This window comes from Pseudomonas sp. 2725 (assembly GCF_050434585.1).
Taxonomy (GTDB): domain Bacteria; phylum Pseudomonadota; class Gammaproteobacteria; order Pseudomonadales; family Pseudomonadaceae; genus Aquipseudomonas; species Aquipseudomonas jessenii.
In genome coordinates this window covers 574,066-630,126 of record NZ_JBNDIV010000001.1, presented here as the reverse complement: position 1 = coordinate 630,126, position 56,061 = coordinate 574,066, and the positions used below count along the sequence as shown (strand labels likewise).

53 protein-coding genes, 4 tRNA genes and 2 pseudogenes (1 of these 59 only partly in view) are annotated in these 56,061 nt (G+C 59.7%); 17 read left to right on the top strand and 42 right to left on the bottom strand.

The features are described from left to right. Positions 1 to 263, top strand: partial view of a DUF3613 domain-containing protein gene (locus ABIE16_RS02975; protein ID WP_057713690.1) — the 3' portion only. Its footprint begins 7 nt before the window's first position; 263 of the gene's 270 nt are visible here — the last part of the coding sequence; its start codon lies off the left edge, out of view; its stop codon occupies positions 261 to 263. 220 nt (positions 264 to 483) lie between these two features. On the opposite strand, the gene ABIE16_RS02970 is transcribed toward ABIE16_RS02975, so the two are convergent. The 11 genes from ABIE16_RS02970 to ABIE16_RS02920 all read right to left on the bottom strand — a co-directional run bounded on the left by ABIE16_RS02970 (position 484) and on the right by ABIE16_RS02920 (position 10,423). Beyond that, entirely contained in the window at positions 484 to 1,446 is a 963-nt protein-coding gene (locus tag ABIE16_RS02970; RefSeq protein ID WP_057713689.1) for a type II secretion system F family protein, read from the bottom strand. Positions 1,447 to 1,475: 29 nt separating this feature from the next. Then, positions 1,476 to 2,462 carry a type II secretion system F family protein gene (locus ABIE16_RS02965; protein WP_057713688.1) on the bottom strand — a complete coding sequence of 329 codons (987 nt, stop codon included), beginning with the start codon at positions 2,460 to 2,462 and terminating at the stop codon, positions 1,476 to 1,478. Continuing rightward, a complete protein-coding gene (locus ABIE16_RS02960; protein ID WP_057713687.1) occupies positions 2,459 to 3,901 on the bottom strand; it encodes a CpaF family protein in 1,443 nt (480 codons plus the stop codon). Before ABIE16_RS02960 ends, ABIE16_RS02965 begins: the two co-directional genes overlap by 4 nt. 3 nt (positions 3,902 to 3,904) lie before the next feature. Next, on the bottom strand, positions 3,905 to 5,125 hold the full coding sequence (locus tag ABIE16_RS02955; RefSeq protein ID WP_057713686.1) for an AAA family ATPase: 1,221 nt from the start codon (positions 5,123 to 5,125) through the stop codon (positions 3,905 to 3,907). Next, a complete protein-coding gene (locus ABIE16_RS02950) occupies positions 5,119 to 5,613 on the bottom strand; it encodes a TadE/TadG family type IV pilus assembly protein (protein ID WP_057713685.1) in 495 nt (164 codons plus the stop codon). Before ABIE16_RS02950 ends, ABIE16_RS02955 begins: the two co-directional genes overlap by 7 nt. Then, positions 5,613 to 6,092, bottom strand: a complete 480-nt coding sequence (locus ABIE16_RS02945) for a TadE/TadG family type IV pilus assembly protein (protein ID WP_057713684.1) — start codon at positions 6,090 to 6,092, stop codon at positions 5,613 to 5,615. Before ABIE16_RS02945 ends, ABIE16_RS02950 begins: the two co-directional genes overlap by 1 nt. A 9-nt stretch (positions 6,093 to 6,101) precedes the next feature. Then, complete coding sequence (locus tag ABIE16_RS02940) at positions 6,102 to 7,430, bottom strand: TadE/TadG family type IV pilus assembly protein (RefSeq protein WP_057713683.1); 1,329 nt, start codon at positions 7,428 to 7,430, stop codon at positions 6,102 to 6,104. Between the two features lie 75 nt (positions 7,431 to 7,505). Continuing rightward, positions 7,506 to 8,321, bottom strand: a complete 816-nt coding sequence (gene cpaB, locus ABIE16_RS02935) for a Flp pilus assembly protein CpaB (protein WP_057713682.1) — start codon at positions 8,319 to 8,321, stop codon at positions 7,506 to 7,508. Between the two features lie 15 nt (positions 8,322 to 8,336). Next, the gene (locus ABIE16_RS02930) at positions 8,337 to 9,665 is read right to left on the bottom strand and encodes a hypothetical protein (RefSeq protein ID WP_057713681.1); all 1,329 of its coding nucleotides are present in this window, start codon (positions 9,663 to 9,665) and stop codon (positions 8,337 to 8,339) included. Between the two features lie 27 nt (positions 9,666 to 9,692). Continuing rightward, positions 9,693 to 10,199 carry an A24 family peptidase gene (locus ABIE16_RS02925; RefSeq protein WP_340313728.1) on the bottom strand — a complete coding sequence of 169 codons (507 nt, stop codon included), beginning with the start codon at positions 10,197 to 10,199 and terminating at the stop codon, positions 9,693 to 9,695. Between the two features lie 29 nt (positions 10,200 to 10,228). Further along, positions 10,229 to 10,423: a Flp family type IVb pilin gene (locus tag ABIE16_RS02920; RefSeq protein WP_340313730.1), complete on the bottom strand. Its 195-nt coding sequence runs from the start codon at positions 10,421 to 10,423 to the stop codon at positions 10,229 to 10,231. Positions 10,424 to 10,832: 409 nt separating this feature from the next. On the opposite strand from ABIE16_RS02920, the gene ABIE16_RS02915 reads away from it, so the two are divergent. Continuing rightward, positions 10,833 to 11,702, top strand: a complete 870-nt coding sequence (locus ABIE16_RS02915) for an AraC family transcriptional regulator (RefSeq protein ID WP_340313732.1) — start codon at positions 10,833 to 10,835, stop codon at positions 11,700 to 11,702. 58 nt (positions 11,703 to 11,760) lie between these two features. Here ABIE16_RS02915 and ABIE16_RS02910 read toward each other — a convergent pair. The 4 genes from ABIE16_RS02910 to ABIE16_RS02895 form a co-directional block, all read right to left on the bottom strand. After that, a tRNA-Gly gene (locus ABIE16_RS02910) sits at positions 11,761 to 11,836 on the bottom strand. A 3-nt stretch (positions 11,837 to 11,839) separates the two neighbouring features. After that, positions 11,840 to 11,915: transfer RNA gene (locus tag ABIE16_RS02905), tRNA-Glu, on the bottom strand. Positions 11,916 to 12,019: 104 nt separating this feature from the next. After that, a tRNA-Gly gene (locus ABIE16_RS02900) sits at positions 12,020 to 12,095 on the bottom strand. Between the two features lie 2 nt (positions 12,096 to 12,097). Continuing rightward, a tRNA-Glu gene (locus ABIE16_RS02895) sits at positions 12,098 to 12,173 on the bottom strand. 385 nt (positions 12,174 to 12,558) lie between these two features. Here ABIE16_RS02895 and ABIE16_RS02890 point away from each other — a divergent pair. Next, on the top strand, positions 12,559 to 13,317 hold the full coding sequence (locus ABIE16_RS02890; RefSeq protein WP_102669921.1) for a hypothetical protein: 759 nt from the start codon (positions 12,559 to 12,561) through the stop codon (positions 13,315 to 13,317). 162 nt (positions 13,318 to 13,479) lie between these two features. Here ABIE16_RS02890 and ABIE16_RS02885 read toward each other — a convergent pair whose 3' ends face one another. From ABIE16_RS02885 to ABIE16_RS02870, 4 genes and pseudogenes are all read right to left on the bottom strand, one after another. Continuing rightward, positions 13,480 to 14,343 carry a methyl-accepting chemotaxis protein gene (locus ABIE16_RS02885; RefSeq protein ID WP_404940405.1) on the bottom strand — a complete coding sequence of 288 codons (864 nt, stop codon included), beginning with the start codon at positions 14,341 to 14,343 and terminating at the stop codon, positions 13,480 to 13,482. Then, a pseudogene (locus ABIE16_RS02880) lies at positions 14,341 to 14,565 on the bottom strand (HAMP domain-containing protein); the annotation flags it as partial. The gene ABIE16_RS02885 and the pseudogene ABIE16_RS02880, both read right to left, overlap by 3 nt. A 987-nt stretch (positions 14,566 to 15,552) precedes the next feature. Further along, on the bottom strand, positions 15,553 to 16,938 hold the full coding sequence (locus ABIE16_RS02875; protein WP_429520539.1) for a PLP-dependent aminotransferase family protein: 1,386 nt from the start codon (positions 16,936 to 16,938) through the stop codon (positions 15,553 to 15,555). A gap of 201 nt (positions 16,939 to 17,139) precedes the next feature. After that, on the bottom strand, positions 17,140 to 17,901 hold the full coding sequence (locus ABIE16_RS02870) for an SDR family oxidoreductase (RefSeq protein WP_223502742.1): 762 nt from the start codon (positions 17,899 to 17,901) through the stop codon (positions 17,140 to 17,142). 238 nt (positions 17,902 to 18,139) lie between these two features. On the opposite strand from ABIE16_RS02870, the gene ABIE16_RS02865 reads away from it, so the two are divergent. Next, positions 18,140 to 19,144 (top strand): NADP-dependent oxidoreductase, encoded by a 1,005-nt coding sequence (locus tag ABIE16_RS02865; protein WP_429520538.1) that lies wholly within the window; start codon positions 18,140 to 18,142, stop codon positions 19,142 to 19,144. A gap of 131 nt (positions 19,145 to 19,275) precedes the next feature. Here the strand turns inward: ABIE16_RS02865 and pyrF are convergent, their stop codons facing one another. From pyrF to ABIE16_RS02810, 11 genes are all read right to left on the bottom strand, one after another. After that, on the bottom strand, positions 19,276 to 19,974 hold the full coding sequence (gene pyrF, locus ABIE16_RS02860; protein WP_173677935.1) for an orotidine-5'-phosphate decarboxylase: 699 nt from the start codon (positions 19,972 to 19,974) through the stop codon (positions 19,276 to 19,278). A 213-nt stretch (positions 19,975 to 20,187) separates the two neighbouring features. Next, the gene (locus tag ABIE16_RS02855) at positions 20,188 to 21,243 is read right to left on the bottom strand and encodes an AI-2E family transporter (protein WP_090457260.1); all 1,056 of its coding nucleotides are present in this window, start codon (positions 21,241 to 21,243) and stop codon (positions 20,188 to 20,190) included. Between the two features lie 69 nt (positions 21,244 to 21,312). Further along, positions 21,313 to 22,119 carry a DUF4892 domain-containing protein gene (locus ABIE16_RS02850; protein WP_090457262.1) on the bottom strand — a complete coding sequence of 269 codons (807 nt, stop codon included), beginning with the start codon at positions 22,117 to 22,119 and terminating at the stop codon, positions 21,313 to 21,315. An 8-nt stretch (positions 22,120 to 22,127) separates the two neighbouring features. Next, positions 22,128 to 22,787, bottom strand: coding sequence for a glutathione S-transferase family protein (locus ABIE16_RS02845; protein ID WP_090457264.1), 660 nt, complete (start codon positions 22,785 to 22,787; stop codon positions 22,128 to 22,130). A 50-nt stretch (positions 22,788 to 22,837) separates the two neighbouring features. Beyond that, positions 22,838 to 23,692, bottom strand: a complete 855-nt coding sequence (locus tag ABIE16_RS02840; RefSeq protein ID WP_429520537.1) for an alpha/beta hydrolase — start codon at positions 23,690 to 23,692, stop codon at positions 22,838 to 22,840. Beyond that, complete coding sequence (locus tag ABIE16_RS02835) at positions 23,689 to 24,495, bottom strand: alpha/beta fold hydrolase (RefSeq protein WP_429520536.1); 807 nt, start codon at positions 24,493 to 24,495, stop codon at positions 23,689 to 23,691. Before ABIE16_RS02835 ends, ABIE16_RS02840 begins: the two co-directional genes overlap by 4 nt. Positions 24,496 to 24,608: 113 nt before the next feature. Beyond that, positions 24,609 to 25,052 carry a hotdog fold thioesterase gene (locus tag ABIE16_RS02830; protein ID WP_090457267.1) on the bottom strand — a complete coding sequence of 148 codons (444 nt, stop codon included), beginning with the start codon at positions 25,050 to 25,052 and terminating at the stop codon, positions 24,609 to 24,611. Between the two features lie 32 nt (positions 25,053 to 25,084). Next, positions 25,085 to 26,752, bottom strand: a complete 1,668-nt coding sequence (locus ABIE16_RS02825; protein ID WP_218494368.1) for an AMP-binding protein — start codon at positions 26,750 to 26,752, stop codon at positions 25,085 to 25,087. Positions 26,753 to 26,951: 199 nt separating this feature from the next. Beyond that, positions 26,952 to 27,407, bottom strand: coding sequence for a phosphohistidine phosphatase SixA (gene sixA / locus ABIE16_RS02820; RefSeq protein WP_349735087.1), 456 nt, complete (start codon positions 27,405 to 27,407; stop codon positions 26,952 to 26,954). After that, positions 27,404 to 27,751: a DUF4389 domain-containing protein gene (locus ABIE16_RS02815; protein ID WP_057713666.1), complete on the bottom strand. Its 348-nt coding sequence runs from the start codon at positions 27,749 to 27,751 to the stop codon at positions 27,404 to 27,406. Before ABIE16_RS02815 ends, sixA begins: the two co-directional genes overlap by 4 nt. A 31-nt stretch (positions 27,752 to 27,782) precedes the next feature. After that, positions 27,783 to 28,808, bottom strand: a complete 1,026-nt coding sequence (locus ABIE16_RS02810) for an NAD(P)H-dependent glycerol-3-phosphate dehydrogenase (protein WP_057713665.1) — start codon at positions 28,806 to 28,808, stop codon at positions 27,783 to 27,785. 195 nt (positions 28,809 to 29,003) lie between these two features. Between ABIE16_RS02810 and ABIE16_RS02805 the strand changes: the two genes are divergently transcribed. The 6 genes from ABIE16_RS02805 (at position 29,004) to ABIE16_RS02780 (ending at position 36,543) form a co-directional block, all read left to right on the top strand. Continuing rightward, on the top strand, positions 29,004 to 31,127 hold the full coding sequence (locus ABIE16_RS02805) for a TonB-dependent receptor plug domain-containing protein (RefSeq protein WP_429520535.1): 2,124 nt from the start codon (positions 29,004 to 29,006) through the stop codon (positions 31,125 to 31,127). A gap of 1 nt (position 31,128) precedes the next feature. Further along, entirely contained in the window at positions 31,129 to 32,061 is a 933-nt protein-coding gene (locus tag ABIE16_RS02800) for an ABC transporter substrate-binding protein (protein ID WP_429520534.1), read from the top strand. Next, on the top strand, positions 32,058 to 33,959 hold the full coding sequence (locus ABIE16_RS02795; RefSeq protein WP_429520533.1) for an ATP-binding protein: 1,902 nt from the start codon (positions 32,058 to 32,060) through the stop codon (positions 33,957 to 33,959). The genes ABIE16_RS02800 and ABIE16_RS02795 overlap by 4 nt, the downstream gene beginning before the upstream one ends. A gap of 247 nt (positions 33,960 to 34,206) precedes the next feature. Further along, positions 34,207 to 34,722, top strand: a complete 516-nt coding sequence (fabA, locus tag ABIE16_RS02790) for a 3-hydroxyacyl-[acyl-carrier-protein] dehydratase FabA (protein WP_003227150.1) — start codon at positions 34,207 to 34,209, stop codon at positions 34,720 to 34,722. 11 nt (positions 34,723 to 34,733) lie between these two features. Further along, entirely contained in the window at positions 34,734 to 35,954 is a 1,221-nt protein-coding gene (gene fabB / locus ABIE16_RS02785; RefSeq protein WP_218494362.1) for a beta-ketoacyl-ACP synthase I, read from the top strand. Between the two features lie 400 nt (positions 35,955 to 36,354). Then, positions 36,355 to 36,543, top strand: a complete 189-nt coding sequence (locus ABIE16_RS02780) for a hypothetical protein (RefSeq protein ID WP_057713661.1) — start codon at positions 36,355 to 36,357, stop codon at positions 36,541 to 36,543. 67 nt (positions 36,544 to 36,610) lie between these two features. Here ABIE16_RS02780 and ABIE16_RS02775 read toward each other — a convergent pair whose 3' ends face one another. From ABIE16_RS02775 to ABIE16_RS02740, 8 genes are all read right to left on the bottom strand, one after another. Further along, positions 36,611 to 37,558 (bottom strand): hypothetical protein, encoded by a 948-nt coding sequence (locus tag ABIE16_RS02775; protein WP_429520532.1) that lies wholly within the window; start codon positions 37,556 to 37,558, stop codon positions 36,611 to 36,613. 158 nt (positions 37,559 to 37,716) lie between these two features. Continuing rightward, entirely contained in the window at positions 37,717 to 38,259 is a 543-nt protein-coding gene (locus ABIE16_RS02770) for a DUF2058 domain-containing protein (RefSeq protein WP_429520531.1), read from the bottom strand. A 28-nt stretch (positions 38,260 to 38,287) separates the two neighbouring features. Beyond that, positions 38,288 to 39,121, bottom strand: a complete 834-nt coding sequence (gene mazG, locus ABIE16_RS02765; protein WP_102669940.1) for a nucleoside triphosphate pyrophosphohydrolase — start codon at positions 39,119 to 39,121, stop codon at positions 38,288 to 38,290. Between the two features lie 137 nt (positions 39,122 to 39,258). After that, complete coding sequence (relA, locus tag ABIE16_RS02760; protein ID WP_090457279.1) at positions 39,259 to 41,502, bottom strand: GTP diphosphokinase; 2,244 nt, start codon at positions 41,500 to 41,502, stop codon at positions 39,259 to 39,261. Between the two features lie 122 nt (positions 41,503 to 41,624). Beyond that, a complete protein-coding gene (rlmD, locus tag ABIE16_RS02755) occupies positions 41,625 to 42,977 on the bottom strand; it encodes a 23S rRNA (uracil(1939)-C(5))-methyltransferase RlmD (protein ID WP_057713656.1) in 1,353 nt (450 codons plus the stop codon). Then, positions 42,977 to 43,879 (bottom strand): cysteine synthase CysM, encoded by a 903-nt coding sequence (gene cysM, locus ABIE16_RS02750; protein WP_056728010.1) that lies wholly within the window; start codon positions 43,877 to 43,879, stop codon positions 42,977 to 42,979. The genes rlmD and cysM overlap by 1 nt, the downstream gene beginning before the upstream one ends. A gap of 168 nt (positions 43,880 to 44,047) precedes the next feature. Next, complete coding sequence (locus ABIE16_RS02745; RefSeq protein WP_429520530.1) at positions 44,048 to 45,469, bottom strand: histidine kinase sensor domain-containing protein; 1,422 nt, start codon at positions 45,467 to 45,469, stop codon at positions 44,048 to 44,050. Then, the gene (locus tag ABIE16_RS02740; protein WP_429520529.1) at positions 45,459 to 46,178 is read right to left on the bottom strand and encodes a response regulator transcription factor; all 720 of its coding nucleotides are present in this window, start codon (positions 46,176 to 46,178) and stop codon (positions 45,459 to 45,461) included. The genes ABIE16_RS02745 and ABIE16_RS02740 overlap by 11 nt, the downstream gene beginning before the upstream one ends. 215 nt (positions 46,179 to 46,393) lie before the next feature. Here ABIE16_RS02740 and ABIE16_RS02735 point away from each other — a divergent pair, with 215 nt between their 5' ends. The 4 genes from ABIE16_RS02735 (at position 46,394) to ABIE16_RS02720 (ending at position 51,151) form a co-directional block, all read left to right on the top strand. Further along, complete coding sequence (locus ABIE16_RS02735) at positions 46,394 to 49,147, top strand: response regulator (protein ID WP_407514759.1); 2,754 nt, start codon at positions 46,394 to 46,396, stop codon at positions 49,145 to 49,147. Positions 49,148 to 49,242: 95 nt separating this feature from the next. Beyond that, on the top strand, positions 49,243 to 50,235 hold the full coding sequence (locus tag ABIE16_RS02730; protein WP_429520528.1) for a 2-hydroxyacid dehydrogenase: 993 nt from the start codon (positions 49,243 to 49,245) through the stop codon (positions 50,233 to 50,235). 77 nt (positions 50,236 to 50,312) lie between these two features. Beyond that, positions 50,313 to 50,747: a hypothetical protein gene (locus ABIE16_RS02725; RefSeq protein WP_056728017.1), complete on the top strand. Its 435-nt coding sequence runs from the start codon at positions 50,313 to 50,315 to the stop codon at positions 50,745 to 50,747. Further along, entirely contained in the window at positions 50,747 to 51,151 is a 405-nt protein-coding gene (locus ABIE16_RS02720; protein WP_429520527.1) for an META domain-containing protein, read from the top strand. Before ABIE16_RS02725 ends, ABIE16_RS02720 begins: the two co-directional genes overlap by 1 nt. Before the next feature lie 192 nt (positions 51,152 to 51,343). Here the strand turns inward: ABIE16_RS02720 and ABIE16_RS02715 are convergent, their stop codons facing one another. Beyond that, complete coding sequence (locus ABIE16_RS02715) at positions 51,344 to 51,811, bottom strand: TlpA disulfide reductase family protein (protein WP_057713649.1); 468 nt, start codon at positions 51,809 to 51,811, stop codon at positions 51,344 to 51,346. Between the two features lie 114 nt (positions 51,812 to 51,925). Between ABIE16_RS02715 and arsC the strand changes: the two genes are divergently transcribed. The 3 genes from arsC to ABIE16_RS02700 are packed head-to-tail and all read left to right on the top strand — an operon-like array spanning position 51,926 to position 53,299. Continuing rightward, positions 51,926 to 52,279, top strand: a complete 354-nt coding sequence (arsC, locus tag ABIE16_RS02710; RefSeq protein ID WP_429520526.1) for an arsenate reductase (glutaredoxin) — start codon at positions 51,926 to 51,928, stop codon at positions 52,277 to 52,279. Continuing rightward, complete coding sequence (gene wrbA, locus ABIE16_RS02705) at positions 52,276 to 52,872, top strand: NAD(P)H:quinone oxidoreductase (RefSeq protein WP_057713647.1); 597 nt, start codon at positions 52,276 to 52,278, stop codon at positions 52,870 to 52,872. Before arsC ends, wrbA begins: the two co-directional genes overlap by 4 nt. A gap of 1 nt (position 52,873) precedes the next feature. Beyond that, positions 52,874 to 53,299, top strand: a complete 426-nt coding sequence (locus ABIE16_RS02700) for a DUF2069 domain-containing protein (protein ID WP_090457293.1) — start codon at positions 52,874 to 52,876, stop codon at positions 53,297 to 53,299. A 100-nt stretch (positions 53,300 to 53,399) separates the two neighbouring features. On the opposite strand, the gene ABIE16_RS02695 is transcribed toward ABIE16_RS02700, so the two are convergent. The 3 genes and pseudogenes from ABIE16_RS02695 to ttcA (ABIE16_RS02685) form a co-directional block, all read right to left on the bottom strand. Next, positions 53,400 to 54,074, bottom strand: coding sequence for a DNA-3-methyladenine glycosylase I (locus ABIE16_RS02695; protein ID WP_057713645.1), 675 nt, complete (start codon positions 54,072 to 54,074; stop codon positions 53,400 to 53,402). Positions 54,075 to 54,270: 196 nt separating this feature from the next. Next, positions 54,271 to 54,972 (bottom strand): annotated as a pseudogene (gene ttcA / locus ABIE16_RS02690) (tRNA 2-thiocytidine(32) synthetase TtcA); the annotation flags it as partial. A gap of 166 nt (positions 54,973 to 55,138) precedes the next feature. Next, on the bottom strand, positions 55,139 to 56,032 hold the full coding sequence (gene ttcA / locus ABIE16_RS02685) for a tRNA 2-thiocytidine(32) synthetase TtcA (protein WP_429520525.1): 894 nt from the start codon (positions 56,030 to 56,032) through the stop codon (positions 55,139 to 55,141). Positions 56,033 to 56,061 lie beyond the last annotated feature (29 nt).

The window sequence follows — 56,061 nt, the reverse complement described above, 5'->3', positions numbered from 1 at the left end:
CCAAACGGCTGTTGATCGTGTGCACGGCTTGTCTGTCAACCACTGCCTGGGCCATTGAGCCGGGCCCCTCCTCGCCGTATCAACAAGGCACCGAGCAGTGGTTGCAGCTGCAGATTCGCGGAGTGGTTGCCTCCCCTAAACTGCAAACCGCTTCGGCCACCGAACGTGACCTGGCCATGCAGCGCTGGCTCAATAGCTTCAACTACCCGATTCCGGAATTTTATGACCAGGATGCAGCGGGAGAAATGACCATCGGCAACTGAGTCATGTCGATGGGTGATCAGCCTCTGGTGTCGTCCAGAGTAGCCTGGCTGCAAAGCCGGGCTTGATGTCGTGTGCAGGAAAGCAGTGGTATCTACACATTATCCAATCCTTACCGAATTACCCCCGAAGCTGCCGCAGGCTGCGACAGCTCTGGGGAGATGTGTAGATCAAGCTCGGATGGCGAGGCCATCGCGCTCGACAGCCTCCGGCCGTTTTACCTCACCCGAATGCTTTGAATACCCCGATCAAGGCGGGGCCGATAGCGACCAGAAAGAAGCTCGGCCATAGACAGAAAATCAGTGGAAATATCAGCTTGGTACCGATTTTCGCCCCCATCTCTTCGGCGGCCTGCGTACGCCGGTCACGGAACTCTTCGGCATAGATGCGCAAGGTGTCGGCCACGCTGGTACCAAAACGGATACTCTGCGCCAACAGGTTGACCAGACCTTGTACGTCATCCAGCCCAGTGCGCACAGCCAGTTGCTTGAGCGCCGCGGTACTCGAAATTCCTGCGCGGATTTGTGCATTGACCAGGGCCAGTTCTTCAGCCAATTCGACCTGACTGACCGACATCTCCTCAGCCACCCGTTCGATGGTCATGGGCAAGGCCAGGCCCGACTCCACGCACACCACCATCAGATCCAGTGCATCCGGAAACGCGGCGCGCAGCCGGCCTTGTCGCTTCTGTTTGCGCTTGGCGACATACAGCGCTGGCATCAACCATCCGATACCCGCCACCAAGACCACCAACAGCAGCCCCATGATCAGGGAAACCTTGGGAATCATCGGCAACAGCAGCAACGCAATACCGATCAATAACAGCGGTAACATCAAGCGCACTGCCCAGTACATCTGCACCGCCGACGAGGAGCGGTACCCCGCATGCATTAACAGGGTCTGGGTGGCGGATGTTTGAGCTGACTCGGCCGAGGCAAAGCGCTGGCCGACCCGCTCCAGCAACAGTTGCAGGTTACCCGGAGCTTCCTGCCCGGTCGCGTTGCCTAAATAACCACGCTTGATCAGCGAAAGACGACGCTGCACGGGATCCTGAAGCCCTATCATCAGCAGGATCACGGCACCAACCGCAAGTACCGTACTCAAACCGATCGCGCCAAGGAACAACAGGCGCGCCATCTCCTCGTTCCCCGTGACCCGACTGAACAACCCGAGTAAAAAATCCATGACCTGTACCTCCCGGCAGCGAATACCGCTTAAACCTGAATCCGGATAATTTTGCGAATCCAGAAAATCCCGACCAACATGGCACCAAAAGCCCAAAGTATCAGCCTATGGCCCATCGGATCATTGAGCAGCAACGGCATGTACATAGGGGTAGTGAACAAAATCACAGCCGCCAGTACGAAGGGAATGGCCACCAGTATCCAGGCCGACATCCGCCCTTCGGCCGACAGGGTTTTGACCTTGCGCTGAAAACGGAAGCGCCCGCGGATCAGCAGACTCAGACGCTCCAGCACCTCGGTCAGATTACCGCCGGTCTCACGATGGATAAGGATCGAGGTCACCAGCATCATCACCGTCATGCTCGGCATGCGCTCCAGTAAGCCGAGCATGGCCCGGCGTACATCGTTGCCATAGTTGATATCGGAGAAGGTCAGGCCAAACTCATGAGCCACCGGCCCCTTGTGCTCCTCGGCCACCAGGCGCAGGGTTTCGTTGAATGGGTGCCCAGCGCGCAAAGCGCGGCACATGGCATCCAGCGCGTCCGGCAGGCCTTCCTCGAACGCAGCGAAACGCTTGCCACGGTCGTGAGAGATTTTCAGTATGGGTAACCAGAAAACCGCGAAACCCGCCAGCAGCGCCATCCACCAGACTGACCAAACCATCCAGATCAAGATACCCGCCCAGACACCCAGCGCCAGCCCGAGCAGCAATACCCGATAGGCCCGGTATTCGTGCCCGGACTGCTCGATCATTTGCGTCAATGCCTCCATAAAAGGCAGCTGCTCAAGCCTGGCCTCCAATGGCGACAAACGCGTCAGGTATTTCTGTCGCAACACGGTATGCATGCTGGACTGATTGTTGGCTTTCTCCAGTACATGCAAGCGGCCGCGGATGCGCTTGCGCATCTTGCCGGCCTCGCCGAATACCGGCACCGCCACGCCCTGGGACAGGAGGAAGACGGCAATAAACACCATGCCGAGGAACATCAGAATGAATTCACCAGGAACCTGGTTCATGATTGCCGTGCCTCCATCCACTCAGGCCTGAACATCGCAAGCGGCAACTCGATCCCGCGCTTGGCCAGCACATCGCGGAAGGCGGGGATCATGCCGCTAGGCCGAAAATCACCGAGTACTTCGCCGTTTTCGCCTACGCCGTGGCGCACGAAGGAGAAGATTTCGGTCATGGTGATGATCTCGCCCTCCATGCCGTTGATCTCCTGCACGCTGACCAGGCGGCGCTTGCCGTCCTCCTGGCGTTCCAGCTGGATGACCACTCCGATGGCCGAAGCGATCTGTTGGCGCATGGCCTTGATCGGGAAGGTCGCCCCGGTCATCGACACCATGTTCTCGATTCGCCCCAATGCATCGCGTGCGGTGTTGGCGTGGATCGTGGTCAACGAGCCGTCGTGACCGGTGTTCATCGCAGTCAGCATGTCCAGCGCCTCGGCGCCGCGCACTTCGCCGATCACAATACGGTCCGGCCGCATCCGCAGGCTGTTGCGCACCAACTCCCGCTGGTTCACCTCACCACGTCCCTCGATATTCGAAGGCCGGGTTTCCAGGCGCACCACATGGGGTTGCTGCAGTTGCAGTTCGGCCGAGTCTTCGATGGTGACGATGCGCTCGTTGTGCGGAATGAAACTGGACAGGACATTGAGCATGGTGGTCTTGCCGCTGCCGGTACCGCCGGAAATCAGCACGTTCAAGCGCCCACGGACAATCGCCTTGAGCAGCAGGGCAATGGCCGGGGTCAATGCCCCCACCTGGATCAGGCTATCGGTATTGAGCAGGTCCACGGCAAAGCGCCGGATCGACATGCTAGGGCCGTCGATGGCCAGCGGCGGGATAATCGCGTTGACCCGCGAACCGTCCTTGAGCCGCGCATCCACCAACGGCGAAGACTCGTCGATACGCCGACCCAGGCTGGAAACGATGCGGTCAATGATGTTCAGCAAATGCCGATCATCGCGGAAACGAACATCGGTGCGTTGCAGCTTGCCGAAGCGCTCGACATACACTGAGTCATGTCGGTTGACCAAAATGTCGGACACACTGTGATCGGCCAGCAGGGGTTCCAGAGGCCCCAGACCGAGCACCTCGTCGATAATCTGCTTGATGATCAACTGGCGGCTGGAAGTACTCACCGGTGCCGAATGCTCATCGAGCAGGCGCTGGCAAATATCGCGAATCTGCCGCGCGGCCTCAGCCTGTTCCAGGGAGTCCAGCAAGGACAGGTCCATGACCTTGAGCAACTGCTGGTAAATCTTTTCTCGCCACTCGGCTTCCACCGGGGTGACCTGACTTTTGGTTTCGTAAAGAACGTCCGGCGTTGCACGTTCCCACGCCATTATTTCCTCTGCCGGATCCGGCAGGTCGTCCCCCGGCTGGTTAGCCGACGATGAGGCGGGTTTACCGGACTGTTTGCGCAAGCGGTTACGAAAGTCGCTGATCATGGGTCACCCCCCGAAAAAACGGTTGAAGGCGCGTTTGAACACACCTTTTTTTCCAGCCATCTGGTTGCCGACCAAGTCGTCGGCCACGTTGCGCAGGGCAGTGGTGATCGCCGCCTTCGGCGCATGCAGCTCCAACGGCACGCCAGTGTTCTGACTCTGGCTGACCAGGTTGAAGTCGTTGGGTAATTTCGACAGGTTCGTGCTACGCAGCGCCTCGCCGATATCCTTGAGGCTGACCGCTGCCGTCTTGTCATAGCGGTTGACCACTATCTGCAACTGATCTCCACGCACACCCAGGTCTTCGCGAAGAATCCGCACCAGAGAGCTGGCATCGCGCAAATGGCTGACGCTCTGCTGCACCACCACGTACACCCGATCCACCTGTTCCAGCACGGAGCCGGTGAGGTGGTCGATTTGTCGCGGCAGATCGATCACTACCCAGTCATAGCTGGCGCGGGCCAATTGCAACAAGGTATCAAGTTGCTCGGGCTGGGCATCCTGCGGCAGGCACAGCTCGCCGGCCCGCCCACCCAGCACATGCAAGGTCGGGCTGAAGTGGCTGCAAAAACCGCGTAACGCGACGCTGTCCATGCCGTCGATCTGGTGCAACACCTCCAGATGACTGTGCGACTGCGCCACATCCAGGTAATGCGTCACGCTGCCAAATTGCAGGTCCATGTCCAGCAACAGGGTACAGCCACCCTTCATGCTGAGCTGCTGGGCCAAGTTGCAGGCCAGCATGGTGCCGCCGGATCCACCCTTGGCGCTGATCACGGAGATCAATTTCCCTACTGTCCCGCTGCCGGTCCGAACCTCCATGACCAGCCGATTCAAGGCGGCGACCAGCTCCGTCTCGGCGACGGGCTCGGGCAGCACGTCACGGGCGCCGGCCTGCATCGCCAGGCGCATGCCTTCCTGTTCGCTCAGCAGCCCGCACACCAACATCGGCGGACGCTCATGGGCCGGGCGCAGCAACAGTGCCGCCAACTCCTCGCGCCACAGGTGGCTGACGCGCAACAGCAACAGATCGGGCATCCGGTCCAGGCCGTAGAGCGGGTCGACATGCCCATTGCTCACCAGCCGAGTACTCACCTCCAGGCTGGGCATGCGTTGGCAGACGCCTTGCAGGTCGCGCAACGACGTGGCATCACGGCTGCTGATCAGCAACCTGAGCCCGGCTTTGCCGGTAGAACTGGCGAGTGGGGTGTCCTTGGTATTCAGCATGGCGTGATCTCCCCGGAATCGGAATGACGCCCGAGGCTTTCGCGTGGCAACGTTGCCCTGAATGTAGGCAAGGTAATGGGCACGCCGAACCCGGGAATGAACAGATTGAAAACGAAGTTTTGCAGGCTCAACCGGACATAGCGGATTGCACGAAAACCATTGACGCTGACCAGATCAGCGGGGTTGGCCACCTGTGCACCGTTTACATCCAGGTAGGTCAACGTCAGGTGAGTGGTGGCCAGATCGCCGATCAGCTGGCTATTACCTGCATTGCCCGCGGCATTGAAGATCGCCCGCCGCAATACCACCGGATCGCTGATATCGCACACCGCCGCCAGGCGCGTACCACGCCGTACGGCTTCATCCAGCGCATTGACCGTGAAGTACAGGCGGCCCATTTCCACTACGCCGAACAACAGTGTGAACACCAACAGACCAACGATGGCGAACTCCACCGTATAGGTGCCGCGCATGTATTTTCTATTCATTACAGGGCCCTCATCACGGTAGTGGCGACCAGCGGAATGCCCAGTGCAATCTGATTACCAAAAAAACCGGGAAGCGATCCGGTGCAATTGCCAGCGCCAATCACCGGGCAGAACGTATAAGTGATGGTGACCCGAACATGGTCGGTGCCCACTGCGGCGACGACCACATTGCCAGTCGTCAACCCTGACATCACAGCGGTCCCGGTGTTGGCAGGCACGCCATACACCGCAACGTTTTTCGTCTGGGTCAGTAGCGTACTGCTCATGGCGACCGCACCCAGCGTCGAGTCCCAAGCCTGGCTGGCGACGAAACGGTCGGCATCGCGGCTGGCCTGCAGCAACAAGTTGTACTGATAGAACATGCGGCCGAACTCACCGAAGCCCAGTAACAGCAACAGCAACACCGGCAGGACGAGGGTGAATTCCACCATGGCCAGGCCTTGCTGGCGCTGCCGATGTTTAAATCCATGAAGTCTCATGACGCCCCCCTACGAGTCAGTGCTCGGAGTGCTGCTGCCGTTGAGATAGGTTTTGTAGAGCTGAATGATCTGCGGGCCAGAATCGGTGGACGGCGAGGGGCCGGCCACGTTGTCGCCTTCGCACTCCTTCACGAACTGGCCGAAGATCTCCGCTTCCCCGCCGCCGCCATCCATGGGCTGCACCACGAAATAACAGCCAAAACCGAGGACGGGGATCGAGGTTGAACCACTATTTTTCCCAGCGCAGTTGCCCACCACGATTTTCAGCATCCGGCGCTCGAACACCCCATTGCTCTGACAACCACTGCTGCCCCCTGCCACACACGCGGCAACGCTCGCACGCCAGTCGTTGTAGTCCAGTATCGGGTTGCCGCCCGCTGTGAGATTGCCATTGCTTGAGGTAATGGTTTGCCCTTGGTACTTCGGGCCTGTGCCGTCGTCAGTGATGGCGGGATTACTGGACGTCGTCACCAGGTCCGGCGGATAGGCCGAGGCACTGACCGGGCCGTTGTAGATGCCGAAGCGCGTATTCAGGCCTTGAGACGCAGGGCCGACCTTGTTGCCAGGCTCGGTCGTGACGTTGTCTCCCACATTGCGACAGACCTTGCCGCCTCCCGCCATCTCCTCCCTGACCGCATTGCCGCCCGAGCCAAAATCGAGCAACTGAAAGTTGCCTGGACCAATTGGAGACTGATTGCCGGAAGCCGTCTTCAATACCTTCAAATCACCAAACTGGAAGCCCCAGAACATGCCCGCGTCCGGGTCGTATTGAGCAGGGTTGCCACAGACCATCAAAGGCGCGAGATCGCAGGGGCTGGTAGGGCTGGGTCCCGCGGTAGCGATAGCCGCCACCGCCTTGTTCCCCACGACGCCTAATGACTGGGCGAAGTTCCAGAAAAACTCCGTCAGGCCATAGCTCGCTACCGATACCCGAACGTACTTGGCATCCGTCGGCCCGGGAAAAGAGAACGGGCCATAGACACTGCTTGCCATTTCCACCACTGCAAATGCGCCTGCGTTGCCGCCGACCGCCGTGGCCAATTCTTTGTTGCCCGTGGCATTGGCATTCTGTATCAGCGTATTGAGCGCGGCGGTTTGCGTCACGCTGGCACCGGTGATACCCCCTCCCACCTGACTCAGGGTTTTGGCGCCACTCAGGGCGGCGGCGTCCACCGCATTCTGCAGGCGCGTTTTGTTCAGCATCATATGCCCGCCGTCCAGAGCCAACGCCGCCATCATGGCCATCACCGCCAACGCGATCACCATCAATACACTCACCGATCCTTCCTGGCGCCTTGGCGTCGAAGTGAACGGCCGCTGAATACGAAGATTCATCATCAAGCCCTCGATTGCCGATACTGATCCGGATCGGCTCCGCCAATAACGTGGTATCCAGGCAGCTGCTGCGCAAAGTCAGCGAATGTTGACTACTTTGGCTTCAGTCCCGCGGATAACGGTGATACCCGCCCCCTCGCCGCTGCTGTGCTGTACCACACGTTTTGGCGCCGCGACGGTGGCCACGGCCATGGCCGGCGCTACAGGTGCAGCAGGTGCAACGGCCGCGATTTTCTTCTCGAGGTTCAGTGGGTTACGCAGCGCCAGTTGCAACTTGCCTTCCGTCTGCGCCGTGACCAGGGCTTCAGCCTCTGCGGCCGTCATCTCCAGCGTCACTGCACGCACCACCACCGGTTGGGTTTTGTCGGTACCTGCGGTCTGGTCCACCGCCAACACCCGTAAATTCTCGAGGATGGTCTTGGACACAGCATTATTGCTGGCATTCTCCGTGCGTTTGGTCGCCAATACATCGACCCGGTTACCCGGCAACAGGAATCCGCCGACACCAACCACATCGTCCACCCGTACCGATATGGCACGTTTGTCAGGCGCTATCAAAGAGGCCAGGGTGCTGCCCCCCAGGTGCTCGCTCAGACGTGCACCGCGCACGATGTCGCCCCGCAGAATGTCGAACGTTGCGATCTTGCCCACGGCTTTTTCGCTGGCATCGAAGGCATCGTCCGGGATCGTATCCATGGGCATGCGTACGGTCGTGACCTGCTGGGCCTCGACCATCTGCCCGAATGGAATCTCTACCGTGGCGACCACCACACTTCGAAAGTGGTCATCCGGGCTGGCATTGAGCCGTGCGCTCAGCCAAGAGTCGGCCATCCATGCAGCCCCAAGGCCCATGACCAGAGAAGCGCCTATCAGGGTAAGCGTACGAGAGCTCATGTCAGTATCTCCGTATCAAAGAAAGTCGAGCTGGACGAAGTAGTTGTGCCAGGCCCATTCCAACTCTTTCGGTGACAGTGGTCCGGAACCGCCGATATAACGCTGGCGATCGAGTGCCATGTTCAGGAGATCGCGGGGATGGCAAGGCACCAGGGGCATGCCTTCACTTGCATAAAGCCTTTGCAGCACATAACGCACCAGCAGCGGGTCATAGGAAATGCCCAGACGCTCGCTTTCCTGACGCCAGATCTTTTCGTACTGCTCGGGCTTCAGGTAACCGAATTGCAGCTTGTAGCCAATCCGGCGAAGGAAGGCCTCATCGGCCAGTTCCAGGGGGTTGAGGTTGGTGGAAAACACCAGAATCAGATCGAAAGGCAGCTCGCAATGCCGACCGCCGCCCAGGTTGAGGAAATCGCGTTTCTCTTCCATCGGGACGATCCAGCGATTGAACAGCTCGGCGGGTGCCATGCGCTGGCGTCCCATGTCGTCGATGATGAACAGGCCATTGCTGGCCTTGAGCTGCAAGGCGGCCTGGTATTGACGGGTGAAGGGGTCATAGCGAACGTCCAGCTGTTCCATGCTCAACTCACCGCCCGTGATGACGATCGGGCGTTTGCAGCACAGCAATCGACGGTCGATACCTTCGTTGAGCATCAGGGTGTTCTGCTGAGCGTTGTCATCAAGGCGCTGATGCACCTGCGGGTCATAGATCTCGATCACCGACTCGTTGATGACGATGGCATGAGGGACCCAGATGGCCTCGGCGAACAGTCGGATCAGCCGACTGCTGACATAGGTCTTGCCGGTACCCGCGGGACCATAAATCATGATCGCGCGCCCGGAGTTCATCGCCACACCCAACTGATCGAGCATCTCCTCCGTGAGCACTACGCCAGCCAGGGCATTGCGCATATCGTTGGCATTGATGCGACCATGGTGAATGGTCTGTAGCTTGATCAGGGACCGGTAGGTACTCACCGGGAAGGGTGCCGCTCCTATATAACCGCTGCGAGACAGGGCATCACGGGCGGCACTGCGACCACGTTCGGTCAGGCCATAACGCAACATCTGCCCGCCGGTTTGGCTCACCTGGCCCAGCACTTCGACACGGCCGTCCTTGCGCAGAAACGCCAGGACCTCTTCAAGTACCGCGCCGGTCAGCGCCAGACGTTCCACCAGCCGCGACATGTCCAGCACACCGGCATCAAACAAATGCTTGCACACCAACTCTCCGAGAAAACTGTCCGTCAGGCCAGTTTCGCGGATAGTGCAGGGCTGAGGAGCCAGGCGTTGTACCGCTCCCCGATCGCTGGGGTAGGCATCACTTTCGACGATGACGTGCATGGCTAGCCTCCTGGGCTACGGGCCGATCTACAGCCAATAGCCACTGGCCAGGGTTCCGAGCAAAATTGCAACGGAGTATGGGAAAGGCTTTCCGGCCACTTCATCTACCGCCGGAGCCAAGTAGGTTCGCGCCCTTAATATCAACCCGTAGCGCGCTAAGGTTTGCAGCAGCTGGCCACGAAAAAGGATGATCAAAAAACCGCACAAACCACCGGCCGTCAGACTGAAAAGCGCCGTCCACAACGCGTCATACGGTGTAAAAAAACATCCGACCATAGCCATCAACTTGACGTCCCCGGCGGCCATACCGCCCAGGGCATACAAAGGTAGAAACACTGCAAAGCCGATCAGCATGGCCAGCGCAGCATTACCAAGCCCCTCAACTCCACTTGCGTAAGCCTGACTGGTCAAACCCAAAACAAGTCCTATAAGAACCAGCAGGTTGGGGATGCGGTGGCGACGAAGGTCGCTCACCACCGCAATACCTAGCAGCCCTAACAGAACAATTGATGTAAACATCTGCTCAATAGGCATCGCTGCATCTCTCACTGGGAATAGACTTACTAGCACGCCCCACCTGGGACCATACAAGTAGCTAGCCTACCGAGCTGGGTGGTAATGGCGGTGCCCAAGGTGGTAAACGCAGTGACAACCGCCAGGGTTATTAGCCCGCCAGCCACCGCGTACTCCACGATGGTCAGACCATCTTCGTCTTTGATGAACTTCACTACCGAAGCCTTGATTGTTTGCATGATCATTTTGCCCACCTCACTCGAATGTTGTTTTTTCTGAGGCAGTACTTTCTGCGCTGCCTGATGCAACCCTAGTCAGGGACAAGGCATTGGCGTTAGGAAGATTTTGCACATCGTTAGGACTTTTTTGCGGGGCGGCCAAATACGGGGCATTGGCCTTTGCAGAAGTAACTGGAGGGGTGAACAAGGCATTGAAACGCAAAGGCAATTGTCATTGATTCACAAGCGACAGGCGGCTAAACCCAGGTTTATCGACAACACACGAGCAAACACTCGCCCGGGGCTGCCCTCCAGGTAACCCATAGAGCGAAAAGAACTAAAAATCGTCTTTCCTATCAGGATTAAATCTGCAAAGTGATGGCACCTTGGCAATACTCCTTAGCGAGAGAGTCACCAAGAACCCTAGAGTAGAGACATGACGTCCAATTTGACCAAAAGGCCATCGCTCCTGTGGTTCGATCTGACTCATGATCGGTCCACGAAAGAACTCGTCGCGCAGTTCGAGGGTTCCTGCGACTGCAATCTGGCGAAAAACTCCGTGCTGCCCATCAGGGAACAGGCAGACATGATCTGCGTCCATTTTGATCGCCCTGACACGCCAGGCTTGAGGCTGTTGCTGGAGATCAAACGCACCACCCCCAGCATCCCGATCACCATGTTCACCGTGCAGCACTCGGAGGAACTGGCTGTCTGGGCCATGCGCTCCAGCGTCTGGGAATACATGGTGCTCCCGCTCTCGACCACCGAGAAGAAGCGTTACCTGACGGCGGTGGTGCAGCTCTGCGAGCTGCGCCGAAATGCCCACGGCCAGGTCAAATCATCGCAAATCGACCACGCCCCGACCCTGCCGGACAGCATCCGGCGGACCTCAGGACATCAAAAACACCAGGCGCTGAGCAATGTCATGCTGTACATCGAACAGCACTTTCGAGACAGCATCGATCAGAGGGAATTGGCTCAGCGTTGCGGCATGACGACATTTCGCTTCAGCCGCCTGTTCAAGGAAGCCAATGGACTGGGCTTCACGGATTACATCCTGGACAAGCGCATGAACTTCGCCAAAGAACTGCTCGACAACAGCCAGATGCCGATTACCAGCATCGGCTATGAGGCCGGCTTCAAGGATCCTTCCTACTTCGCCCGTGCCTTCAAGCAGTTCGCCAACTGCACACCCAGCGAATACCGCCTGGCACGCCAACTCAGAGCGGCTGCTGCTGTGCAACTGGAGCAGGATGAAGAAACCTCTGAAGCGCTCGAAAGCCTGGTACAAAGCCTCAGCAGTTGACCTGTTTTTTTACGCGCAAACAAAAACGCCGCTCAATGAGCGGCGTTTTCGTTAAATATGGAGCGGGAAACGAGACTCGAACTCGCGACCCCGACCTTGGCAAGGTCGTGCTCTACCAACTGAGCTATTCCCGCAAATGGCGTCCCCTAGGGGACTCGAACCCCTGTTACCGCCGTGAAAGGGCGGTGTCCTAGGCCACTAGACGAAGGGGACACGCTACCCGGAACACATGGTGTGTGTTTCGGTGTCCAGAGCCGCATCCGAAGACTTGGTTCTGGTTTCACTCAGCCCTGCCCGAAAGCAACGCTGTTTAAAATTGGAGCGGGAAACGAGACTCGAACTCGCGACCCCGACCTTGGCAAGGTCGTGCTCTACCAACTGAGCTATTCCCGCATTGGCGTCCCCTAGGGGACTCGAACCCCTGTTACCGCCGTGAAAGGGCGGTGTCCTAGGCCACTAGACGAAGGGGACACACGTACAACATTCACTCCCTGCTTCGTTTCGCTGTGTGCTTTACGCTGCAAGTGGCGCGCATTCTATGGATGGATTGAGAGGTCGTCAACCCCCTGATATAAATTTATTTAAATCAATGACTTCGCCCTGCTTTTGGGAGCCATTGCGGTTTTTCCGCTGCCCGGCGTTTGACGCCTATATTCTGGCACCCGCCAAGACGTTATAGTCCACCCGATGATGGCAATCTGAGTATCGAGTGCCATCATTCATAGAAGCGGGGCTCCGGCCGATATAAGAACAAGCATGTCCGATCCAACCCGTCGTGCAGGCCTGGGGGCTCAGATGCCAAGCCACTCAACCCGCATGCGTAACCTATAAAGAGGTCTTACCGGTGACGCCACTCATGATCACCCTGCTAGTCGTAGCCGGGATCGCGCTGTTGATCGCCATTGGCTACATGAACCATGTGGTGGAAAACAACAAGCTGGAAAAGGCCCGTACCAAGATTGAGCTCAACGATCGCCTGCGACGCTGCGGCGAAATCACCGAGACGTTCCCCGGCCAGCTGATGACCCCGGCCCTCAAGCTGCTGTTGGCCCGCCTGGAACTGAACGTATGCCAGCGCCTGCTTAACCTGGAAAAATCCAGCGCCAACCTCAAGGCACGGATCGCCGAACTGGAGGCCCTTGTCGGCCAGGGTGAATCCATCCCGGTCAACAATCCGCCGGCACCGATCCAGACTGAAGCCAAGGCCAAGGATGTACGCTTCCTGCTCGAAGCCCTGCACGGCCAGGTTACCCGCGCGGCCCAGGACGGCTTCCTGCCACCCAACGAAGCCAAGCGCTGGATTCGTGAAGTGCGCCACATCCTGGTGCTGCTGCACATCGAGTTCTTCAACAACCTCGGCCAGCACTCTCTGCAACAGAACCAGCCCGGGCAGGCCCGCCTGGCATTCGAACGTGGCGTGCAATACCTGCGCAAACAACAGGAACCACAGGTCTATGCCGAGCAACTGGAGTACCTGGAAAAACTCCTGGCCAGGGCCAACGACCAGGTCATGGATCGCATCGCGCCGGTCGAAGGCGAGGTCAACCAGTTGACCGAAGGCCTCAAGGACGTCGAGGTTGACGCAGACTGGAAGAAGAAAGCGATCTACGACTGATCATCGAAAAACACTGTAGGAGCGAGCTTGCTCGCGATGGACTCCAGAGCGCCGCGTTCAGCCAGTAAACGCGCGTTATCTTTTGCGACCATCGCGAGCATGCTCGCTCCTACAGGAAGCTTTAATCGAGAGGTGGCTTTTTTAGCCTGGCCGAAGATCATTTCAAAGCCTGAAATGCCCCACCATCCCCTTCAGTTCAACCCCCAGTTGCGCCAGCTGAATACTCGACGCTGCATTGCCCTGCATCGCCAGCGATGACTGATCGGCACTGGCGCGAATACTGGTGACACTGCGGTTGATCTCCTCGGCCACCGAGCTCTGTTCCTCGGCCGCCGCGGCAATCTGTTGGTTCATCTGCTGGATCAACGACACCGCTGCCGCAATGCTTCCTAGCGCACTCTCGGTCTGCAAGGCATCGCTGACCGCCAGCTTCACCAACTCGCCACTGCTCTGGATCTGCTGCACCGACGACTGCGCCGCCGAGCGCAAGGCGCTGACCAGGCGTTCGATTTCCTCGGTCGATTGCTGGGTTCGCTTGGCCAGCGCACGCACTTCATCGGCCACCACTGCAAAGCCCCTGCCCTGCTCGCCGGCCCGGGCTGCCTCGATCGCCGCGTTCAACGCCAGCAGATTGGTTTGCTCCGCCACGCTTTTGATCACACTCAAAACCGTGCCGATGTTCTGTATTTCCGCACTCAGGCTTTCGATGCTCGAACTGGCCGAGGTGGCCGAGTCCGCCAACTGCTCGATCCGCGCCATGCTCTGGCGCACCACCTGCTGACCACTTTCAACCTTGCCGTCAGCGGTTTGCGCGGCCAGCGCAGCTTCCTCTGCATTACGCGCGACGTCATGCACCGTGGCCGTCATCTGATTCATTGCGGTGGCGACCTGTTCGGTTTCCTCCTTCTGCGTGCTGACTTCGAGATTGGTCTGTTCAGTCACCGCCGACAACGATTGGGCGGAAGTCGCCAACTGCTCGATCCCCGACTGCAAGCCGCTGACTATATGGCTGAGCCCCGCGCCCATTTGTTGCATTGCCTGCATCAACTGGCCGATTTCGTCACGGCGGGTCACGTCAATGGTCGCACTCAAATCCCCTGAGGCAATCTGCTGTGCCACCTGAATCACACGGCGCAGCGGTGCCACGATCAACCGGGTGATGATCCACGCGGCAACCAGTCCAACCAGCAAGGCCAGGGCAGAAGAGCCAATGATCAGCAGCGAGTTCTTTTTCAGTTCAGCCTGCATCGCCAGGTCTTGCGCGACATAAGCCTGATCCACCCGCTCGACCACTTGGGCTGCGCGCTGGTGTAATTGTTGATAGACGGTTTTTTCCTGTTCCAGCAGGCCGGTGTACTCGGCGAGCTTGTCACTGAAACTGACGATATGACCCATCACCTCATTGAGGACGGTCTGGTAACCCTCGTCCTTGACCGTAGTCTTGAGCTGTTCGGCCTGGGCCAATGCCTGGCTGGCCTGTTCGATCTTGCCCTGCCCGGCGCTGTCGTCGCCTTTGCGGCTTTGATCCAGACGCACGCGCGCTTCATTCATGGCTTGCAGCATCAGGCGTGAAACCTGGCTGACCTGGCTGGCCTGCTCGATGAATTGCGCACCGTCCTTGCCTTCGGAGTCTTTCAGCGTATAGGTGCCGTCATCGGTGAGCCCGGATTGCAATACATCAAGGTTATTGGCCACGCTGGACACCGACCAACTGGCCATTTCCAGCGCCAGGTCCTTGGCCTGGCTGAGCGAGACAAATTCGTCGAAGGCCTTGCGATAGGCTCCCAGGGACTGTTCGACATCATTCATCACCGGCACGTTGGCCGCAGACGCGGCCTTGAGCTGGCCGGCCAGGGCGATCAAGCCATCGACGCCCTCGTGCAGGGCATCGACGGTTTTCGGATTGCCGTGCAAGGCGTACTCCTGCTCCAGTAGCCGCACCTTGAGCAAACCGCTGTTGAGCGATGACATTTGCTTGAGCCCATCGAAGCGCTGGCTGATGGTTTGCAGGGACCAAACGCCAATGCCCGCCACCAGCGCAGTCAACAACAGCACCAGGACAAACCCGACACCCAGTTTTTTCGCCATACCGAGGTTGGCAAAACGTCCTTGCACGGCCGAATTCATTGCACTTAGTCCCCTGCCAAAGTCTGTAGACGCAGATTCGCAACGGGCCAGTGGCAACACAAGGCTCTGGCTCCGGAATAATGGCAAAAAGCTACGCCAACGTCGTTTTCAGAACGTTTGAGGTCGATCCCGGGCAATGGCCTGAAAGAACGCCCGGGCACGCGGATCGCAGGCATATGTCACGTTGATACGCTGCCAGTCACTGGACTCACCCGAGGGGTTGAAGGCGGTCTTCGATGACAGCAGTACACCCAGGCGCCGTGCCTGGGTTCGCAGCTGATCGTAGTCGGACATTCGTGATCGCGCCCAGATGAACAGGCCTCCCGCCGGCTTGCCGAAAACTTCCCATTCGGCATCTTCGAGCAATTGCAGCACCACCAGCCGGTCGCTGCTCAAGCGTTGGCGCTGACGCTGTACCAGTTTGCGGTAGGCACCGTTAGCCAACAGGCACGCCAGCACCGATTCGCAAAATCGCGAGGCGCCCATGCCACTGATCATCTTGACCTCGGCCAGACGTGTAATGACTTCGGCATCGGCCACCACGAAACCGACCCGCAAGGAACTGCTGAGGGTCTTGGAAAAGCTGCCCACGTAGATCACATCGTCGTCCAGCGCAGCCAGTCGCATACCGGAACCGCTGTGCAAATCCGCATAAACGTCGTCTTCGATCACCTGCACGCCGAAGGTCCTGGCCAGTTGCAGCACGCGGCGCGCCACCACCGGTGCAAGGCTGCTGCCGGTCGGGTTGTGATAGAAGCTATTGATGAACAGCCCTTGGGGCCGGTGTTTGACCAGCACCGACTCGAGCACGTCCACGTCCGGCCCGCGCGGTGTTCGCGGTATCTCGACCATGTGGATGCCGTGCAGCCTGAGCAGATCGAACAGCACCGGATAACCGGGACTCTCCACGACCACACAGTCACCGGCCTTGAACAGCGTCCGCACAATCAGGTCGAGCCCCTGACTGGCACCCGCCGTGGTCATGATCCGGTTGTCCTTTGCCCGAATATCCAGCTGCCTGAGGTGCTTGAGGATCTGTTGTCGCAAGGCTGGCAAACCCAGCGGCGTGCTGTAGTTGAACAGGCTGGCCGTGTCGGTACGACTGACTTGCCGAATCGCGTAAGTCAGATCGTCTGTCTCGCGCCAGCTTTCAGGCAGTCCGCCACAGCCAAGCCTCAACTCACTCGAAAAAGTCCCGTGATCGGGCTCCGCCCCCTCGAACCACACCGGCTCGTGCTTTGTGCCTGTGGCCAATGCCGGATCGGCAACCGCATAACCGGCTCCATGACCTGACACCAGCATTCCCTGTGTCACCAGGCGTTCACAAGCCTGAGCGACGCTTAACTGACTGAGCAAATTGATCCGCGCGATCTGTCGCACCGAAGGCAGGCGCGTACCGGGCGATACCCCGCTGGAATGAAGCCAGCAGGTCAGTGCGTCAACAATTTGCTGTACGACGGGCACCAGCGCCTGTCGGTCGATTCTCAATTCCATGAGCAAGCAAACCCCTGTTGATTTTGCGATTAGCAGTTAATCACAGGCGTGCTCGAAGACTTGTGCGACAACGCCGCCAAAACCATTCGATCTAATCATTTGATACACATTGCCTGGCCCTTCAGCGGAACCAAAAAACCTGTGGGAGCGAGCTTGCTTGCTCCCACAGGTTCGCAGTGTGTCTGGTATTGGTATGTCGAGTTAAAACGCGGTAACGCCACCGTCCACGGCCAATGAGTGCCCCGTGGTGAATGCCGCGCCATCGCTGCACAGGTACAGCACCGCGCTGGCGATCTCTTCGACCTTGCCGATGCGACCGACCGGATGCATGGCGTTGGCGAACTCGCCTTTTTTCGGGTCGGCTTCATAAGCGCGGCGGAACATATCCGTGTCGATCACCGCCGGACACACGGCGTTGACCCGGATTTTCTTCTTGGCATATTCGATGGCCGCCGACTTGGTCAGACCGATCACCGCATGTTTAGAGGCTGCGTAGATGCTCATTTTCGGCGCCGCCCCAAGGCCGGCCACCGATGCCGTATTGACGATCGCACCGCCCCCTTGCGCCAGCAGCAACGGCAACTGGTATTTCATGCACAGCCAGACACCTTTGACGTTGACGCCCATGATCGCGTCGAACTCGTCGAGCGTACCTTCGGCCAACTTGCCCTTCTCGATTTCGATACCAGCATTGTTGAAGGCATAGTCGAGGCGACCGTAAGTATTGATCACCTCCCCCATCAGATTTTTTACATCGTTTTCCAGGGTAACGTTGCAGCGCACGAAGGTCGCTTCGCCACCGGCGGTACGAATCAGCGCCACCGTGCCCTCGCCGCCCGCCACGTCCATATCGGCCACTACTACCTTCAGGCCCTCGGCGGCAAATGCCTGGGCGGTCGCGCGGCCAATACCGGCCGCCCCGCCTGTCACCACGACCACCTGGCCAGAAAACGTCATGCTCATTTTGTTATGTCCTCGAAAAGAAGAATGCGGGGAATCGCGTAGGACCAGTCTAGCCATGGAGGTCTTGAACACGGCAGCACTATCAAGGCTCCGGTTGGGCGCCCATGAGTTGCAGTGATGGAACTGCCGTACCAACTATCACTGCACTGGATCAACCTGCATTCGCCGCATCAGCCGAACTTGCAGCATCGTCGCTGACCGGCTATCAACAAAGCTTCATTCAACTTGAGTGCCTGCCATGACCTCCCAGACCAATCGCCAATTCCTGCTCGCCAAACGTCCGGTTGGCGCGGCGACCCGCGAGACATTCACCTACCAGGAAGTACCGGTCGGCGAGCCTGCGGCGGGTCAGATACTGGTCGAAAACCAATACCTGTCCCTGGATCCGGCCATGCGTGGATGGATGAACGAGGGCAAGTCCTACATCCCGCCGGTCGGGCTCGGCGAAGTCATGCGCGCCTTGGGTGTGGGCAAAGTCATTGCGTCGAACAACCCGGGGTTCGCGGTCGGGGATTACGTCAACGGCGCCCTGGGTGTGCAGGACTTCTTCCTCGGCGAACCGCGAGGCTTCTACAAGGTCGATCCGAAACTGGCACCACTGCCACGTTACTTGTCCGCGCTGGGCATGACCGGAATGACGGCGTACTTCGCCCTGCTCGACGTCGGCGCTCCAAAGGCCGGTGACACCGTGGTGCTGTCGGGCGCGGCGGGCGCCGTGGGCAGCATTGCCGGGCAGATCGCCAAGATCAAAGGGTGCCGGGTGGTTGGCATCGCCGGTGGCGCCGACAAGTGCAAGTTCCTGATCGATGAACTGGGTTTCGATGGCGCTATCGACTACAAGAGCGAAGACGTCCTCGCCGGCCTCAAGCGCGAGTGCCCGAAGGGCGTCGACGTGTATTTCGATAACGTGGGTGGCGACATTCTCGACGCGGTATTGAGCCGCCTGAACATGAAGGCGCGGGTGGTGATTTGCGGTGCCATCAGCCAGTACAACAACCAGGAAGCGGTCAAGGGACCGGCCAATTACCTGTCACTGCTGGTCAACCGCGCGCGCATGGAAGGTTTTGTGGTGATGGACTACGCCGCCCAATACGCCAGCGCCGCCCAGGAAATGGCTGGCTGGATGGCCAAGGGGCAGCTCAAGAGCAAGGAAGATATTGTCGAAGGACTGGAGACTTTCCCGGAGACGCTGATGAAATTGTTCAGCGGCGAGAACTTCGGGAAGTTGGTGTTGAAGGTCTAACCCGATATTTAGACTCACCCAAAAACCACTGTGGGAGCGAGCTTGCTCGCGATAGCGGAGTGTCAGGCAACATTGATGTCACTGATCCTCCCCCATCGCGAGCAAGCTCGCTCCCACAGGTTTAGCGGTGTTTAGGCCAGTTCAGCCACAACCGACGCCAGTGCCTTGGCTGGATCCGCCGCCTGGCTGATCGGACGGCCGATCACCAGATAGTCGGAACCGGCATCCAGCGCCTGACGTGGCGTCAGAATGCGGCGCTGATCGTCCTGGGCGCTGCCCGCCGGACGAATCCCCGGAGTCACCAGTTGCAGCGACGGGTGCGCCGTTTTCAGTGCCTGGGCTTCGAGGGCCGAGCACACCAGGCCGTCCATCCCGGCTTTTTCCGCCAGGGCGGCCAGGCGCAGCACCTGCTCCTGGGGCTCGATGTCCAGGCCGATGCCCGCCAGGTCTTCACGCTCCATGCTGGTCAACACGGTCACGCCGATCAGCAGTGGTTTAGGACCGGTGCGCTGATCCAGCACTTCACGGCACGCAGCCATCATGCGCAGGCCGCCGGAGCAATGCACGTTAACCATCCACACGCCCATTTCCGCCGCCGCCTTGACGGCCATCGCGGTGGTGTTCGGGATGTCGTGGAACTTGAGGTCCAGGAACACTTCGAAACCCTTGTCGCGCAGGGTGCCGACGATTTCCGAGGCGCAGCTGGTGAACAGTTCCTTGCCGACTTTGACCCGGCACAGCTTCGGGTCCAACTGATCGGCCAGCTTCAGTGCGGCGTCACGGGTAGGGAAATCCAGGGCGACGATGATGGGAGTCTGGCAGGCGGACATGAGTGGGCTCTCAGGCAAGTCGAAATCGGCGCGCATTGTAGCGGAACCAGCGCCGCTGCGGGACCCGATGATCGGTAAATCGTCGCGACGGCTCAGGCAAGACTAGCCCTTGAGGCCATTGTGTCGAGTTCGATACACACACGACACGCCCGCAACACCCAGGCCCGCTACCCTCGGCAACCGCAACGGGTCCCTACAACAGCGCTTCCCGCCTCAGGGCCGGCGATCTTCACCCCGTGCCTGGGTGGTGCTCCAGTCGATCAACAGGCTGTAGGCCACCGCCAGCAATGTCGGGCCGATGAACAGGCCGATAAAGCCAAAGGCAATCAACCCGCCAAACACCCCAAGCAGCACAATGACCAGCGGCAGGTTGCCGCCACGGCTGATCAAGTACGGTTTGAGCACGTTGTCGACACCGCTGATGATGAATGTGCCCCAGATCCCGAGGAATATGGCCATCCCGTACTCGCCTTTCCAGACCAGCCACGCGGTTGCCGGAATCCACACCAGCGGCGGGCCCATCGGGATCAGGCTGAGCATGAACGTCACGATGCCAAGCACCAGCGCACCCGGTACGCCGGCAATCAGGAACCCGATCAGCGCCAGGATCGCCTGGGCCGCCGCAGTGCCGATCACACCGTTCACCACCCGTTGTACCGTGCCCGCCACCAGCTCAATGTAGTAGCCGGCCCGTTGACCGATCAGCCGCTCCAGCAGTGTGTGTACAAATGCCGCCAGGCGCGGCCCGTCACGATAGAAAAAGAATACGAAGACGACGCTCAGGGTCAGTTCGAGAATACCGCCGCCGATCTGCGCGCTGCGCGCCAGCAACCAGTTACCCACCTGCCCCAGATAAGGCTTGAGCGACACCATCATCGCCGCGCCCTGCTCATCGATACTGTTCCAGATCCCTACCAGCCGCCCGCCCACCAGGGGAATCGAACCCAGCCACAGCGGCGCTTCGGGAAGCCCCTCAACCTGTGCATCCTTGATGAATGCCGTGGCATCGCGCACATGATCGGCAAGGTTGAAACCCAGCCACACCAAGGGTGCCGCTACCAACACCATCCAGCCCAGCGTCAGCAATGCCGCCGCCAGCGACTCGCGGCCATTGAGCCAACGGGTCAGCAAGCGCATCAGCGGCCAACTGGCAAACGCCAGGACCGCGCCCCAGAACATCGCCGACCAGAACGGCGCCATCACCCAGAAGCTCGCGCCGAACAACGCCACGAGCAGGATCTGCACCAACAGGCGATCGTTATTGATCATCAAAAGTCTCGAAAAAGTCAGTCAGCAAAAGAGTAGGCGAACGCGACGTACACGCTCGCCCGGTACAGCCTAGCGCAATAGCTCGATGTGCAGGCCAGAGCCTTCGGCACTACCGGTTTCCAGCCGCGCGGCACGCACGCCCTGGCCAATCAGGGCCTGACGCCAGGCTTCGGCGTTCGCTCCGGAAATGCTGACCCGCAAGGTGGTATCCAGATTCAGTCCGCGAGAAATCAAGCGGAGCCAGGTCTCGTCAGGTGCGCTGTTCAACGTGGCGAAATCGAGCTCGCCGGTGCTCTTGAGTTCACGCAGCAAGGTCGCGGAGGTCGGTAACAACTCGCCCAGCGGTGTCGAAGCCTCGAACTGTTCGACATGCAGGTAGGCTTTGCGATTACCTCGGGTGATGCTGTACAGCGCAACGAGCGTGTTGTCCCTTGGAGCAGCAAGTCGCAGCAACAAATAGGCTTGCTGATCGTCGGCGCCGTACAGCTTCGCGTTGCCAAAGACCTGGTTGGCCCAGAGGCTGCTTTCACCGCAATCGCGCGCCTGGCACCAGAAGAGCAACCCGGCGTCCTGCTGTTGCAAAGCCTCGCGGGCAGCGGTGAACGCCTCGATGGATGAATGCTCCGAGGGTAATTCGTAGGTCACCGAAGTGACGTTGCCGCGGGCACTGACCTGGCCGTCGAATCGTAACTGGCCACTGATTTTACGGATCGAGCCCAACGGGTAGATCCGCTCCAGTTCGGCGGCGGGGCGATAGTCGACAATCTGGGCGTCGACCATGCGCGGCACTATCGGCAGGTCCTGACTGCCCGGAACATCGGCGGCGAATAACAAGGGACTGAAACTGCACAGCACCAGCAAACTGAATGAACGCATGGATAGACTCATCGGATCAGCATGGCCTGGGCGCCCTTGATAATACTGGCTTCATCGGCGCGTTTCGGTACTTGCAGGCCACGCTGCACCGCCGGCCGGTCCTCCATGGTTGCCATCCAGCGTTGCAACGCCGTCAAGCCTTCCACCGAGACGCCCGACCACTCGTAGCCGCGCACCCAGGGAAAGGTGGCAATGTCGGCAATGCTGTACTGATCGGCGAGGAACTCCACGCTTTGCAACCGCGTGTCGAGCACTTCGTAGAGGCGACGGGTTTCATGCTGATACCGGTCGATGGCACCCTGGAGTTTTTCCGGAAAGTAGCGGAAGAACACGTTGGCCTGGCCCTGCATCGGGCCGATGCCCCCCATCTGGAACATCAGCCACTGCAATACCAGCGAACGCCCCTTCGGGTCCGATGGCATCAGTTTGCCGGTCTGTTCAGCGAGGTAAATCAGGATGGCGCCTGACTCGAACACGGCGAAATCGCCATTGGCGCGGTCGACAATCGCCGGAATCCGGCCATTGGGGTTGATCTTGAGGAAGTCCGCGGACTTCTGCTCCTTTTTGTCGAAACTCAAGGCATGCACCGTGTAGGGCAGGCCGAGTTCCTCGAGCACGATAGAGACCTTGTGGCCATTCGGGGTCGCAGCGGTGTAGAGATCTATCATGGTTGTCTCCCTTTTCAACCCGCCAAGCCTCGACAGTTGCCCGGCGCAAGTCAAGGAATGGCGAAAAACCGATTGAAACAGTCTGCGACAAGATCGGCACCAGACTCATCATTGAGGTGCAAATGGTGGCCGCCTGGCAGCTGTTCCCGGCTAAAGGGTAGACGCTCCAGCAACTCTGAGTGTTTGGCGAGCATGCCGTCGGCGGCAACCACCAGTGTTGCAGGACACTTGACCCGCTGGACGAAGGCCATGGCCTGTTCGGTGGTAAGGCGCAACGGCGATGGCAGTGTGAGGCGATTGTCAGTGCGCCAGGTGTAACCGCCCGGCACCGGCATCAGGCCACGCTGCGCCAGCAGTTCTGCGGCCTCGCGGCTGACCGCCACCAGGCCTTTCATGCGCGCTTCGACGGCTCGGTCGAGGGTGTCGTAGACCGGTTTGCGCTTTTCCCGCAGATCCAGTTGCGCCTGCAGGGCCATGCCCATGCGCTCGGCAGCGTTTTCACCTTTGTCTGTAGGAGGAATGATGCCGTCGATCAACGCCAGGTGGGTAACCCGCTCGGGCATCGACCCGGCGATGATCAACGAAGCAATGGCGCCCATCGAATGCCCCATCAACGCAAACTTCTTCAGCCCAAGCTGTTCGGCGACTTGCAGCACGTCGTGGGCATAGTCCCACATGGCGTAGCCGGCTCCCGGCGGGCGATGCCCGGAATGACCGTGACCGGCCATGTCCAGGGCGATGATGCGCAGGCCTTTAAGCTTCGGCGCCAGACGGGCAAAACTGTTGGCGTTGTCCAGCCAGCCATGCAGGGCAATGACCGGCAATCCGTCTTCAGGACCGAACAGGTGCGCCGCCAGTTCGATATGCGGCAGGCTCAGGCGGACCTCTTCGACGACGTGGTTCATGCGCAATCCTGTTGTCGACGGCCGTCCCAACCGTAGAACAGGCCTTTGAGCATGTCAGCGGTATCAAGGGGACGTTCGAGCGGAAACATGTGGCCGCCAGGCATGGTCAACGACTCGCCCAACGGCAGGCGGTCGACCGAACTGGCGTGATGGCGCATCACCACGCGGCTGTTGTGCCCGCGTACCACCGCCAGCGGCACTTGCAACTGCCGGGTGCTGCCCGGGCTGGTGTGCGGCACACCGCGATAGATGCTGATTTCCGTGGCCGGGTCGAACCGCAGGCGCAACTTGTCGCCGACCTGATGCAAGCCGTGTTGCAGGTAGGCATCGAAACATTCCGGGTCGAAGCCACGAAACAGGGTTTTTCCGGCGAAATACTTCCGGGCGCTTTCCAGGTCGGCGAATTCTTCACGGCGGCCCAGGGTACGCCCGGCCGGGGTCAAGCGGTCGATGAAACCAAAGCGTTTGGCCGCCCGTATGACCCATTGATCGGTCCGGGTCAGCACTGGCGAGTCGAGCATCACCACCCCGCGATACAACTCGGGGCAACGCAAGGCCGCATGCAGGTGCAACACGCCACCGAAGGAGTGACCGACGCCCCACACGGGTTCGGCCTGTTGTTGCAGGTGATGGATCAGCTCATCCACCAGGTTGTACCAATTGTCGTCCGCCGGGAAACGCGGGTCGTGGGCGTGCTGCTCCAGATGCGTCACCTGAAACTCGGGTGCCAGCGCCGCAAACAACTTGCCGTAGGTCCCCGAAGGAAATCCATTGGCGTGGGCGAAAAAGATCTGTTGCGACATACCTGCAAATCCATGAGCGAGAACAGGCGTAGATTGTCCGCAAGACCGCGTCCTACAGCAATGACCGTAACTGACAGGAATGATGACAGTCCGGTCAAAGCTATGGTTTTGGTTCAACGCGTCGGCGGATTCTCCCCCAAGGGCACCACTGCCATGGTCAGTCGCGACACACAACTGGCCTTGCCCTCATCGCTGGTCAACCGAATATCCCAGACATGGGTCGTGCGGCCGATGTGGATCGGCTTGGCCACCGCCGTCACCCGTCCGCTGCGCAGGCCGCGCAAATGGTTGGCGTTGATTTCCAGGCCCACGCAATAGAATTTGCTGGCATCGATGCACAGGTAGCTGGCCATCGAGCCGACCGATTCGGCCAGCACCACCGAGGCACCGCCATGCAGCAAGCCGTAAGGCTGATGGGTGCGGTGATCGACGACCATGCTGGCGGTCAGGGACTCATCGTCAAAAGCTTCGAAACGGATGTCCAGCACTTCGCCGATGGTGTTTTTCTGGATTGCGTTCAACTGCTCGATGTTCGGGGTGGTGCGCCACAGGCTCATCGCAGAGTTTCCTCGTTGGTTTTGTTCGTGGATCAATCCTGCCACAGCACCGCTTCGCTGCGCTCGCTCCATTCCTCAAAGCGTTCACCGTAAGCCGCTTCGATCACGTTGCGCTTGATCTTCAGGGTCGGGGTAAGAAAGCCGTTTTCCACGGCCCAACTGTCCTTGACCACCACCAGGCGCCGAAGTTGTTCATGCTTGTCGAGGGCACCATTGACCTCCTCCAGCAGTTTTTCCAGGCTCGAATGCAAACCGGCGCGCGCGGCCCCGCCGGCATCCTGCTGGCCGACCGCCGACAACACGCACAACCCCAGCGGCGCACTCAAGCCATCGCCCACCACGCAGACCTGTTCGATGCGCGAATGCACGGCCAGGCGATTTTCAATCGGTGCCGGCGCCACGTACTTGCCTTTGCTGGTCTTGAAGATTTCCTTCAGGCGCCCGGTCAGGCGCAGATTGCCTTCGGCGTCCTCCTCGCCCTTGTCGCCAGTACGCAGAAAGCCGTCCTCGGTAATGGTGTCGGCGGTTTTTTCCGGTTCCTTGTAATACCCGAGCATGGTCGCACCACTGCGCACCATGACCTCCCCCGTCTCGGCGATCCGCACTTCGACTTCCGGACACGGCTTGCCGATCCAGCCCGGTTTGTTCTGGCCCGGCAGGCCGATGTGGGAGTAGCCGCAACTCTCGGTCATGCCGTAGACCTCCAGCACGTCCAACCCCAGTTTGCGGTACCACTGCAACAAGGTCTGCGGTACCGGAGCCGCGCCGGACAACGCGATGCGCAGCGCATCCAGCCCCAACCCGGCGAGGACTTTATGCCCGACCCGTTTGCCGATGATCGGCAGGCCGAGCAGGAAGTCGAGACGTTTTGCCGGGATCTTGCTGTACACGCCCATCTGGAATTTGGTCCAGATGCGCGGCACGCCAAACAGTGCGGTCGGGCGCGCACGGCGCAGGTCGGTGAGGAAGGTATCGAGGCTCTCGGCGAAAAACACCGTTTGGCCGGTATAGATCGATGCCAGCTCGACGAACATGCGCTCGGCAACGTGGCACAGCGGCAGGTAGGACAACAGCCGGTCCGACTCGTTGAGACCGAACAACGCAGTGCCGCGGGTGGTGGCAAACCCCAGAGTGCCGAAGCTGTGCATCACACCCTTGGGCATGCCCGTGGTGCCGGACGTGTAAATGATGGTCGCCAGTTGATCGGCGTCGGGCTTGGGATTGTCCTGGATGGGCGAACTGCGTTGCAGGTCGTCCCAACTGAAATCAAAGTCGCCGGGAGGATGCAGGGGCAGGCTGATGGTCGGCAGGTCGGGGCTGACACCACGGGACATACCTGGCCAGTCGTCGAGCTTGCCGATGAATGCCAGCGCTGCTTGCGAATGTTCGAGTACCTGGGCAACGGTCTCGGCGGTCAGGTTTGGGTACAACGGCACCGACACATGCCCGGCCATCCAGATCGCGAGATCGGCAACGATCCAGTGCGCACAGTTTTTCGAGATCAGGGCGATATGGCTGCCCTGCGGCAGTTCCCGCGCTCGCAGCCAGTGGGCGGCGCAGCGTGCTTGATGACCGACGTCCGCCCAGGTCAAGGTCTCGACCTGGCCGCCCCCGACAGGCTGGACCAGAAAGCGCTGGCGGGGATGACGAGCCTCACGCTCGTAGAAAACGTCCAGCGGCAAACGAAAAGCAGCAGACATGCGACTCGCTCCTGTGATTTTGGTCTGGAGCAAGCGTAGTCAACCAAGCAAGTGCTTGGTTGACTATTTCATACAAAACTTTCGGGTTATGACGTACCTGTGGGAGCGTGGCTTGCCCGCGATGCAGGCTCCGCGGTTTATCAGGCATGACCGAGTCGATGCCTTCGCGGGCAAGCCACGCTCCCACAGAAAAGCGGTGTTACGGATGCTTGATGCTGTCGAGTTTCATTGACCCGACCAGCAGCTCTTCACCCTTGAGCTCCGCCAGACCGGCAGTGCTGACCCTTTCCGGCGGATGTCCGGCACCATGCTGCAGGTAGCTCAGCAGATTCCCCACCAGCGGGTTGTGACTGACCAGCAAAACGTTGCTTACCGCGACCATCTGTTCGGCCACCTTGTCCGGCTCCGTGTCCGGTGTCAGCCACTCGACGGTGCGGATTTCCGGTTCGAAACCCAATGCGTCTCGTACCAGATGCGCTGTTTCCTGCGCTCGCAGGTACGGGCTGGCGTAAATGCCGGTCAGTGGCTGACCCATCAGCTCTGCGGCGATTTTCAATACTTCCTTACGACCGTTATCCGTCAATTCCCGCTCCGAATCGTGGGGGCGGGAGCCGTGTGGTACAGCTTCACCATGACGCAATACCCAGAGTTTCATAGCTTGGGTTCCTCATCTCGGGCCGGATGCGGTGCCGGTGCCACGACATGCGGCGCCTCACCTTCCGGTGTACGCGGCGTCGGCCAGTCGGCGAACGGCCAGGGCTTCTGGTCGCTGTGAAAGCTGCCGAAACGACCGATCTGCGCCAGAAACTGGCTCAGGCTGTCGCCGAAATTCATCAAGCTGGCGCTTGGGGCGCCATAGAACAAACGATAGATCAACTGCACCAGCACGACGGCGCCGAGGATGAACTGCGCCACTTGCCACACCAGCACGAAGAGGATCATCCACAGCACCCGCAGCAGGATGGACTCGTACTTGGCTTCTATTTTTGGATCGTTCATGCGCAACTCCCTGCTTTTCTGGCAAGCGTGATTAGTTGAAACCACTGGTGGAAATAAAGTCGACGTCGGTTTTCGGCTCGCCACGCATTAACAGACCGATGACCTGCTCCAGCGTGCGCCCCTCGAACAGGATCGCGTGCAGCCCGGCGACCAGCGGCATGTACACGCCAACCTCCTGCGCCTTGGCCTTGAGCACTTTAAGGGTATTGACCCCTTCGGCGACTTCGCCCAGGCGCGTGACCGCCTCGTCCAGGCTCAGGCCCTGGCCGAGGGCGAAGCCGACCTGATAGTTGCGGCTCTTGGGCGACGAACAGGTCACGATCAGATCGCCCACGCCGGCCAGCCCCAGGAAGGTCATCGGGTTGGCACCCTGGTTCACCGCGAAGCGGGTCATTTCCGCCAATGCCCGGGTAATCAGCATGCTCTTGGTATTTTCTCCCATGCCCAGCGCAACCGCCATGCCGGCGATGATCGCGTAGACGTTTTTCAATGCTCCGCCCAGCTCCACGCCGAAACGATCGGCGCTGGCGTACACACGAAAGGTGCGCCCGTGCAGCGCGGCCTGAACCTGCTGGCAGAGTTCTTCGTCTTCACTGGCGACCACCGTGGCGGTCAGCGCGTGCTCGGCGATTTCACGGGCCAGGTTGGGTCCGGACAGGACGCCGATGCGCGCCTGCGGGGCGATCTCTTCGAGGATCTCGCTCATCAACTTGAACGTGTGGGCTTCGATGCCTTTGGTCAGGCTCACGAGCATTTTGCCGCTCAAACGTTCGGCGTGCGGCACCAACACCGAGCGCAGCGCACTGGAGGGCAATGCGACGAAACACAGGTCGCAGGCGTCCAGGGTGGCTTGCAGGTCAGTGACCGGTGTGACGCCGGGCAGAATCTTGATGCCTTTGAGGTAACGCGGGTTCTCGCGATTGACCCGAATGGCCTCGGCCTGTTCGGGGTCACGCATCCACTGAAGGACCTGATGCCCGTTCTCGGCCAGCAGATTAGCCACGGCGGTTCCAAAACTTCCGCCTCCCAGGACCGCAATCGGGCGCTGTTCAGTCATATGCAATCCGTTAATCCATACCAGTGGCGATGTCGGCATTATACGGGGCAGTCCATCGACGGCCAGCCCCGACATCAAATACCTGCACCCGTAGGAAGAAGACCAATAAAACCGAGGAAAATGCAGACATCGTGAATGGAAAAGTCATTCGGCTCGGTTAACATGCGCGCCAACAATCACTGACAGGGATGTGTTGTGTCTCCGGGCTCTCCTTCACCGCATTCACCTCTGGTACTGGCGCTGATTTTCAGCTCGCCGGCGCTGGCCGACGACTTGTTCCTGGACAGCGAACCGCTGCCGCAAGTACTCACCGCCACGCGCCTGAAGCAGTCGCCGGCGGCCGTGCCGGGAAGCATGACGGTGATCGACAGTGCCCTGATCCACGCCAGCGGTGCCCGTGACATCAGCGAACTGCTGCGCCTGGTACCGGGGATGATGGTCGGCAACATCAGCGGCAATCAGGCGACGGTGAACTACCACGGCACCAATGCGAATGAAGCGCGGCGCATGCAAGTGCTGATCGACGGGCGCTCGGTGTATCGCGCCGGCCTGGCCACCGTGGACTGGAGTGACATTCCGGTGGCCATGGAAGACATCGAGCACATCGAAGTCTTTCGCGGACCGAATACCGTCAGCTACGGCGCCAACGCCCTGATGGCGGTGGTCAACATCATTACCCGGCGCCCGGCCGACAGTCACGGCACGCGCATGAAGGTCACCCGGGGCCAGCGCGGCATCAACGACTTTTACGCCAGCCAGGGCCTGGGCTGGGAGGATGGTGACATGCGCCTGTCCCTGTCCGGCCAGCAAGACGACGGCTTCGACACCGACCGAACCGGCGCTGACTACCATGACAGTCGTCGCCTCGAGCGTTTCAACCTCACTGTCAGCCAGAGCCTCGACGAACGGCAAAGCCTCGATTGGCAATTGAATGCCAAGGACGGCACCAACCAGCGGCCCTATACCTACCGGCCGGTGTTCCCGGGAATTACCCGCGCCGGCGACGACTCCGACGTCACCGCCAAGGACTACGCCGGGTCATTACGCTGGAATCTGGACGTCAATCCCGACCACAGCCTTTACATCCAGGGTTCGGCCCAACACTGGGATCGCCAGCAAACCTGGCGCGCCTGCGATGCAGAAGTTTCGTTCAGCCCGCAGCTGACCGAACTCTGGCAGTTGAACCCGAACTACACCGAGCGCCTGGCCCGCAATATCACGCGTTTCATCGGCTCTGGTGCGCCGGCCGGCACGCCCGCCGAGCAGGCGCTGGCCAACCAGGTACTCGATCAATGGCGCAACGGCGCGAGCCAGACCGTTTGCGGCGACATCGACCAGAGCACCCGGGAATCGCGCTACGACCTCGAACTGCAGGACACCCTGAGCCTTGCCGATAACCTGCGACTGGTCAGCGGGATGAACTATCGTTACGACCGGGCGGATTCCGAGACCTACTTCAATGGCACTCTCGATGACAGGATCTGGCGAGCGTTCGGCCAGTTCGAGTGGCGTGCCACCGAACACTGGCTGCTGCAAGGCGGCGCCATGTTCGAGGACACCCGGTTGACCGGTAGCTCGCTGACACCTCGCATGGCAGTCAACTACCTGATCAACCCGCGCCACGGCTTGCGTGCGGTGTACTCCGAGGCCATCCGCTCACCGGACATGTTCGAGAACAACGTCAACTGGAGTTATCAGGTCACCAACCTCAAGCCCGGTGCGTTTGGCCAGTCCAGCGCCCGTTATTTCGTCAAGACCCGCGGCCCCGGCGACCTTGATCAAGAGCACATGCGCTCCCGGGAACTGGGCTACAACGGCTATTTTCCCGAACCGGGGCTGGCGCTCGACGTGAAGCTGTTCCACGACGAAATCACCGGCATGATCAGTGAGCCGCTGCGCAACAATCAGTACATTGCCAGCAATGCCAACAAGGCGCGCTTTTCGGGGGTCGAAACCCAGCTCGACTGGCGTGTCGGCAGCCTCGATCGCCTGCGACTGACTTATGCCTACGTCGATACCGATGCCAGCAATCCGCTGGATGCCAGGCAGACTGCAAGTAACAGTGGTTCGGCCGGATGGCTGCGCGATTGGGGCCAAGGCTGGAACAGTGCGCTTTTCTATTATGGCGATGACGCCCTCAACGGCTACCGCTTCGAACGGGTCGATGCGCGCATCGCCAAACGCATCGCCTTGGGCAAGGCCAGCCTGGAACTGGCCGGGGTGCTCCAGCAACGGCTGGACAATCAACCGACCACCTTCATCGACAATAATTATGACCAGCGCCAGGTGATGTATTTCAGCGCCGAGCTGGAGCTTTAAGATGCCGAATCGCCCGGCCTGCAGAATGCCGCCCCTGGGTCGGCTGCTGGCCATACTTTGCCTGCTGACAAGCGGCCTGCTGGGCAGCCTGGCGAGTAACGCGGCCGACATTTTGCTCACGGGGGCCGAAGACAGCCCCGGTGTGCGGGCGTTTACCCAGGCCCTGAGCGAGTTGCGACCACGCGATAACGTACGCTTCCAGACGCTGGCCAAAATGCCGATACCGGACAAGCTGCCGGAAAACATCCGCTTGATACTGCTCGACCTGCCCAGCCTCGACTGGCGCCTGCAAAACGCCCAGGGCCCGGCGACTCTCGTATTGCGCATCAGCCGCCTGCAAGCCCGGCAACGCTTGAACAATACGTTGCCTGCGCGCCTGTGCCTGCTATGGAGCGATCCACCACTGGATCGCCAGTTGCGCTTGACCCGCACGCTGTTGCCACAAGCCAGACGCATCGGCGTGCTCTACGACACCCACAGTGAATTCCTGTTGAATGAGCTGCGTCAGGCCGCCCTCCCCCTGGGTCTTGAGATCGTCACCCAGCGCTGGGACAACATTCACGACAGTCGTCCATTACAGGCACTGCTAAATAACAGCGACGTGTTGCTGGGACTTGACGATGCCGACCTGTACAACCCGCAAACCGCAAAGAACCTGCTGCTGAGCAGCTATTCGCGGCAAGTGGCCCTGATCGGACCCAACGCCGGATTCGTCAAGGCCGGAAGCCTGGCCAGCACCTATAGCGATCAGAGCGACTGGCTGGCGGTCCTCGACGAATTGCTCGACCGGCCACCAGCCACTTGGCCGCGCACGCACTATCCCCATCGATTCAAGGTCGCGAGCAACCCGCAAGTCGCACGTTCATTGGGTATCGAACAGATAAACGAAGCGTCTGTCGCCACACTGCTGGCTGAAGGAGAACGCCGTCCATGAGCTTGCGCCGTCGCTGGGACATCAACACTCGCACCCAACTGATCAGCCTCGGCCCTGCACTGCTGCTGACCTTGTTGCTGATCAGTTTCTTCACGTTCGTGCGCATCCAGGATCTGCGTCAGGAAATCTCCCACACCGGCCAGTTGATCGCCAATCAACTGGCCCCGGCCACCGAGTACGGCGTGATTTCGGGCAACATCGAAGTGCTCGAAACCTTGCTCAAGGCAACGCTGGCCACGCCCAACGTGAGTTTTCTGGAAATCCAGGACAGTGCAAACCGGGTTCTGGTGTACGTCGAACAACCGAGCGAACACCACAATCGCGCGCAACAGCTCGAAGTGTTCCAGGCACCGATACGGCTCCAGCGTATCGCGTTGCACAATGATTTTTTCCAGAGCAGCAAAACCGCCACTGCCGCCCCCACCGAGGACTACCTCGGTCGGGTGATCGTCGGGCTGTCCAACGATGCCTTCAGCCGGCGCCAACAGGAAATCGTGCTCAAGGCCGCCATCCTGGCGCTGTTTGCCCTGCTGTTTACCTTCATCGTGGCCCGCCGCCTGGCGGGCAGCCTGTCGAAACCGATCCGTGATATCGGCAATGCGGTCAAGGCGATCCAGGACGGCGATTACAACACACCGCTGCCCATTGTCGACGACACCGAGCTGGGGGCGCTGTCGCAACACATCAACAACCTCGCCAGCGGTCTCGAGCAGGCCAGCCGCGAACAGCATCAGGCCATGGCGCAGTTGATCCAGACCCGCGAAGAAGCGGAAAAGGCCAACAACGCCAAATCCGATTTCCTCGCCATGATGAGCCATGAACTGCGCACGCCGATGAATGGCGTACTGGGCATGCTGCAGTTACTGGAAACCACCGACATGACCGAGGAGCAGGTGGAGTATGCGGCGCTGGCCTCCGAATCCACCGAGCACTTGCTCAAGGTCATCAACGACATCCTGGATTTCTCGCGGATCGAACGTTCAGAGCTGGAACTGGAGCACATTGCGTTCAACCTCACCGACCTGATCGGCAGTTGCGCCCAGTCGTTCCAGCACAGTGCCGCGCAACGCGGTCTGGACCTGCAACTGATGATCCCCGACGACATGCGCGGTTTGCAGGTCAAGGGCGACCCGACGCGTATCCGTCAGATACTGGTCAACCTGGTCGGCAATGCGCTGAAGTTCACCGAGCAGGGCCGCGTCACGATCGAGGCGCAGTGGCAGTCGCTGGACCACGAGTTGCTGTGGTTTACCTGCACCGTGCGCGACAGCGGCATCGGCATCCCGGCGCAAAGCCTGGAATTGATGTTCAACGCTTTCCAGCAGGCCGACAGTTCTATTTCAAGACGCTACGGCGGTACGGGGCTGGGCCTGCCGATTGCCCGTACCCTGGCCGAACGCATGGGCGGCACCTTGCGCGCGCAAAGTGAGGAAGGCCGCGGTTCGGTGTTCACCCTGGAAATTCCCCTGGCATTGCACCAGCAGACACAACCACTCCTACCCCCTCGCGCGCAATCGCGCAACAGCAACGGCGAAGGACGCAATGTGCTGTTGGTCGAAGACAACCCGGTCAACCAGACCGTCATCGAAGCCATGTTGCGCAGCCTGGGCTTCAAGGTCAGTGTCGCTGCCGACGGCGCGCAGGCGGTACGCAGCGCCGAGAGCCTGATCTTCGAAGCGATCCTGATGGATTGCCGCTTGCCGATCATCGATGGCTATGAAGCCACCCGACAAATACGCAATCTACCCGGTTGCACCGACCTGCCGATCATCGCCCTGACCGCCAATGCCTTGCAGGGTGACCGCGAAGCCTGTCTGTCGGCGGGGATGAACGATTACCTGGCCAAGCCGTTCAAACGGACTGATCTGCAGCAAATTCTTCAGCGTTGGGTGCAGTAGTACAGGCCTTTCGACCATCTGCGACTGGCGTGAAAGGCGAAAGTGCGGCAGTCTTAGTCACCCGAACAGGCCCGAAAAGGGGCTTGAATAATAATTTCAGTGCACAAGTGTACATTCATGTCCTTGGTGCTGTGACTTTCACCACAACGCAATAGTCTATGAGTAGGCTGCCGGTTCGAGGCATGAACGCTTCGATCGGCCGGGAAGATTTGCCCCACCTGCCGCATGGGACTATTGAGGAGCTCGCATGACCAAACAAAACGCCTTTACCCGGGAAGATCTGCTGCGCTGCAGTCGCGGTGAGCTGTTCGGCCCTGGTAACGCGCAACTGCCCGCCCCGAACATGCTGATGGTTGATCGCATCACCCTGATCAGCGAAGAAGGTGGCAAGTACGGCAAAGGTGAGTTGGTCGCCGAGCTGGATATCAATCCGGACCTGTGGTTCTTCGCCTGCCACTTCGAAGGCGATCCGGTGATGCCGGGCTGCCTGGGCCTCGACGCCATGTGGCAACTGGTCGGCTTCTTCCTGGGCTGGCAAGGCCTGCCGGGCCGTGGCCGTGCGCTGGGTTCGGGCGAAGTGAAATTCTTCGGCCAGGTCCTGCCGACCGCCAAGAAAGTCACCTATAACATTCATATCAAGCGCGTCCTCAAGGGCAAGCTGAACCTGGCCATCGCCGACGGTTCGGTCACTGTCGACGGTCGCGAAATCTACACCGCCGAAGGCCTCCGGGTCGGCGTGTTCACCTCCACTGACAACTTCTAAGGGTTATCCGCATGCGCCGCGTCGTTATCACTGGTCTGGGCATCGTTTCTTGCCTGGGCAATGACAAAGAGACCGTCTCCGCTAACCTGCGTGCAAGCCGCCCTGGCATCCGGTTCAACCCGGAATATGCCGAAATGGGTCTGCGTAGCCAGGTTTCCGGCTCCATTGACCTCAACCTTGAAGAACTGATCGATCGCAAGATCTATCGCTTCGTCGGCCACGCGGCAGCTTATGCCTACCTGGCCATGAAAGACGCCATCACTGACTCCGGCCTGACCGAAGAGCAGGTTTCCAACCCGCGTACCGGCCTGATCGCCGGTTCCGGTGGTGCATCGACCTTGAACCAGATGGAAGCGCTGGACATCCTGCGCGAGAAAGGCGTCAAGCGCGTCGGCCCATACCGCGTAACGCGGACCATGAGCAGCACCGTTTCCGCTTGCCTGGCCACTCCGTTCAAGATCAAGGGCCTGAACTACTCCATCGCTTCTGCCTGCGCCACCAGTGCTCACTGCATCGGTACCGCCATGGAACAGATCCAGATGGGCAAGCAGGACATCGTCTTCGCCGGCGGCGGTGAAGAAGAGCACTGGAGCCAGTCGTTCCTGTTCGACGCCATGGGCGCCCTGTCCAGCAAGCGCAACGACAGCCCGGAAAAAGCTTCCCGTGCCTACGACGCTGACCGTGACGGTTTCGTCATCGCCGGCGGTGGCGGCATGGTCGTGGTTGAAGAGCTGGAACATGCTCTGGCCCGCGGCGCGAAGATCTACGCGGAAATCGTTGGCTACGGCGCGACCTCCGACGGCTACGACATGGTTGCCCCGAGCGGCGAAGGCGCGATCCGCTGCATGCAGCAGGCGCTGTCCACCGTCGACACCCCGATCGACTACCTGAACACCCACGGCACTTCGACCCCGGTCGGCGACGTCGCGGAAATGAAAGGTGTGCGTGAAGTGTTCGGCGACAAGGCTCCGGCCATCAGCTCCACCAAGAGCCTGTCGGGTCACTCCCTGGGCGCTGCCGGCGTTCACGAAGCGATCTACTGCATGCTGATGATGGAAGGCAACTTCATTGCCGGCTCCGCCAACATCGACGAGCTGGACCCTGAAGTGGCCGACCTGCCGGTGCTGACCAAGACCCGCGAAAACGCCACCATCAACACCGTGATGAGCAACAGCTTCGGTTTCGGTGGCACCAACGCCACTTTGGTACTGAAGCGCTGGGAAGGTAAGTAATTTCCCTCTGCTGAGTCGCACATGAAAACGCCCCGACTGGTTCGGGGCGTTTTTTTTGGCCTCAAAGAATTCGACACCACAACCATTGTGGGAGTGAGCTTGCTCGCGATGAGGGAGTGTCAATCGACATCATTGCTGTCTGACCCACCGCCATCGCGAGCAAGCTCGCTCCCACAGTTTCAGTGCTCGACACTGGATTTGTGGTGCCTTCAACATGAAACGTTTGTCATGAAACTTAACGCCCTGCGACTGAATGTCGCGGATTCCGCGGGCTGCAGGACTGTTTCCATTTTTGCAAAAAACCGTTACCAAACTCAGTTATTTACTTAGCAAGCTAACAAAACATATAACAGAGTCCTGCACACGCCTTGCTGCAGATAACAGAGATTGGAGCTAGCAGATGACTGTAAAAGTAACTGAACGCGACGATTCACATAAATCCCACGAGGGTGTAGCCGCCGGTATCCGGATCTGGGACGTGCATCAACAAGACCTGCTGGTCGGGATGTTCCACTCCGAGATCGACGCGCAAAACTACAGGGCCGAACTGGAAATGCTCGAGCGCAACCGCGAGCTCGCAACCGGTTGAAGACAGACTCCACCACCATGCAGCCTGCCCCTTCCCGCACGGGCAGGCTGCAACCGGAGCACGCGGCTCAGGCAATCTGAATGGCCGCTAAATGAAGGGAGTCGTCGATCACCACCGAAGGAACAACACCGACGATCCAGCCCGCCTCAAGCTTCACCACCTCGCACTCACCATCGCCCATGCCGTCATTGCGGACGGCAAACTGAAGCGAAGATAGATGACGCTTGCCGTCATCGAAGTCCATGCCACAGGCGATCAGGAAATCGATTTTGGCCCCCGCCAGTTCAACCTCCTTGTCCCGTTCACCGTCTTTCAACACCGCATAATCGAGGCACAAGTTGATACCGAATGGGCAACCCACTACAAGACTATTAATAAATATTCCTTCATAGCCACCAAAGTAACTGTGCTCGGCCTGTACACTACTGACCTTCTTTACCCGTACCACAATCTCATCGAACAACTTGAAAAACCAGTACCCGTCTTCCGAGCCTACATGTCTTCCAAAATCGATGCCTGACACATAACGCTTCGGCCACATCGACATCAGCGGCATGTCGACCTCGTATTCCTTATTGGAAATTGTGAGCACATAATTAATGACATCGTAATAGCTCGACTCCCCCTCTCCCACCTTGATCAGCGTCGCACAACTTCCTGCCAATAAAACGATCTTGCCGTAGCGCTCCACTGGCAGATCACTTATCAACAGCGTCACACACTCGGTCACCTTCGTCAGGTAAGCAGAGTTCAGTTCGTGAAGTTCCTGTTCATTACGGACTTCGTGCCAGGGAATGTTCCAGAAAAACTCAGGCAGGGTTACGAAAACGCACGCGGGCCTGCCGTGATCGTCGCGAGCAGCTTTCGCAGCGATCTTGATCTTTCGGCGCACAAGCTCCGCTCGTGTGACAAGCTCGTCGTCCAGATAGTCGTGAATGGATTGATCGGGTTGTCGCGGCTGTGAAAGCTGCGATTTAAAAGTAGGTTGGCGTAACGAGGCGATACTTACCAGCATTGACAATATCCTTATTCATTTAATTTCATTCCATTAGTTCTCTCCCCTGAGAATATTTCGGGCAAAAGAAAACCCGAGAGATCGTATCGACGCGATCTTTCGGGTTCAATTCATTAATCCAGCAATGTACTAACAAACATGTAATGGAAGAGGAGCGATTACCACATCAGATCATCAGGGATCTTGTAGGCCGCATACGGATCGTCCTCGACGCTGACTTCTTCGGTCTGCACATTCATCTGCACGATGCGTTGCGGGTCGCGCTCCTGAATCTTCAATGCCGCCTCGCGCGGAATCACTTCGTAGCCGCCAGCGTGATGCACGATGGCCAGCGAACCGCTGCTGAGCTTGTTGCGCATCAGGGTGTTGACGCAGATGCGCTTGACCTTTTTGTCGTCGACGAAGTTGTAGTAATCCTCGGTCGTCAATTTCGGCAGGCGCGAGACTTCGATCAATTGCTTGACCTGCGCGGCACGGGCCTTGGCCTCAGCCTTTTCCTGATGCTGGCGGTTGAGCTCCTGGTCGCGCTTGACCTTCTCGGCCATGGCTTCCTGTGCCGCGCGCTGCTGGGAGTCATCCAGCTCGATCTGGCCTTTGTGGGCCAGGCGTTGCTGTTTCTGCTTGTCTTTGCTGACCTGCTTGGCCTGCTTCTGGTTGACCAGCCCTGCTTTGAGCAACTGGTCGCGAAGGGAAATGCTCATGGTGCTTATTACTCACTTAGGCCACTGCTCAACCGCAGCTGGGCAAATTCTTTTCCTGACGTTTGGCTTCGCCCCACAAGGCGTCCAACTCTTCGAGGGTGCAATCTTCCATGGGACGGCGGGTGTCGCGCAATGCCTGTTCGATAAAACGAAAGCGTCTTTCAAACTTGCCGTTGGCACCCCGCAGTGCGGTTTCCGGATCAACCTTGAGATGCCGCGCCAGATTCACCACGGAAAACAGCAGGTCACCGATCTCTTCGGCCACGGCCTCGGGATCATTTTCCGACATGGCTTCGAGGACTTCATCAAGCTCTTCACGCACTTTGTCGAGCACCGGCAAAGCGTCCGGCCAGTCGAACCCGACCTGCCCCGCGCGCTTTTGCAATTTTGCCGAACGTGACAACGCCGGCAATGCGGCGGGGACGTCATCGAGCAATGACAGCTGCTCGGGCGCGCAGGACTTCTCTGCGCGCTCCTCGGCCTTGATCTCTTCCCAGCGCTGCTTGACCTGCTCTTCGCTGAGGCGCGGGACATCCAGCGGTGCATAGAGGTCGCCCGTAGGGAACACATGGGGGTGACGACGGATCAGCTTGCGGGTGATGCTGTCGACCACACCTTCAAACTCGAAGCGCCCTTCTTCCCGGGCCAACTGGCTGTAATACACCACCTGGAACAACAAGTCGCCGAGCTCCCCCTGCAAGTGATCGAAGTCACCGCGCTCAATGGCGTCGGCGACTTCGTAGGCTTCTTCCAGAGTGTGGGGGACGATGGTGGCGTAAGTTTGCTTGATGTCCCACGGGCAACCGTACTGCGGGTCGCGCAGGCGGTTCATGAGGTGCAGCAGGTCTTCAAGTGAATACATCAATCTCTCTCACTGCAAAGTCCCTTGTGGGAGCGAGCTTGCTCGCGATAGCGGACAGTCAGACAACACCTGTGTTGAATGTTGAACCGTCATCGCGAGCAAGCTCGCTCCCACAGTGGATCGGCGCTGAACATGCATCAAGGTGTACGGTTACGCCGGGTTTCGATGATGTTCGGCAACTGGGAAATCCGCCCCAGCAACCGCCCCAATGCATCCAGCCCCGGAATCTCGATGGTCAGGGACATCAGCGCGGTGTTGTCCTCCTTGTTCGAGCGGGTGTTGACCGCCAGCACGTTGATCCGCTCATTGAGCAAAACCTGCGAAACGTCACGCAGCAACCCGGAACGGTCGTAGGCGCGGATGATGATGTCCACCGGATAGGTGAGCACCGGTACCGGGCCCCAGCTGACCTGGATGATCCGCTCCGGCTCCCGCCCACTCAGTTGCAGCACCGAGGCGCAGTCCTGGCGGTGAATGCTCACGCCGCGGCCCTGGGTGATGTAACCGACGATGGCATCACCCGGCAATGGCTGGCAGCAGCCGGCCATCTGGGTCATCAGGTTGCCGACGCCCTGGATCTGGATGTCGCCGCGCTTGCCCGGTTTGTAGCCGGTGGCCTTGCGTGGTATGAGTTCAAGCTGTTCGTTGCCACGCTCCGGCTCGACCAGTTGCTGCGCCAGGTTGACCAGTTGCGCCAGGCGCAAGTCCCCGGCGCCGAGGGCGGCGAACAGGTCTTCGGCAGTTTTCATGTTGGCCTTGTCGGCCAGCTTGTCGAAATCCACCGCTGGTAGGCCGAGGCGATTGAGTTCGCGTTCGAGCAAGGTTTTACCGGCCGCGACGTTCTGGTCGCGAGCCTGCAACTTGAACCAGTGAACGATCTTCGCCCGTGCCCGCGACGTAGTGACATAACCCAGGTTCGGGTTCAGCCAGTCACGGCTCGGGGTGCCGTGCTTGCTGGTGATGATCTCGACCTGTTCACCAGTTTGCAGGCTGTAGTTGAGCGGTACGATGCGCCCGTTGATCTTGGCGCCGCGGCAGTTGTGACCGATTTCGGTGTGCACGCGGTAAGCGAAGTCCAGCGGGGTAGCGCCCTTCGGCAAGTCGATGGCGTGACCGTCCGGGGTGAAGATGTAGACCCGGTCCGGCTCGATATCGACCCGCAGCTGTTCCGCCAGCCCTCCGATATCGCCCAGCTCTTCATGCCATTCGAGCACCTGACGCAGCCAGGAGATTTTCTCTTCGTAGTGATTGGAACCAGATTTGACGTCGGTGCCTTTGTACTTCCAGTGCGCGCAAACTCCCAGCTCGGCCTCTTCGTGCATGGCATGGGTGCGAATCTGCACTTCCAGCACCTTGCCCTCCGGCCCGATCACCGCCGTGTGCAGCGAGCGGTAGCCGTTTTCTTTCGGGTTGGCGATGTAGTCGTCGAACTCTTTCGGGATATGCCGCCACAGGGTGTGGACGATGCCGAGCGCGGTGTAGCAGTCGCGCATTTCCGGCACCAGCACCCGCACGGCACGCACGTCATAGATCTGGCTGAACTCCAGACCCTTGCGCTGCATTTTGCGCCAGATCGAATAGATGTGCTTGGCGCGGCCGCTGATGTCGGCATCGACGCCGGTGGCCTGCAGTTCGTTTTTCAGCTGGCTCATCACGTCGCTGATGAAGCGCTCGCGATCCAGTCGCCGCTCATGGAGCAGCTTGGCGATCTGCTTGTACTGGTCCGGTTCCAGGTAACGGAAGGACAAGTCTTCCAGTTCCCACTTGATATGACCGATACCCAGGCGATGGGCCAATGGCGCGTAGATGTCGAAGACTTCACGGGCCACACGGTTGCGCTTTTCGTCGTCGGCGGTTTTCACCGCACGGATCGCGCACGTGCGTTCGGCCAGTTTGATCAGGGCGACGCGAACGTCGTCAACCATGGCCACCAGCATCTTGCGCAGGTTTTCCACCTGGCCCTGGGTGCCCAGCACCAGGGATTTTCGCGGACTCAGGCTGTCGCTGATCGCGGCCATGCGCTGCACGCCGTCGATGAGCTTGGACACCACCGGACCGAAGCGCTGGCTGACGGCCGGCAACTTGATCTGGCCTTCGCGCACGCCTCGATACAGGATCGCGGCGACCAAAGAGTCCTGGTCGAGTTTGAGATCGGCGAGGATCTCGGCGATCTCAAGCCCTGTACGGAAAGTCGAGTTACCTTCCGACCACAGATTCTGTGCCGCATTGGCTTGTTGTTCGGCCTCGCGAGCGTACTCGCAGGCTTCTTTCAAGGCTTCGCGATCCAGTGCCAGATCGACACTGACCGCATGATCGAGCCAAGCCTCGAGATTGATACTGCCGTCGGTATTGATCGGCTGGTGTGCTCTCACCTGTACCATCTTGCTTACCTTCCCTACGACGCAGATTCAATGCGTCAAATCGCTGACCTTCGTTGCCGGTGCGCCCACGTCGGGCTGGGTGCGCGGCTGCACGGGCGGGCCAGTCGGACCAGACGAGCATCCTAGCTCGCTTCAAATAACGCCATGGCCTCGACATGTGCCGTTTGAGGAAACATATCGAGAATCCCGGCACGTTTTAACCGGTAGCCCTGCTTGATCAATTCGACCGTGTCGCGCGCCAGAGTTGCAGGGTTGCACGACACATACACCAAACGTTCGGCGCCCAGGCTCCTGAGCTTGCGCACAACCTCGAAAGCACCGTCACGCGGTGGGTCCAAGAGTACCGCACAAAAGCCTTCGGCGGCCCATTCGGCGTCCGTCAAAGGCTGGGATAAATCGGCCTGAAAAAACTTCGCGTTATGCAGATTATTGCTGGCCGCATTCGCCGCAGCCCGATCGACCATCACCTGCACGCCTTCGACCGCCACCACTTCACGAGCGGCCTTGGCCAGCGGCAAGGCAAAGTTGCCCAGGCCACAGAACAGGTCGAGTACGCGCTCATCCGCTGTCGGCTTCAGCCAGTCCAGCGCCTGGGCGACCATCGCTTCGTTGACGGCGGCGTTGACCTGAATGAAATCCCCGGGACGATACGCCAGCTCCAGGTCCCACTGTTCAAGACGATAGCCCAACGACTGATCGGCCTCGACCGGTTGCGGTTCGCCATCGCCGTGCAGCCACAACTGGGCTTCATGGAACGCGCAGAATTCCTTGAGGATCGTCAGGTCGGCATCGGACAACGGCGCCATGTGCCGCAGTAAAACCGCCAGCGTCGAGCCGCTGAACAACTCCACATGCCCGAGTGCCTGGGGTTTGCTCAAGCGCCGCAGCATCTCCGGCAAGCGGGCCATGATCGGTTGCAAGGGCTGTACCAGCACCGGGCAGTCATCGATGCCCACGATGTCCTGGCTGCCAGCGGCACGGAAACCGACTTCGAGTTTTTTTGCCTTCATGTCCCAGCGCACCGCGACGCGGGCGCGACGGCGGTAAGCGAACTCCGCACCGCTCAATGGCGCTGCCCACTCATCGGGTTCGACGCCCGCGACTCTCGACAACTGCTCGGCGAGCATGCGCTGTTTCAGGGCAAGCTGTTCGTTGTGGGGCAGATGCTGCACGCTACAACCGCCACAGCGGCCGGCATGGGCGCACGGTGCAGGGCGGCGTAGTTCGCTGGCCTTGAACACCCGTTCGGTGCGCGCCTCGACCACTTTGCCATGGGCACCGAGGACGCGCGCCTCGATCTCTTCACCGGCCAATGCGCCGATGACGAACCAGGTGCGACCTTCGAAAAACGCGATACCGCGACCGTCATTGGCCAGGCGCTCGATGGTCAGGCGCTGCTTTTTGCCGGTCGGGACTTGCGGGGCCTTGCTGCCGCCGGTGGGCTGGAAGCGCAGGCCTCTTTCATGTTTGGCCATCAGTTGGGCGCGTCGAAAATGCCGGTCGACAAGTAACGGTCGCCACGGTCGCAGATGATCGCGACGATCACCGCGTTTTCAACTTCTTTGGACAGGCGCAGCATTGCCGCCACGGCACCGCCCGAGGACACACCACAGAAAATGCCTTCTTCGCGGGCCAGACGACGGGTCACGTCTTCGGCTTCGCTTTGCGCCATGTCGACGATCCGGTCCACGCGGTCAGCCTGGTAGATCTTCGGCAGGTATTCCTGAGGCCAGCGGCGGATCCCCGGGATCGCCGAGCCTTCCATCGGTTGCAGGCCGATGATCTGCACGTTGTCGTTCTGCTCTTTCAAGTAGCGCGACACACCCATGATGGTGCCGGTGGTGCCCATGGAGCTGACGAAATGGGTGATGGTGCCCTGGGTCTGGCGCCAGATTTCCGGGCCGGTGGTGGTGTAGTGCGCCTCGGGGTTGTCACCGTTGGCGAACTGGTCCAGTACCTTGCCGCGACCTTCGGCTTCCATCTTCTGCGCGAGGTCACGGGCGCCTTCCATGCCCTGCTCCTGGCTGACCAGAATCAGCTCGGCGCCATAGGCCGTCATGGCTGCCTTGCGCTCGGCGCTGGAGTTGTCCGGCATGATCAGGATCATTTTGTAACCCTTGATCGCAGCGGCCATGGCCAGGGCGATCCCGGTGTTGCCCGAGGTCGCCTCGATCAGCGTATCGCCGGCGTGGATCTGCCCGCGCAACTCGGCGCGGGTGATCATCGACAGCGCCGGACGGTCCTTGACCGAACCCGCCGGGTTGTTCCCTTCGAGCTTGAGCAAAAGGGTATTGCTGGTGGCGCCGGGCAGGCGCTGCAAACGGACCAGCGGAGTGTTGCCGACGCAATCGGCGATGGTTGGGTACTGCAAGGTCATGGCGTATTCGCAATCCAGACTGCGGGGGCGACTATCATACCGGCAAACGTTCCCAGGCCATATCACGCAAAGTGCGGTGCTTATGGCTTATGGGAATAAGCAGATATGTTGCGGTGAACAGGAGGGCTTCATCGCGAGCAAGCTCGCTCCCACAGGGTGCCGGGGTGATCACAGGTTTCGCGGTTCAAGAACGGTCAGTGTGGGAGCGGGCTTGACCGCGATGGCGTCGGCACTGGCGCTATCAACATCCGCCAACAACCGCATGTTCAGGCGCAACCCGGTTCCGGTGTTCTGCGCCCAAAGCTGTCCGCCCTGACGCTGCACCGCGTTTCGGGCGATGCTCAAGCCCAAGCCAAACCCACCATCCCCCGGCCGCGAACCGTCGAGTCGGGTGAACGGCAGGAAGATCCGCTCCAGATCAGCTTCCGCCACGCCGCCACCCTGATCCTCCAGCCATAGATGCCAGAAATCTCCATCACGCTGGCCGCCGAGCAGGACAACCCCACCATCAGGTGAATGCCGAATCGCATTGCGCAGAATGTTTTCCAATGCCTGGGCCAGGGTGTTGAGATGACCGCGAACCCAGCAGGATGAATCTACGGTGCATTGCAACTGCGTATCGGGCCAACCACTTTCATAGCAGGCGTTCTCCGTGAGCATTTCCCACAGGGCCTGGATCTGGATCGCTTCGTCAGGCAATCGGGTGCGCTCGGTATCGAGCCACGCCAGTTGCAGCGTGTCTTCCACCAGGCGCTGCATGCCATCGACTTCACGGCCGATGCGTTCGCGCAATGGCTCCAGCCCCTGCTCGCTTTCACTGGCCACCCGCAGGCGGCTCAAGGGCGTGCGCAATTCGTGGGACAAGTCGCGCAGCAGTTGCTGCTGCAAGGCCACAGTGCTTTGCAGGCGCTCGGACATGTGATCGAACGCCCTGCCCAACTCGCCCAATTCATCGGAACGATTGGTGGTGCGGCTCGACAGGCGCACATTCAGTTGGTCGGCACGCCAGGCATTGGCCTGTTCACGCAGACTGTTGAGCGGCACCACCAACAAACGATACAGCCCGACGCACAACAGCAAGGTGAACAATCCCGGAATCACGCCGTTGGTGATCACCCGCCAGAACACCCGGTAACGCCCGGGTACGAAGCGCTTGGGCAACTCGATCACCAGGCTGCCGACGGAGGGGTCACCGGGAAAGGGTATGCGCATCCACGGCCGGCCTTTCTTGTGGATGGGCCAATCGAGGCCGCGCAAAAAAGTCAGGCGTTCGACTTCCTTGTCCGTCAGCGATTGGTTGCTCAAGGACTGCAAATCACCGCCGATGACACCGACCCAACCTTTTTCCCGCTGATGCATGCCTTGCAGCCAGTCATCGATACCGGCGCTCTGACGCTGCTGCCATGCCTGCTCGGCTTCGGCGGCATAACCGGACAGGGTGCCGCGGGCCTCATCGGAGAGGAACTGGTTACGCTGCTCCATGTAACGGCCCCAGGACCAACTCAGCCAGATCATCAGCAGACAGAAAGCGACCAATAGACAGGCCAGTTTCCAGAACAGCGAATGCCTGCCCGGCAAGTTACATGTCATCGGCGGCGCTCAGGATGTAGCCCTTGCCCCAAACCGTACGCACTTCGCGCTCGGTATATCCAATGGCCTTGAGCTTGCGGCGGATCTGGCTGATGTGCATGTCCAGGCTGCGGTCATGGGCCGCGTAACCGCGCTGCAGCACCTGTTGATAAAGAAAGGCTTTGCTCAGTACTTCGTCGGCGCTGCGGTGCAGCGTCTCAAGCAACCGATACTCGCTGCGGGTCAGGCCACCGGCCTGTTCGCCATAAAAGACCTCGAAGCTTTCATCGTCGAAACGCAGGCTGTCCATCGACGGGGCCGGCACGGCGGGGGCCGGTCGGCGGTCGAGTGCCACCCGCCGCAGAATGGCTTCGATGCGCACCCGCAACTCCACCATGCTGAAGGGCTTTGGCAGGTAATCATCAGCCCCCAGGCGAAAGCCGCTGATGCGATCGGCCTCGGCACCGAGGGCAGACATCAGCAACACCGGGGTGGAATGGCTCTGGCGCAATTGGGTCAGTACCGCCAGGCCGTCCAGGCCCGGCAGCAGAATATCCATCAACACCACGTCGAATGGTTGCCGGCGGGCAATGTCCAGGCCTTCCTGACCGTTCTGGCACCAGGTCACCTGGAAGCCGCTGCGGTCCAGATGCTCATGAACGTAGGCGCCGAGCACAAGGTCGTCTTCGATGGACAGGATTCGGGGAAGGCCGGCAGTGATGGGAGTCATGACTATCTGCAAATAATTCTCAGTTGAGCGATTATTCAAGATTGCCTCGCCAGGGGCAACCCACCGTTTGTCCGTATTGCCAATGAGTCGTCCGGACCGACGAATGACGGCACCATTTTTACGAAGATTGCCCGCGAGCAAATCGCTACACTGCGCAAGTGGTGCATGGCGGATGCATGTGCAGGCCTATAAATAGCGGGATGCAGGAGAGATGCGTGCTCAAGAAACTGGGAATCAAAGGCCGCGTGCTGTTGCTGACCCTGTTGCCAACCAGCCTGATGGCGTTGGTGCTGGGGGGATATTTTACCTGGATGCAACAGGCTGACCTGCAAACCCAACTCATGCAGCGCGGCGAAATGATCGCCGAGCAGTTGGCTCCACTGACGGCGCCAGCCATGGGCCATCAGGACAACGAACTGCTCGAACGCATCGCCACCCAGGCCCTGGAACAAACCGACGTGCGGGCCGTGACCTTCCTGGCTCCTGACCGCACGCTGCTGGCCCACGCCGGCCCGACCATGCTCAACCAGACACCCTCCGGCAGTGGCACGCAGATGCTGCGCCGCAGTGGCAACGATGCGACCCGCTATCTGCTGCCGGTATTCGGCAAGCACCGCAACCTGGCCGGGGACGTGATTCCCGAAGAAGCCGACCGCCTGCTGGGCTGGGTCGAGCTTGAACTGTCCCATAACAGCATGCTGTTGCGCGGTTACCGCAGCCTGTTCGCCAGCCTGATGTTAATCGCGGCGGGGCTCATAGGTGCGGCACTGCTGGCCTTGCGCATGGGTCGCACGATCAATCGGCCATTGAGCCAGATCAAGCAAGCCGTGGCTCAACTCAAGGACGGTCATCTGGAAACCCGCCTGCCGCCACTCGGCAGTCAGGAACTGGACGAGTTGGCCTCCGGCATCAACCGCATGGCCGGCACCCTGCAAAATGCGCAGGAAGAATTGCAGCACAGCATCGACCAGGCCACCGAAGACGTGCGCCAGAATCTGGAAACCATCGAGATCCAGAACATCGAACTGGACCTGGCGCGCAAGGAAGCCCTGGAAGCGAGCCGGATCAAGTCCGAATTCCTGGCCAACATGAGCCATGAAATCCGCACGCCGCTCAACGGCATTCTCGGTTTCACCCACCTGCTGCAAAAAAGCGAGCTCACCCCGCGCCAGCTCGACTACCTGGACACCATCGAAAAATCCGCCGACAGCCTGCTGGGCATCATCAACGAGATTCTCGACTTTTCGAAAATCGAGGCCGGCAAGCTGGTGCTCGACCATATTCCGTTCAACCTGCGCGACCTGCTACAGGACACCCTGACCATCCTCGCCCCGGCTGCCCACGCCAAGCAGCTGGAACTGGTGAGCCTGGTGTACCGGGACACGCCGCTGTCGCTGGTGGGCGACCCACTGCGGCTCAAGCAGATCCTGACGAACCTGGTGAGCAACGCGATCAAGTTCACCCGCGAAGGCACCATCGTCGCCCGCGCCATGCTCGAAGAAGAACACGAAGACACCGTGCAGTTGCGCATCAGCATTCAGGACACCGGCATCGGTCTGTCGAACCAGGACGTACGCGCCCTGTTCCAGGCCTTCAGCCAGGCCGACAACTCGCTGTCGCGGCAACCCGGCGGTACTGGCCTGGGCCTGGTGATTTCCAAGCGCCTGATCGAACAGATGGGCGGTGAGATCGGCGTCGACAGCACGCCGGGGGAAGGGTCGGAATTCTGGATCAGCCTGAGCCTGCCAAAAACCCGCGACGATGCCGAAGACCTGCCCTCGGCACCCTTGCTCGGGCGACGGGTGGCGGTACTGGAAAACCACGAGCTGGCACGGCAGGCGTTGCAGCATCAACTGGAAGACTGCGGCCTCAGCACCACACCGTTCAATACCCTGGAAAGCCTGACCAATGGCGTCACCGCCGCCCACCAGACCGACCAGGCGATCGACCTCGCCGTACTCGGCATCACCAGCAACGACATGCCGCCGGAACGCCTCAACCAGCACATCTGGGACCTCGAGCATCTTGGCTGCAAAGTGCTGGTGCTGTGCCCGACCACGGAACAGACGCTGTTCCATCTTTCCGTGCCCAACCCCCACAGCCAGCTCCAGGCTAAACCGGCCTGCACCCGCAAGCTGCGACGCTCCCTGTCTGACCTGGTCAACCCGCGGTCTATGCGCAGCGAGCCGGGCGAACCGGTATCCAGCCGTGCCCCGAAGGTGCTTTGCGTCGACGACAATCCGGCCAACCTGATGCTGGTGCAAACCCTGCTCGAAGACATGGGCGCCAAGGTACTTGCGGTGGAAAGCGGTTATGCCGCCGTCAAGGCGGTGCAGAACGAGACATTCGATCTGGTGTTGATGGACGTGCAGATGCCCGGCATGGACGGTCGCCAGAGCACCGAGGCGATCCGCCAGTGGGAAAGCGAACGCCATTGCACGCCGCTGCCGATCGTGGCCCTCACTGCCCACGCCATGGCCAACGAAAAACGCGCGCTGCTGCAAAGCGGCATGGACGACTACCTGACCAAACCGATCAGCGAACGGCAATTGGCGCAAGTGGTGCTGAAGTGGAGCGGCCTGGCGCTGCGCAATCACAGCCCGGAGCGCTCCGGCGATGGGCATGCTGGCACCCATGATCTGTTGGTGCTCGACCACGAGGAAGGATTGCGCCTGGCTGCCGGCAAGGCCGATCTGGCCGCGGACATGCTGGCGATGCTGCTGGCGTCACTGGAGGCTGACCGCGAAGCCATCCGACTGGCTCGGCAAAGCAATGAACACAACGCCCTGGTCGAACGGGTCCATCGCCTGCATGGCGCGACGCGTTACTGCGGCGTACCGCAATTGCGTGCGGCCTGCCAACGCAGCGAAACCCTGCTCAAGCAGCAGGACCCGAAAGCCAGCCTGGCACTGGATGAGCTCGACCGGGCAATCAATCGCCTGGCAGCCCAGGCGCGCATGAATGCTTGATGCAGCGCAATCGCGAAGGGCTGCCGGCGAGTTAACCTGAGGACTGTCGAATGCCGGCTTGCTCAACGGCGCAGGCCACCTTCAAGGAGCACCGCATGCGTACGATTCTTTTCAGCAGCCAGAACTACGACCGCGACAGCTTTCTCGCGGCCGGGCAACCGGCCGGCATCGAGTTGCAATTTCAGACTGCGCGCCTGAGCCTCGACACGGTAGCGCTCGCCCAAGGGTATGAAGCGGTCTGCGCGTTCATCAATGATGACCTTGGCGCTGCGGTACTCGAGCGCCTGGCCGCTGGAGGCACACGCCTGATCGCCCTGCGCTCGGCCGGTTACAACCATGTCGACTTGCCGACAGCAAAACGCCTGGGACTGGCCATCGTGCGTGTCCCGGCCTATTCGCCCCACGCCGTTGCCGAACATGCAGTAGCGCTGATCCTCGCACTCAACCGCCGTTTGCCCCGCGCCTACAACCGCACTCGCGAAGGGGATTTCAGACTACAGGGGCTGACCGGTTTCGATCTGGTGGGCAAGACCGTCGGCGTGGTCGGCACCGGTCAGATTGGTGCCACCTTCGCCAAAATCATGAGCGGATTTGGCTGTCAGTTGCTGGCCTATGACCCCTACCCCAACCCGCAGGTCGAAGCCCTCGGCGCTCGCTACCTGAGCCTGCCGCAATTGCTGACCGAATCGCAGATCATCAGCCTGCACTGCCCGCTCAACGAGCAGAGCAAGCACTTGATCAACCGCGAGTCCCTGGCGCACATGCAACCGGGCGCGATGTTGATCAATACCGGGCGTGGCGGTCTGGTGGACACCCCGGCACTGATCGATGCCCTGAAAGACGGTCGCCTGGGTTACCTGGGGCTGGATGTGTATGAGGAGGAAGCGCAGTTGTTCTTCGAGGACCGCTCCGACCTGCCGTTGCAAGACGATGTGCTGGCCAGGCTGCTGACCTTTCCTAACGTGATCGTCACCGCGCACCAGGCGTTCCTGACCCGCGAAGCGCTGGACGCGATTGCCGCCACCACATTACACAACATTGCAGCCTGGACGGCGGGCACCCCGGAAAACCTGGTGACGGGAGACTGAAACGGATCGAAGGTCATCTACCTGCGCGATGCGGCGTACAAGCCCGTGCTAGCATATCGCGCATATTTGGAGGACCCATGGTCGAACACGATTTCCGCTACAGCCTGATGAACCCGCAACACACCCTCACTGAATGCCGCGCCCTGGTGCCGGGGCGCTATCAAGTCACCGGCAACGGTGGTTCGATTCGCAACAATGACGTGCTGGTTGTGACTCTCAAGGGTGCCAAGGACTTGTCCATGCGCCTGACCGTCGAAACGGTTCGCCACCTGATCAACCCGCCCGGCCAATGGGTCGCGGTAGCCAGTGGCCCGGTGTTCGGCGAACTGGCCATCCACACCTGGCAAGTGAACTGTGACAGCTGTGCCAAAGAGCTGAGCTTCGAGTTTGCCGTCGATGCCAAGCTGGGCAACAAGGCCGAAAAGCCTGCCGCCACCGCGCGGATCGCCGAGCTGGGCTGGACCAGCGTTGGCGAGAAACACCTGTGCCCGAAATGCCAGGAGCCTGCGTGATGAAAGGCCTCGCTCTGACCGCCATGGTCGGTGCCGGCCTGCTGGGCTGCGCCGCCGAGCCGGTGCAACTGCAACAGAACCGCAGCTACATTCTGGAGTGGATCGGCGAGCGGCCGTTGATGGACTACAGCCACCTGACCGTCACCCTCGGCGAAGACGGCCGGGCCTACGGTAATGGCGGCTGCAACCACTGGTTCGCGCCGTACACCCTCGATGGCGACAAACTGACCTTCGGCAAAATCGGCAGCACCCGCAAATTGTGCGCGCCGGCACTGATGGAACAGGAAAAACGCTTCCTTCAGGCCCTGGAAGACGTCCAGCGCTGGGACGTCTCCCCGATCGAGCAGATACGCTTCTGGCCAGCCGAAGGCAAGGCGTTGCGTTGGTGGCTCGAGGAGGGTTGATCGCCCTTTCAGCACGGTGAAACCTGTGGCGAGGGGGCTTGCCCCCGTTGGGCTGCGAAGCAGCCCTAAATCCAATAACCGCGTTTGATCAGGTTAACCGTGTATATCGGCTTTGCGACTGCTGCGCAGCCGAACGGGGGCAAGCCCCCTCGCCACAAAAAGCCCCTGACCACAATGAAAACGATCATCTGATCAATTCTTCGCCTGCAACGCCTCAAGCTTCGCCATCACCCCCGCCGCCGTCTGCTCACCCATCAATTGCTCACGCACCTTGCCCTTGTTATCGATGATGTAGGTCACCGGCAATGCTTCGCTGCGCGGCAGCTCGAACAGTTCGGAAGGGTCCTGGGCCAGCACGGTGAACCTGATCCCAAGTTTCTCGCTCGCGTCCTTCAGTTCTTGCCCCTGGACATTGTCGAAGTTGACCCCGAACACACCGATTTTCTTGTCCTTGAGCTGCTCAGCCAAGGCATTCAACTCCGGTATCTCGGTACGGCAAGGCCCGCACCATTCTGCCCAGTAGTTGAGGACCAGCCATTTGCCGTCCAGTCGGTCGGCGGCGATCTTGTGGCCGTCCTGGTCGATGCCATAGTCATTACCGCAGCCCCCCAGCATCAACGCTCCGATGATCGCCAATGCTGCTGCCAGTCGCCTTGTCATGTCGTGTTCCTTGTCAAAAATTGAATGCACCTGCGACCCATCGCCTCTTACGGTTCTGGATTGCGCGCTGCACAGTTAGAATAGCCGCCACCTTACGCAAGATGCGACCCGCTCATGACCGATCTGACGCTTTATCACAATCCGCGCTGCTCGAAATCCCGCGGTGCGCTCGAACTGCTTGAAGCCCGTGGCCTGACCCCGACCGTGGTCCGCTACCTGGAAACCTCGCTGGACGCCGCGCAGATCCAGAGCCTGCTGGGCAAACTCGGGATCAGCGCCCGGCAACTGCTGCGCACCGGCGAGGACGAGTACAAGACCCTTGACCTGGCCGACAGCAGCCTGAGCGAAGCGCAATTGATTGCCGCCATCGCCGCCCACCCGAAACTGATGGAACGACCGATTCTCGAAGTCGGCAACAAGGCCATTATCGGCCGCCCACCGGAGCAGATCCTGGAACTGTTGCCATGAGTGCACCGTACATTCTGGTTCTGTACTACAGCCGCAGCGGCTCGACCAACGAAATGGCCCGGCAGATCGCACGTGGTGTCGAACAGGCCGGGCTTGAGGCCCGCCTGCGCACGGTGCCGGCGATTTCCAGCGAGTGCGAAGCCGTTTCGCCGGAGATTCCCGACGAAGGCGCGCTGTATGCCAGCCTCGACGACCTGAAGAACTGTGCCGGCCTGGCACTCGGCAGTCCGACCCGCTTCGGCAACATGGCGGCACCACTGAAGTATTTCCTCGACGGCACCAGCAACCTGTGGCTGACCGGCGCCCTGGTGGGAAAACCGGCGGGTGTGTTCACCTCCACCGCGAGCCTGCACGGCGGCCAGGAGACCACGCTGCTGTCGATGATGCTGCCGTTGTTGCACCACGGCATGCTGATCACCGGCCTGCCCTACAGCGAGTCGGCACTGCTGGAAACCCAGGGCGGCGGTACGCCATACGGCGCCAGCCACCACGCCGGCGCCGACGGCAAAAGCGGTCTGGACGCCCATGAAGTGGCGTTGTGCCGCGCGCTGGGTCTGCGCCTGGCCAAGACCGCACAGAAACTGGAGAGCTGAGTTGGCCAAGAAGCCGAAGATCCTGCCCGCCCTCGAATGGCTCGAACCACGCGTCAAGGCGATGCGCGCCATCAGCCTGCTGTGCTTTTTCGGTCTGGTGGGACTGCTGTGTGTTTACTACCTGGCGATTGCCGATCTGCATGGGGCACGCCCCTGGGTGATCCTGTTGATCGAACTGGTGCCACTGCTGATTCTGGCACCGGGGATGATCGTCGGCAGCCCTCGCGGGCATTCGTGGATGTGCTTTGTGGTGAACCTGTACTTCATCAAGGGCGCATTGGCTGCCTATGACCCGAACCGGCAAGTCTTCGGCTTGCTGGAGATGGGCGCGAGTCTGGCGGTGTTTTGCTCGGCGCTGCTGTATGTGCGCTGGCGGTATCAGTTGAACCGCAAGTTGGCTGGCGAGGGCGAACCCTCCGTCGCCTGACCCACAGCTATCGCGAGAAGGCTCGCTCCCACAGGGGATTTTGTGAACGACACAGATCCAATGTGGGAGCGGGCTTGCCCGCGATTGGGGCGACTCGGTCTCAATGATTGACTGTGTAAGCCAGCATCATCGAAATCTGGCTCATCGGCCGCCCGCCGCTTTCCTCATGCCACTGATTGAACACGTCCTGCACCAACGCCAGGTCGCGCAGACTGCTCGGCACCTTGTCGATGATGTCCTGCGCATTCAGCGCAGCCACCACGTCATAGCTCGGTACAAAGGTGTCCTTGCCGATCATCCGCAAGAAGCGCGGGGCAGACAGCCCGCCCAACTGATGTCCACGTTTTTTCAGGAAGGTCCAGAGCCCGACGATATCGGTCACCGGCCAGTCGGCGATAAGCGCGCCGAAGCTGCCCTTTTCATGGGCCACGTCCAGTATGAACTGCGCATTGCGCGGCACGCTCTTGAGCTTGCCCAGGTGACGGATGATCCGCGTGTCCTGCATCAGGCGCTCAAGGTGCTCGGCGCTCATCAGCACGACTTTTTCCGGGTCGAACCTGAAGAACACTTCTTCGAAGGCCGGCCACTTGGCATCCACCAGGCTGTGCTTGAGCCCGGCGCGGAACACCCGTAGCGCCATCATCGAGAGGTAGCGATCGTCGCTGATCTTGCGCAGTTGCGCGGGAGTCTTGGGAACGGGCAGATGGGCTTCCAGTTCAGCCGCCGAACCGAAGCGGTTCAAGCAGTACTCATTCAGCCACTTGTAGTCGCGCATGCCCTCTCCTGGAGGTTGAAACAAAATACAGTTGTAGAGTGAGCCTGTGGCGAGGGGGCTTGCCCCCGTTGGGCTGCGAAGCGGCCCCAAGATCTCCCAAGTACCAAAGATCTTGTGAGTGCTGCGCACTCAAACGGGGCGGTGCGGCGTTCCGACAAGCCCCCTCACCACAGGCTCGCTCCCACAGTAGTTGTGGTCAGAGGTTGACCACGTTGACGAAGCGCGATGCGGCGCTTTCGTCGATCTTGAGGCTGGTGAAGTCGAACAGGTTGCGATCCGCCAGTTGGGACGGGATCACGTTCTGCAGGCTACGGAAAATGCTCTCGGTACGGCCCGGGGTCTTGCGTTCCCAGTCCAGCAGCATTTCCTTGACCACCTGACGCTGCAGGTTCTCCTGGGAACCGCAGAGGTTGCACGGAATGATCGGGAATTGCTTGAAGTCCGAGTAGGCCTGGATGTCTTTTTCGTTGCAGTAGGCCAGCGGGCGGATCACCACATTACGACCATCGTCGGCGCGCAGCTTCGGTGGCATGGCCTTGAGCGAACCGTTGAAGAACATGTTCAGGAAGAACGTTTCGACGATGTCGTCGCGATGGTGACCGAGGGCCATCTTGGTCGCGCCGATTTCATCGGCGAAGGTGTAGAGCGTGCCGCGACGCAGGCGCGAGCACAACGAGCAGGTGGTCTTGCCTTCCGGGATCAGCTCCTTGACCACCGAGTAAGTGTCTTTCTCGACGATGTGGTACTCGATCCCCAGATCCTTGAGGTAGGCCGGCAGCACGTGCTCCGGGAAACCCGGCTGCTTCTGGTCCATGTTCACGGCCACGATCTCGAACTTGATCGGCGCGACTTTCTGCAAGTGCATCAGCACATCGAGCATGGTGTAGCTGTCTTTTCCTTATAGCTCAAGGATATCCCAAGAGACATTACACTCATGCTCGTAACCCTCTAATTTCAATCAGTTTTACAAATAACATTCTTTACAAAAAAAGTCGATAATGTAAATTTCATGGTTTCACGAACTCCAGAACCTCCCTTTCCTCACACAAAACGACGTTGAACCTTTACAAAACCTGGACGACATTTATCCAGTTTTCAACGCGGGAAGAAGAAACCGCTGCGTCTTCAAACTTGTAGGGCGGCCGCCCTTCCGATCTGTCAATAGACAGATTTACGAAGTCGAACAGACTGCGATCGGCCATCTGGGAAGGGGTTACGCTTTGTAAGCTGTGAAAAATGTTTTCCACGCACCCGGGATTTACCGAGTCCCACTCCGTAATCATCGATTTAATTTTTTTCCTTTGGAGATTCTCTTGTGAGCCGCAGAGATTACATGGAATGATCGGATACGCGCTATCAGCAGCGACCTTAGCTACATCTTTTTCTCGGCAATAGGCGAGCGGTCGAATAACGATATTTCTCTTATCGTCACTGAGAAGTTTAGGCGGCATCCCTTTCATCTGCGCTTGGAAAAACATGTTGAGAAACAAGGTCTCAACCATATCATCCATATGATGCCCAAGCGCCAATTTAGTAGCCCCTATTTCCTCAGCAAAACTATAAAGCGTACCCCTTCTGAGCCTAGAACAAAGAGAGCAGGTTGTTTTACCTTCAGGAACTTTTTGCTTGACGACCGAATAAGTATCCTTGTCGATTATATAATAATCAATCCCTTTACTCTCAAAAAACTCAGGCAAAACATGCTCAGGAAAACCAGGCTGTTTCTGATCAAGATTTACAGCCACAACGCTAAACCTTATTTGCGCAACGCGCTGGAGGTGTAGCAGCGCATCCAGCATTACAAAGGAATCTTTGCCACCACTTACGCACACCATAACTTTATCGCCGTCTTCGATCATCGCGTAATCTACAACAGCCTTTCCGACATTGCCACGCAGCTTTTTACGACGAAGCTCTGCTGCCTTATTTAATTGAGCTGTATTTTCATCTATCATCATGGCTTTAAGTTCCGACCAATAATTTAGAA

Bases quoted from the DNA above. Each gene is read 5' to 3' on its own strand.
- ABIE16_RS02845 (WP_090457264.1), bottom strand. From the start codon at position 22,787: ATGATAGATCTCTACACCGCTGCGACCCCGAATGGCCACAAGGTCTCT.
- sixA (WP_349735087.1), bottom strand. From the start codon at position 27,407: ATGAAACTCTGGGTATTGCGTCATGGTGAAGCTGTACCACACGGCTCC.
- ABIE16_RS02855 (WP_090457260.1), bottom strand. From the start codon at position 21,243: ATGATCAATAACGATCGCCTGTTGGTGCAGATCCTGCTCGTGGCGTTG.
- pyrF (WP_173677935.1), bottom strand. From the start codon at position 19,974: ATGTCCGCCTGCCAGACTCCCATCATCGTCGCCCTGGATTTCCCTACC.
- ABIE16_RS02800 (WP_429520534.1), top strand. From the start codon at position 31,129: ATGCCGAATCGCCCGGCCTGCAGAATGCCGCCCCTGGGTCGGCTGCTG.
- cysM (WP_056728010.1), bottom strand. From the start codon at position 43,879: ATGACCTTGCAGTACCCAACCATCGCCGATTGCGTCGGCAACACTCCG.
- ABIE16_RS02720 (WP_429520527.1), top strand. From the start codon at position 50,747: ATGAAAGGCCTCGCTCTGACCGCCATGGTCGGTGCCGGCCTGCTGGGC.
- ABIE16_RS02775 (WP_429520532.1), bottom strand. From the start codon at position 37,558: ATGCTGGTAAGTATCGCCTCGTTACGCCAACCTACTTTTAAATCGCAG.
- ABIE16_RS02915 (WP_340313732.1), top strand. From the start codon at position 10,833: ATGACGTCCAATTTGACCAAAAGGCCATCGCTCCTGTGGTTCGATCTG.
- ABIE16_RS02970 (WP_057713689.1), bottom strand. From the start codon at position 1,446: ATGGATTTTTTACTCGGGTTGTTCAGTCGGGTCACGGGGAACGAGGAG.
- ABIE16_RS02865 (WP_429520538.1), top strand. From the start codon at position 18,140: ATGACCTCCCAGACCAATCGCCAATTCCTGCTCGCCAAACGTCCGGTT.
- ABIE16_RS02830 (WP_090457267.1), bottom strand. From the start codon at position 25,052: ATGAGCCTGTGGCGCACCACCCCGAACATCGAGCAGTTGAACGCAATC.
- fabB (WP_218494362.1), top strand. From the start codon at position 34,734: ATGCGCCGCGTCGTTATCACTGGTCTGGGCATCGTTTCTTGCCTGGGC.
- ABIE16_RS02920 (WP_340313730.1), bottom strand. From the start codon at position 10,423: ATGATCATGCAAACAATCAAGGCTTCGGTAGTGAAGTTCATCAAAGAC.
- ABIE16_RS02850 (WP_090457262.1), bottom strand. From the start codon at position 22,119: ATGCGTTCATTCAGTTTGCTGGTGCTGTGCAGTTTCAGTCCCTTGTTA.
- ABIE16_RS02795 (WP_429520533.1), top strand. From the start codon at position 32,058: ATGAGCTTGCGCCGTCGCTGGGACATCAACACTCGCACCCAACTGATC.
- ABIE16_RS02825 (WP_218494368.1), bottom strand. From the start codon at position 26,752: ATGTCTGCTGCTTTTCGTTTGCCGCTGGACGTTTTCTACGAGCGTGAG.
- ABIE16_RS02695 (WP_057713645.1), bottom strand. From the start codon at position 54,074: ATGCGCGACTACAAGTGGCTGAATGAGTACTGCTTGAACCGCTTCGGT.
- ABIE16_RS02730 (WP_429520528.1), top strand. From the start codon at position 49,243: ATGCGTACGATTCTTTTCAGCAGCCAGAACTACGACCGCGACAGCTTT.
- ABIE16_RS02745 (WP_429520530.1), bottom strand. From the start codon at position 45,469: ATGACATGTAACTTGCCGGGCAGGCATTCGCTGTTCTGGAAACTGGCC.
- rlmD (WP_057713656.1), bottom strand. From the start codon at position 42,977: ATGGCCAAACATGAAAGAGGCCTGCGCTTCCAGCCCACCGGCGGCAGC.
- ABIE16_RS02780 (WP_057713661.1), top strand. From the start codon at position 36,355: ATGACTGTAAAAGTAACTGAACGCGACGATTCACATAAATCCCACGAG.
- ABIE16_RS02725 (WP_056728017.1), top strand. From the start codon at position 50,313: ATGGTCGAACACGATTTCCGCTACAGCCTGATGAACCCGCAACACACC.
- ABIE16_RS02890 (WP_102669921.1), top strand. From the start codon at position 12,559: ATGATCACCCTGCTAGTCGTAGCCGGGATCGCGCTGTTGATCGCCATT.
- cpaB (WP_057713682.1), bottom strand. From the start codon at position 8,321: ATGAGCTCTCGTACGCTTACCCTGATAGGCGCTTCTCTGGTCATGGGC.
- ABIE16_RS02925 (WP_340313728.1), bottom strand. From the start codon at position 10,199: ATGCCTATTGAGCAGATGTTTACATCAATTGTTCTGTTAGGGCTGCTA.
- ttcA (WP_429520525.1), bottom strand. From the start codon at position 56,032: ATGATGATAGATGAAAATACAGCTCAATTAAATAAGGCAGCAGAGCTT.
- ABIE16_RS02940 (WP_057713683.1), bottom strand. From the start codon at position 7,430: ATGATGAATCTTCGTATTCAGCGGCCGTTCACTTCGACGCCAAGGCGC.
- ABIE16_RS02955 (WP_057713686.1), bottom strand. From the start codon at position 5,125: ATGCTGAATACCAAGGACACCCCACTCGCCAGTTCTACCGGCAAAGCC.
- ABIE16_RS02875 (WP_429520539.1), bottom strand. From the start codon at position 16,938: ATGGAATTGAGAATCGACCGACAGGCGCTGGTGCCCGTCGTACAGCAA.
- ABIE16_RS02815 (WP_057713666.1), bottom strand. From the start codon at position 27,751: ATGAACGATCCAAAAATAGAAGCCAAGTACGAGTCCATCCTGCTGCGG.
- ABIE16_RS02885 (WP_404940405.1), bottom strand. From the start codon at position 14,343: ATGGGCGCGGGGCTCAGCCATATAGTCAGCGGCTTGCAGTCGGGGATC.
- ABIE16_RS02740 (WP_429520529.1), bottom strand. From the start codon at position 46,178: ATGACTCCCATCACTGCCGGCCTTCCCCGAATCCTGTCCATCGAAGAC.
- ABIE16_RS02945 (WP_057713684.1), bottom strand. From the start codon at position 6,092: ATGAGACTTCATGGATTTAAACATCGGCAGCGCCAGCAAGGCCTGGCC.
- ABIE16_RS02715 (WP_057713649.1), bottom strand. From the start codon at position 51,811: ATGACAAGGCGACTGGCAGCAGCATTGGCGATCATCGGAGCGTTGATG.
- ABIE16_RS02950 (WP_057713685.1), bottom strand. From the start codon at position 5,613: ATGAATAGAAAATACATGCGCGGCACCTATACGGTGGAGTTCGCCATC.
- ABIE16_RS02930 (WP_057713681.1), bottom strand. From the start codon at position 9,665: ATGCACGTCATCGTCGAAAGTGATGCCTACCCCAGCGATCGGGGAGCG.
- wrbA (WP_057713647.1), top strand. From the start codon at position 52,276: ATGAGTGCACCGTACATTCTGGTTCTGTACTACAGCCGCAGCGGCTCG.
- ABIE16_RS02770 (WP_429520531.1), bottom strand. From the start codon at position 38,259: ATGAGCATTTCCCTTCGCGACCAGTTGCTCAAAGCAGGGCTGGTCAAC.
- mazG (WP_102669940.1), bottom strand. From the start codon at position 39,121: ATGTATTCACTTGAAGACCTGCTGCACCTCATGAACCGCCTGCGCGAC.
- ABIE16_RS02870 (WP_223502742.1), bottom strand. From the start codon at position 17,901: ATGAGCATGACGTTTTCTGGCCAGGTGGTCGTGGTGACAGGCGGGGCG.
- ABIE16_RS02960 (WP_057713687.1), bottom strand. From the start codon at position 3,901: ATGATCAGCGACTTTCGTAACCGCTTGCGCAAACAGTCCGGTAAACCC.
- ABIE16_RS02840 (WP_429520537.1), bottom strand. From the start codon at position 23,692: ATGAACCACGTCGTCGAAGAGGTCCGCCTGAGCCTGCCGCATATCGAA.
- relA (WP_090457279.1), bottom strand. From the start codon at position 41,502: ATGGTACAGGTGAGAGCACACCAGCCGATCAATACCGACGGCAGTATC.
- ABIE16_RS02965 (WP_057713688.1), bottom strand. From the start codon at position 2,462: ATGAACCAGGTTCCTGGTGAATTCATTCTGATGTTCCTCGGCATGGTG.
- ABIE16_RS02810 (WP_057713665.1), bottom strand. From the start codon at position 28,808: ATGACTGAACAGCGCCCGATTGCGGTCCTGGGAGGCGGAAGTTTTGGA.
- fabA (WP_003227150.1), top strand. From the start codon at position 34,207: ATGACCAAACAAAACGCCTTTACCCGGGAAGATCTGCTGCGCTGCAGT.
- arsC (WP_429520526.1), top strand. From the start codon at position 51,926: ATGACCGATCTGACGCTTTATCACAATCCGCGCTGCTCGAAATCCCGC.
- ABIE16_RS02835 (WP_429520536.1), bottom strand. From the start codon at position 24,495: ATGTCGCAACAGATCTTTTTCGCCCACGCCAATGGATTTCCTTCGGGG.